This window comes from Ulvibacterium marinum, from assembly GCF_003626755.1.
Lineage (GTDB): Bacteria > Bacteroidota > Bacteroidia > Flavobacteriales > Flavobacteriaceae > Ulvibacterium > Ulvibacterium marinum.
The window spans coordinates 1,038,090-1,095,760 of the sequence record NZ_RBCJ01000003.1 but is presented as its reverse complement, the minus strand read 5'-3'; the positions used below and the strand labels follow the sequence as shown (position 1 = coordinate 1,095,760).

Below are 57,671 nucleotides of genomic sequence, written 5' to 3'. Positions count from 1 at the left end.
TCCTTTCTAAACTTGAGGAAAATTACAATCAGATAGACCAAAAAATGAAAATTCCATAAAAAAATCATCCATTTGCTCTCCGTTAATGATCGCCCCCATTGACCAAAACTACTATGAGGAAGTACTATTGAAATAATAGTAATGGCCAAATAGCAGTAAAAATGAATGAGGTGTACAGACCATAGATTCGTGAAGTGAGCCTCTTTGCCAAGACCACGTACATATAAAAACAATAGAGGCGCTATCCCGAATATAAGAGCATTTGTAATGGGCTCAAACCCATTTAAGGAATCACTATAGCCCATAAAGTTAAATATGGTATTCAAGATTACCGATCCGAGAATAAAGAACAACAAGGAAAGAATAGGATTTGCAAGCGTTCTACCTTCTTTCTTTTTGAGGTACGAGAATGATAATAAAAAGCAATTCCCTACCCCTACGGCATTCATCAGCAAAGAGACTTCTTTTATTACGACTAAATCCACATCAAAACTTCTTTTCTATTTGGACGACAAAAAGATATAAGTGTTACAGTAGAAATACGGCAATTCCCTCTGGAATCAAGAACTTTAAAAGTGCTACAAACAAATTATTCTTACAATTAGCTGTGGGTTCTCTGGGAAATTTAAAATGGGTCAGGTCACTTGTTCCAATTAGGTGAGAATTATAAGTACTTTACCCTTTGCCGAAGTTATCATTTTTTAAAGTTTGGCAATGCAAACAAAGCAAGATTAGGGATTCATAGGTTTGGCCAAAGTTTCTATTATGACGTATATTGCCTGATAAACAGCGATTCCCTACTATTGAAAAAAGCAAAAAAATACCAACGGATTCAGGAATACATAAAGAGGAGGATACAAACCGGTAAATACCCCATAGGAAGTTATCTGCCTTCTGAGCACGATTTTTGCCACAAGTTCGGCACAACAAGGACCACGGTAAGAAAAGCTCTTGACGAACTGATGAAGGAAGGTTTTATCGAAAAGGAACATGGTAAGGGCAGCAAAGTTCTGGAACGGCGTAAATCCCTGGGGCTATTGACGATAAAGGGGTTTTCCGGCGCGATTGATTATGAAGTGAAAACGATACTGACCAAGGAACCAAAAATTACGAATTGGGACCCGACCATAGCATTTTCCCTAACACAGGAGGAGCAAAAATCCAAATGTGTATATTTTCAACGGGTTCGGCATATTAACAACAGACCGGTGGTATTGGAGAATAACTGGTATTCGCTTAATGCCTTGGAGATTATTAAACCGAATGATTTCGTAGAGGGTTCTTTTTTTAAAACCCTGAGTCAGGAATATCTAATTGAAGTAATGGGTGCCGAACAAGAATTAAGATCAATAACTGCCACGAAAGAAATAGCACAAAATTTGGGGATTTCCGAAGGGAATCCCATTTTGCATATTTCGGTTCGGTTTAGGACCAGTAAAGCGGGCCTTAACCTATATGGTGATCTATATTGTAACACCAAAGAATACCCAATACGCAATAGTTATTTCCTATAATTTGTTCAAGAGGGTCTAAAGAATGCGTATAACATCTTTGGGTTTTCAAAAAATACTTGCTGATAATACTCCTCCAATCCTTTTGATTTTAGAAAATCAGGTATGGTTTCAATAAGATAGTTCAACCCAGGTTGGCCACCATAACTCTTCCAGTAGGCATTCTTGGCCATATCCATACCCATGGTAACCTGTTCGGGATATTCCGGGAGCAGTTTTTCCAAAAGATGTAGGGTATGGTTGGGCTGGTCTTTTTTCCAGCGGAAGGCACTATCGTATTCAACACGGACACCGACTTCCAGAACTGCCCTGTTATACTCAACATCCATTGCACGATCTACGTGTGACAAAACAACGTGTTGCAAATTTGCGCCCAATTTCTCAAAAAGTAAGGCTTGTTCCAATGCCTGCCTGCCAAAATTGGTATGTGTTAAAATCGGGGCTCCGGTCTCCAGGTGTGCATTGACAACGGCCCTAAAAATCAACTCCTGATGTTTTGTAAAGGATTCATCTCCTGTGGCCAATTTAATGAGCCCCGCCTTATGGGGCGTTCTTTTGACCAAAGGACCGGAATAGTCAAACTGATCGATGCCCTCTTCAATATCCGCTATAAAAAGTCGGGTCAAGTCATCTTCCGTACTATAATAGCGCCAATGGCTTTCCGGGTAGTAGATTTCCAAGTGAAGACCTGTGGGTACAATAATGTTTACCCCGCTATTTTCACTAACCTGCACCGACTTTAAAACGTTTCTACCACTATTCGCCGGCATAGTATCCACCACGGTTCTCCCCCCGGCATTGTAAAAACTGGTAAGCTCGGTAGAAATTTTACGAACATCGTTCAGCAAAAACTCCGGGTGCTTGGCGGTAACATAGCAATCATCTATAACAATATGCTCATGGGCATAGGTAAGCCCCATTTCTGTGACGGGCCTATCACCGAGAACCGTTCTAAAAAAATCTTGTTTCATTGTTTTTAATTATTCGCCCATCCATTTCGGGAGATATCCGCAATCTTACTTGGCGTGTCCAAAATAGCTCCTAGTTCAATTAGGGAATCCTGTAATTTTGAAATGTCAATATGCTTGGATTCCTGGTCGGTGTTCAATGATTGTACCGCAGCAATACCGGCAGCCTGTCCCATACTCATGGTCTGGGCCATGGACCTACAGGAAGCGTGGGCGTCATGAGTCGCGGAAAAACATCGACCTACAACCCAAGAATTCATACTTTCTTTTGGAATAATGGTTCCGTATGGAACACCATAAGTTCCTCCATTGGGAACATATTGCCAAAAGGTCTCCGATCTGTCGTCATCGGACTTTCTATGGTCCTCAATAGGCGCGCCACAAAGAAAAATCTGATCGTCAAACGTTCTAGCGGACATACAATCTGCTTTGGTCAATCGGTATTCACCAAAAACGCGACGGGTTTCCCGAACACCAATTTGATGGGACAGTCCAATTATTTTGGCATTCTCATAACCGGGAACCTCGGCCCTAAAGAAATCCTCAAAAATAAAGGCTTGCTTGCGACCCTCAATTTCAGCCTTGGTAATGCCCTCCACATCCAAAGGATCCAAGTCAACTACTTTTACGGCAACTGTGGATATACATTTGGGCTGGCACATTTCATGAGCGGACCCTTCTTTTCGTGGCAGGGGATGTGAGCCTTTTTCATAAACAACCGCCATTTTTTCCTTGAGCATTTTCTTACCTCCCGCCGCTTCATAAACCTGATGCTCCACATTGGACATCCGAAAGGTAGTTGTCATACTCTGTGCGGGTTCTTTTTCCCCGGCAAGTTCATAGGGAATATCTGCCCAATGGCAATAATCTGCATCGCCGGAAGCATCAATAATGCGCTTTGCACTTATGGAAAAAAAACCCATTCCCTTATGGAAGAAGATGCAGGTAGAAGTTTCTCCCACACTTTCCACACCCACCAAGGTGGAGTGGTAAAAGACTTCTACACCACTTTCCATGAATAAATTATCCCAAACCTGTTTTAGTTTTTCAGGATTGTAATTAACACCCGTTCCCGCCCCATACGTATTGGGCCTTAAAAATATATCTCCTGATCTGTTAAGGGTATCCACTATTTTGTCCGGTATACCTCCAACAATTTTTTTTGGGTTGTCAGATGGAGTAAAAAAACCGTAGAACGTATCCAGCATTTGTGTGGAAGTACCCCCAGGAAACCCATAACGTTCCACAAGGGTTACTTTGAATTTTCCTGAAGAAGCGGCAATTGCGGCGGTAGACCCGGCACTTCCGCTGCCAATAATGAGAATATCCGTTTTATAGTTTTTAGTGATTTTTGAAGTAAAGTGCATACAACTATTTTTGTGACCCTACATTTTCATACAATTTTGCCATTAAATGGGCATGTTCGTCATAGGCCGATTCAAATAACTCCTTTGCCCGTTCCTCCCCAACGATTTTACCACTGCTCAAGACCTTGGGTGACTTACCACTTTTATGAAGTATATTGGCCAATTCTGCCTTGATTGAATTTATGATCAAAACGCCACCTAAGGTGGAGCCAGGCGACACAGGGGAATCGAGTCCATCCAGATAAATCATGGCATCACCTAACGGCGCTCCGGTATCCAGAACGTAATCGGCAAAATCGGTCAACTTTTTGCCATCGGCTCTTTTAGAAGTGCTGCCTTCCAAGTGTTGACTGCTCACCAGGGCCACCACCTTAATGTTTCGTTGTTGGAATTCCTCGGCCATTTCAATAGGAACCACATTGCAACCGCTAGAGGAGATGATAAGTGCCGTATCCAATGGGCTGGTATCAAAGTTTCTAAGGATACGGGCCGCGAGCCCCGATACATTTTCAAGGAACATCGCCTGCCGCTGTCCATTGGCACCTACCACTAAGTTATGAAAGGACAGAGACAATTCCACTATCGGATTAAAACCAGGAAAAGACCCATAACGCGGCCACATTTCCTCCACCATTATTCGGCTATGTCCCGATCCGAACAAGTGTACCATCCTACCATTTAAAATAGACTTGGCGAACAGTTGTGCCACTTCTTGAATTATGGACTCCTGTCTTTCTACAGTGGAAATGATGTCCCTTCCTTTTTCCAAATACTGTTTTGTAATGCTCATTTATCTCTTGATTGGCTATTGTTGTTCCTGGCAAAAAAGGCCGCTCCAATGGCGCCGGCAAAACTACCGTGCCTTGCTGCCTCTAGTTTTACTTTATATCCTTTTGGCCTCCATTCATAGCGGGTCATGAAATCTTGTAAGGGTTCCATCAAAGAAGCTTTGGCGCCTGCCGTTATGCCACCTCCCAAAACAATCAGTTCCGGAGAAAGTATATTGGTGAGGGAGGCCAATGCAACCGCCAGTTTTTGAACGGACTCCAACCACCATTTTTCTGCTTTTTCTTCTCCCTTTTTATAGGCATCTACCAGTTCGTGGACACTTTGATATCGACCTTCGGTCCTTTCAGAAACCGAGTAGTTGCCCATGGCATGTTCCAAACTGCCCGGCATATTGGTCATGGTAGGTGCGCCATCATAGGCAACGGTCATATGGCCTACATGACCTGCCCGCTGCAAATCTCCCTGATACAAATCTCCATTAACAATGATGCCCCCACCAACACCGGTACCCAAAGTAAGCATAAGCATATGTTGTATTTCCTGCTTCTTGTAAAAGGACTCGTATTCCGCTAAGCAGGCTGAATGCCCATCGTTTATGACTTTAATGCCTTGCTGTAATTCTTCGGACCAATTAAAATTTTCTATACCCTGAAGGCGCTCGGGCATGTGGAGAATCATCTGGTTTTTTTTATCGACCAGACCGGGAGCCGAGATGGCGCATTGCAGTGATCGATTATTTTTTTTAGCATATTGATTGGTCTTTTCTGTGATTTTGGAAACTATTTTTTTCTTCCAAAATTCCGCATCTATAGCACCATCTTCAGTCAAAACCTCATCTTGCTCCAGGATTTCACCTTCCCCATTAAGGATGACGGTCTTAATTTTTGTCCCTCCAATATCGATGCCCAAATAATGCTTCGTCATTTTTTCAAAGACTTATATATATTGTCCCTCACTAAGAGTCCAACCTCCATCCACGGATAAGACCTGTCCGGTTATAAATTTGGAATCTGGATGTAGGAACATCAGCACGGCATTGTCGATATCCTCAGATTCCCCGGCGCGTCCTCCATCCAAGGGTTGTTTCGTTTTCAAAAATTGTAATATCTCCCTATCCTCTGCCGCTCGTTTTGCCATGGGTGTAATGAAAAGGCTTGGCGCAATGACATTAACTCGAATATTATGCTGTGCATAGTAAGCCGCAATGGATTTTGAAAAACCTATGATAGCGGACTTCGCCGCAGCATAGGCATGGGTGACAAAATACTTGGGAGATGGGGAGAAACCCAATACGGATCCCATGTTCAAAATGATACCTTCCTTTTCATGTTCAAGAAAATACCGAATCATTGCCTGGTTGGAAAGCATCAAGGAAGTTAGGTTCAATTCCAAGGTCTTGTTCCAACCATCCAAGGTCATTTGGTCCAAAGGGCCATCGCCCCATTTGCGACCGCTTCCGCCTGCTACATGGAATAGCCCGGTAATACCTCCAAAAGCGTTATTGGCCATTTGAATCGCAGTTTTTATGGTTTCAGGAACGGTGGCATCACCACTTATTGAAAGACCGCCTTGTCCTAAGACTTTCTCCGCCTTTTTACAATTATCCGGATTTCTTCCCACCACGAGAACGTTAGCTCCATTGGCTTTCAAAGCCTTGGCCGCTGTGAGACCCATTCCGGTAGTGCCGCCCATTATGATATACGAGGTGCTCTTAAAGTCCATAACTTCCAGATTGTCGAAGATCTATTAACCTAATTTGTTTACGTATGCTCTTTGGTGTCCCAACCTCTAAAGATTGCATTCCCATTGAGGTTTAATCCTTTATATGCCTAGGACAGGGTAACTTTTTTGGAAACCTTTCCTGTTTTTTTATGTTTTAATATCACCGCGACATCCCCATTAGGTAAAATTTCGTCCTTGATCAGATAATGGTCGTCATCGTAGGATTCCCAGTCTTTTTGACGGTCTTCGGGTTCGTCTCCCCGCCAATCCTCCAGGATTACGGGTTCCCAGGTCTTGCTATCCGCCGACTTAAAGGCGGCATCCAGAATCGCGTTGACCACGTAGCCATCATAAAAGGTTTCCAAGGGATCCCGATTTTCTTCAATGGCGGTAAACATGTCCGTAAACATATGTGGGTATCCCAATTCATGGGCCTCATCTCCGACCGGAAACAGCCAGCCCGAATTTGATTCTGCTTTTTCGGCCACATAACCGTCATCTCCTTTTCCCGTAGTGAACATTTCAAAACCCGTACGCAAAAAACTATTGACCCATATAGTACCTTCGGTTCCCATAACCTCGTCCCGTAAGTCCATTCCGCCTCTAAATGTCCAACTCACCTCGAACTGCCCAATGGCTCCGTTTGCATATTTCACCAGTCCAATAGCATGGTCCTCCGCGTCTATGGGATGTACTTGGGTATCTGCCCAACACATAACCTCGACGGGCTTTATGTTCTTCCCAATAAAATTCCGGCTTATTTCCACACAATGGCAACCGAGGTCTATGATTGCTCCACCCCCGGATTTTTCCTTATCCCAAAACCAGTCACTATGAGGCCCCGGGTGGGCTTCACGGGATTTTGTCCAAAGCACGCGACCGATATCTCCACGTTTTACGCTTTCCATTGATTTCAAGAACTTGGGGGTATAGCAAAGATCTTCGAGATACCCTCCAAAAATTCCCGCCTCTTCCACCGCATCGAGCATACGTTTGGCTTCTTGGGCATTTCGCCCGAGCGGCTTTGTACAAATAACATGTTTTTTGGCCTTGGCGCAGGCCAGTACGGCAGCCTCGTGCAAATGGTTGGGCAAGGAAATCAACACTACATCTACATCAGGGTGCGAAATGGCCTCTTCCATAGAGGTGCTATAAAAGGGTAGTCCATAGTCCTTGGCAAAACGTTCGGCATTGGCCTGGTTTCTTGAGTAGACCATGATTACATGATCCTTGCGTCTTTGTGCGTGTAAGGATTCCGCATAAAATCGAGCTATAAAGCCCGAACCTAGCATGGCAATTTTCATAGTATAGTTAATGTTTTAAGTTCAATATTTAATGGAATAGTTTTTAAAGCTACTATTACGACTTTATCTTATTCGGAAGCGACCGATATTGATATACTACCATCCAAAAGTCTTTTCCACAAATTCCCGGCTCACTTTCCAATCTTCCTTCAACTCATTTTTAGGAATAAAATCATTAGGAAATGCCAATTCTATGGCGGTCTTCCCCTCAAAATTTTGGGCCTTAAGCGCAGCGGCGATCGGTTTAAAATCCGTATCCCCTTGCCCAACATATTCAGACCAGGTACCATCCTTGTACTGGTCTCGTATATGAAGATATACAATTTGTGGGCCATAGGCATTGATAAAATCTACTGGGTCCACTCCCCCTCGAATCAACCAATTTAAATCAGGGCCCAACTTAAAATCGGGAATCCTGGTCAAAGTTCCTCTTAAATCGTGCATATCATTCTCCACTTCATACGTATGATTGTGCAAATTGGCCTCTATACCATTGTCCTCACAAACGAACCTAACTTTTTTTAAAAGAGCAGCTTGCGCATCGAGTTCCATTTCGGTTTTAAGCCCGTCCTTTTTGCCTCCCACGGATATCCCGAATGTTTTTCCACCTACCTGGGCCAATCGCGGGACCACAGTCTTTATATCCTCCATAATCGTCTTATGCTGTGCAACATCCCACATCTTAAAACCAACGCCATAGGAAGATCCCGAAACGGGTAATTCATATTTTTCTATGAGTCTGTTTAGGCGTTCCACGGAATCATCATGGCGCAATTGGCCTTCCATAATCTCCACGCCATGAATACCTGCATAGCTCAAATCGGAAAATACGGTATCCAAAACAGGTGTGCAATCCCAGTCCGGAGGAAATCTACTGGCATAAATCCAGAGATGGGCATTTATAGGAATCTCAATTTGGGTTTTATGGCCTTTAAATGACGATAGCAAATTACCCGGTACAAGTAGCATCCCTGTAGAACCCAGACTTGACTTTTGAACAAAACTTCGTCTATCGATCTTTTTTTCCATGTTTAGAAAGAGTGGATTTATCCGAATTACTATGGAACTGGTTAAAGATAGTCCATACAACTTGTACGTACAAGTTTTTGTAGTTTAATATTGATAAATTTGAAAAAGATCTAAATCGTTAAACCTAATCTTCCGTACTATGAAAATTGCCATCCTCTCAGATATTCACGATCATGTGAACAACCTTCAAAAGGTTTTGGAAATGTCCGAATTTCAGGCTACCGAAGCTATGCTGTGCTGCGGGGATCTATGTTCCCCCTTTATCCTTAAACTATTTGGACAAGGGTATTCACGACCTATCCATATTGCACTTGGCAACAACGATGGTGATGTGGCCGCCTTCATCAAGGTCTCAAAAGATTATCCGAATATAAACATACATGGGGATTACTTCAGGGGAGAATTGGCCGGTAAGTCCTTGGCTATGAACCATTATCCGGAAAAGGCAAGGATATTGGCAGAAAATGGCGGTTTCGATGTGGTCTGCTACGGACACAATCATAACCTATCATCCAATGAAACCATAAACAATACCCTATTTATAAATCCTGGGACACTTATGGGGTTCCATGGGGGTAGCTTGAAGACCATTCCGGCCACTTTTCTCATTCTGGACACAGAAACCTTAGAAACTGAAGTATTTGAACTTTAAGGGAAGCCATGCTTAAGATGGATTGCTTCTTTTTCTAAATTAATGGGAACTTCCTGCACATCTTGTGCCCAATCAAAAACGCTATCTTTGCGCATTCCAAATTATTACAAGTGCCAGACTTAAAACCCGTTCGGATTAACAAGTATCTAAGCGAAGTAGGCTATTGTTCTCGGCGTGAGGCCGACAAACTTATCGGCCAAGGGCGGGTGACCGTTAATGGGCAAATTCCGGAGATGGGTTCTAAAATTTCCGAAAACGATACGGTACATGTGGATGGGGAACTCATTTCCGAACCCAAGGAAAAACCGGTGTATTTGGCCTTTAACAAACCTGTGGGCATTGTTTGTACTACCGACACTCGGGTGGAGAAAGACAATATCATAGATTTTATCGGTTATCCCAAACGTATTTTTCCTATTGGCCGTTTGGACAAAATGAGCGAGGGTCTAATATTTCTTACCAATGATGGGGACATTGTTAACAAGATCCTTAGGGCTCGAAACCGTCATGAAAAGGAATATCTGGTCACTGTTAACAAGCCCATTGACTACGATTTTGTACACAAAATGGCCAATGGAATACCTATACTGGACACGGTGACCCGTAAATGCAGGGTAGAACAAACAGGGCGCCAGGAATTTAAGATTATCCTGACTCAAGGCTTAAACAGACAGATACGTCGTATGTGCGAATATTTGGGATACCGGGTAAAAACCTTGAAACGTGTCCGTATAATGAACGTCAATTTGGATATTCCCGTAGGGAAATGGCGGTATCTTAGCCAAAATGAACTTAATGAAATCTCCCGATTGGTCAGGGCTTCTTCCAAGACTCATGATGAACGGAACAAAAGATAAAAAGCAGGAATAATCTAAACGACCTTTCGGTCAACATGAAAAGGAAATTGAAAATTGCACTTATTGTAATAACAACAATTATACTTCTACTTCCAATTTTTGGTTATGTGTATTTGTTTCTATTGCCCGTATCCGCTTCTAGCTTAATCGTTTCCTCACAAATAAGTGAAGGGAATACTATGGTAAAATCGGGAATGGCAACCGACAACAAGCTGATCCTCAAAGATGGCAGAACATTAGGGTATGCCGAATATGGAGACCCGTTAGGATTTCCAATATTTTACTTTCATGGGGGACAGGAAAGCAGGCTATCCTCTGCCTTTATGCATAGCACGGCCCAAAATATGGGAATACGGATCATTGCCCCGGATAGGCCGGGTATTGGATTATCTTCCTTCAAGAAAAATAGGACCTTCTTGGATTGGCCCAGGGACGTAACCGAACTTGCCGATCATCTGCAATTGAAAAAATTTTCAGTTTTTGGTCTATCCGGCGGGTCGCCCCATGTGTTGGCATGTGCCCATGAGATCCCAAATAGGATACACAAAAGTGCCATAGTTTGTGGAGCTGCGCCTTATAATTACAAAGGTAGTTTAAAGGATATGTGGCCTCCCGTAAAATTCATCCATTGGTTGGCTTCCCGGAAAAATGACAACGGATTGCGAAAAGTAATCCTGAACGACATTAAGACCTTATTGAAAAAACCGGAGAGCCGTCTAAAACAGTTTCAGAATTATCTGCCGCTGCCGGATAGGGAAATTATGACCCAAAGACCGGAATATGGATGGGAATTTATCGATGGTAGTGTTGAGGCCTATAAGAATGGTATTGATGGAGTAGTACAGGAATGGAAGCTATATGTAAACGATTGGGGCTTCCGAATTAAGGACATAAATGCTCCCATTCTCCTTTGGTATGGGACCGAGGATAAAATGTCCCCTTACCACAGGGGCATTCATTTGGATTCGGAGTTAATCAATTCCAAGCTCCAAGTGCTCGAAAACGAAGGTCATTTTTCACTCATTCGAAACCATTTGGGAAAAATACTGCATGAATTGGAGGGTACTTTGCCAATAGAATAAGTCAATAATACAGAGCTGCCATATTTTTTGATAACTTCAAAAATAGTATCATTTCGCCGAAGGTAGGTGACTACTTCTTAGTTAGATTTCGACTTAAAAATTGGATTTGAAGAATACTGGGGCCAATGTTCAAAATGTACAAATAAATTATGGTTTATTACCATCTTTTTAACAAAGTATTTCGTTAAAAATCACTACCTTAGAGTTAAATTTACTATTCTAGCGCCAAATATCATTCACGATGCAAAAATTTATACAATTACCCAACAAATCCCTAGTGGCTGCATTATTAGTAGTGTTTCTCATCGGGGTAACCGGAACGCATAAGGCGTCTGCTTTTTTCCAGGATGCCCAACAACAAGATACTTCCTTCAATCAATATAAGGGAGAAGTGATGGATGCGGCGAACAAAAAACCGTTGGTATTCGCCACCTTGACCATTGAGGGAACCAATATAAGTACCATTACCAACACGGAAGGCGAGTTTGCCTTAAAAGTGCCCAAGGACATAACGGAGGGTAACGTCGTTGTTTCTTTCTTGGGATATAAGGATAAGATGGTGCCCTTGGCCCAGTTTGGCAACAATAACAATAAAATACAAATGGAGGTATCCGTTATGGAACTTTCCGAGGTTAATATTGAAATTCCCAAGGATGCCGGCGAATTGGTTAGACAGACCTTAAAAAGAAAGGGCGATAATTACTTCGTTGACCCTACTTTGATGACAGCTTTTTATAGGGAAACCATAAAAAAAAGAAGGAAAAACGTTTCCCTGTCGGAAGCAGTTGTAAATATCTATAAAACACCATATACTTCACCACGTAAGGATGCCGTGCAATTGTACAAATCCAGAAAAAGTACGGATTATAGCAAATTGGACACGGTGGCCTTAAAGCTGCAGGGAGGACCTTTCAATACTTTGTTCGTGGATGTTATGAAATATCCGGAGTATATCTTTACCGAAGAGTCGATAGGTAAGTACGTATTCAGCTTTGATCGTTCCACCAGGGTCAATGAGAAGCTTATTTACGTAGTTAATTTTGAACAGCACAATAGTATTCCAGAACCACTTTATAAGGGGAAACTATATATAGATGTTGAGAACAAGATTCTTACCAGTGCCATATTTTCACTTAATATTACCGATAAGAATCTGGCCTCGAGAATGTTTGTGCGCAGAAAACCAAGGAATGCCAAAGTATGGCCTACAGAAGTAGCTTACAGGGTGGATTACAGAGAAAAAAATGGCAAATGGTACTATGGTTATAGTAATGTGCTCTTGGAATTCAAGGTCAATTGGGATAAAAGACTATTTAATTCAGTCTATAGTATGACTTGTGAAATGGCCGTAACCGACTGGGAGAAGAATTTGGCCAGTGAGTTTCCAAAATCGAAGGAAAGAATGAGATCCTCTATTATTTTGGCCGAAGCGGCCAATGGTTTTTCCGATCCTGATTTCTGGGGAGAATACAATATTATAGAACCCGAAAAATCCATTGAATCCGCTATTAAAAAAATACAGCGACAATTAAGAAGGGCTAAATCCAAGGGTGGAGCATCTGCTCCTTAAAACTATCGGGTAACGATACATATGAAAAGCCGTTGAAGAACATATTTTTTCAGCGGCTTTTGTTATTTTTCAAAGTTGACTCATAATCCAAGTGTTATATCCGCGCAAATAGCAGTGGTGTCTAAATCACATAAATCCAAGCCCACCTGCTTCAAAAGTATGTTTCTGCGTATTTGGTCTTGTTTAAATTTATTACTTTGACGTTGTTTTTATACAAACCCATGCAAAAAAGAAGACAATTTATTGGTTCGGCTCTTGGTATATCTGCTACAATGATATTCCCAAATAATGTGTTCGGCAATAGTAATTTTGTTTTCGAGGACGAACGCATTTTCCCCGCCCGATTACGTAAAGGTGATGTAGTGGGTTTAATCGCCCCTGGCTATGCCATAAATGAGGAAGTTCTGGAAGAGGCAAAGACTACGCTAATGGCAATGGGCCTTATTCCCTATCATACAGAACGTATCTTGTCAAAGCATGGCTATTTTAGCAATACCGATGCCGAAAGGGCCAAAGATGTAAATCACATGTTTGCCAATCCCGATGTAGGTGGTATTCTATGTGCCAGAGGAGGATATGGTTGTACCCGGATTATGCATATGTTGGACTATGAAAACATAAAAAAAAATCCTAAGGTCTTAATCGGTTTTAGCGATATTACGGCGCTTCTGAACGGTATCTTCAAAGAAACCGGACTTATTACCTTTCATGGCCCTGTAGGGAGTACACTCAACGACCCTTATAGTATTGAGCAATTACAAAGCGTAGTAATGTATCCCAAAGATCAATTGCTCATCCAAAATGCCAAAATTGAAAATCAACGTTTAAAGAAGAATCCTGAATACGAACGTTATGTCATCACTCCTGGTATAGGAGAGGGCAAACTGTTAGGTGGTAGCCTAACTCTTATCAACACACTTATCGGGACACCCCATGAAATTGATTTTACAAATGCCCTTGTCTGTATCGAGGATGTTGAAGAAGCTCCCTATCGTATAGACCGTATGTTGACACAGTTACTGGCGGGCAGGTCATTTTCCAAGGCCGCAGGTATACTTTTTGGTGTAAGTGCAGGTTGTAATTCATCTACCAATCCTAACTCCTTTAGTTTAAAAGAAGTGATTATGGATAGAATAGGGCCTTTAAAAATACCTTCGGTATATGGGATGAGCTTTGGCCATGTGGCCCAAAACCTTACCTTTCCCATTGGGGTTAAGGCCCGATTAAATACAGAGGATATGACGTTACAGCTCCTAGAAAGACCCTTGGAATAATACTTTCCACAAGGGCTAGTTGGCCACTTCACTAATAAACTTTAAACGGTATAACCGTAGTTCATCATCTTCATAATCTCCGTCGAACTCCTCCATGGCATCGTCTATGTTATCCGTTTCGGCCTCCAAAAAGTAATCGTGTATCTCCTCTTGTTGATCCTCATCCAAAATTTCATCGATCCAATACCCTAGGTTCAATTTGGTACCGCTAAATACAATTTGTTCCATTTCCTTTATTAGGTCCGGAATTTCAAGACCCTTCGCCGAAGCAATGTCGCTCAAGGGTAATTTGCGGTCTACGTTTTGAATAATATAAAGCTTTAGACCGGAGTTGGCCCCTGTACTTTTTACGACCAAATCATCCGGGCGAACAACATCGTTTTCTGCTACATAAGCAGCTATCATTTCTATAAAAGGTTTCCCATATTTTTTGGCCTTGCCTTCCCCTACCCCATGGATATTCAATAATTCCTCCATGGAAATGGGATATTTCAAAGCCATATCTTGCAAGGAGGGATCCTGAAAGACCACGAAAGGTGGAACGCCCAACTTGCCTGCCTGGGACTTTCTCAGGGCCTTTAACTGTTTTAGCAGTTTTTCATCGGCTATGCCGCCTTTACTCGCTGCACTCACAATGGCATCATCGGTGGCCTTATTATATACATGGTCTTTGGTCATCATAAAGGATGTGGGGGCCTTTAAGAAATCCTTTCCCTTTTGTGTTACATGCAAAATCCCGTATTGCTCTATTTCCTTTTTTAGGAGTCCAGCAACCAAGACCTGACGTATCAGTGCCATCCAATGATTTTTATCTTTGTCCGAACCAATACCGAAGACCGGTTTCTCATCCGTTTTATGAGAGGATATAAGCGCATTTACCTTGCCCCTTAATGTGTTTACGATTTCTTTGGACTTGAATTTTTCATTGGTCCCCTGGACCGCCTTTAAAAGTTTTATTACATCTTCCTTGGCCTCCTGCTTCTCCTTGGGGTTTCTAGTGTTGTCATCCATATCGGCCCCCTCACCGTGTATCTCATCGAACGCTTCCCCAAAATAATGCAACATAAACTTTCTTCGGGACATGGAAGTCTCCGCATAGGCGACCACTTCTTGTAAGAGGGCGTTTCCTATCTCTTGTTCGGCTACGGGCTTCCCGGACATGAACTTTTCAAGTTTTTCAATATCCTTGTATGAATAAAAGGCGAGGCAATGGCCTTCACCACCATCCCTTCCTGCCCGACCTGTTTCCTGATAATAACTCTCAATACTCTTCGGAATATCATGGTGAATAACAAAACGCACATCCGGCTTGTCTATTCCCATTCCAAAGGCAATGGTCGCGACAACGACATCCACATCTTCCATTAAGAACATATCCTGGTACTTGGAACGTGTTTTTGCATCAAATCCTGCATGATAGGGAACGGCACTGATGCCATTCACCTGTAATACCTGTGCCAGCTCTTCCACGCGCTTTCTGCTAAGGCAATAAATAATTCCGGATTTTCCCGTATTTTGCTTTACAAAACGGATAATGTCCGCATCCACGTTTTCGGTCTTTGGTCGTACCTCATAAAAAAGATTGGGCCTATTAAAGGAGGCTTTAAAGACTTTGGCATCCATAATTCCCAAATTCTTTATGATATCTTCCTGTACCTTTGGGGTCGCTGTAGCGGTAAGTCCAATCATAGGAATGGCATCTCCCAAACGATTTACTATGGTCTTCAAGTTACGATACTCCGGTCTAAAATCGTGCCCCCATTCGGAGATGCAATGTGCCTCATCAACGGCAACAAAGGAAATCTTTACAGATTGCAAAAAGTCTACATATTCATCTTTGGTCAGGGACTCCGGTGCAACATACAGTAGTTTTGTTACTCCTTCTGTAATATCCAATTTCACCTGTTTTACCTCGTTTTTGGTCAGGGAGGAATTGAGTACATGGGCCACCCCGTTATTGGAAGAAACGCCCCGGAGAGCGTCTACTTGGTTTTTCATCAAGGCGATGAGCGGGGACACTACTATGGCCGTTCCTTCTTGCATCAGGGCAGGGAGCTGGTAGCACAATGATTTGCCGCCGCCCGTGGGCATGATTACAAAAGTGTTATTTCCTTGGATTATATTTTTGATGACCTCTTCCTGAAGTCCTTTGAATTGTGAAAAACCGAAGTATTTTTTTAAAGAGGCATGAAGGTCCAGTCCATTCGAAACCATACCGTTTTTTTGCATTTTATAAATAGTTGAATTAGCGCGTAGTCAAAATTTCAATTACTTAAGATACGTATTTTTAAAATTCAAAACGCTTTTTGTTCTATTTAACTTTATTAAAATATAAAGTATTCCATAAAATTAAGTTTACGTAATTTTGTAAACTTAAATATAGCATTCTTTTAGGAATACCATCTACAATTTATACACTAAGGTTGAGCAAAAACGAAGCCATACTGGACTTGGCAAAAAAAACTTTTGAAACGGAAAGTAAGTCCATTGGACATCTGGCCTCTTTATTGAACAATGATTTCCCAGGTGCGGTTGAATGTATCATAAAATCCAAAGGCAGGGTGATCGTTTCCGGCATTGGTAAGAGCGCCATAATCGCCTCTAAAATATCGGCCACCTTAAATTCTACGGGAACCCCGGCCATTTTTATGCATGCTGGAGATGCCATTCACGGCGATTTGGGCACCATACAGGAAAACGATGTGGTCATCTGTATTTCAAAAAGTGGTAGTACCCCTGAAATTAAAATGCTGGTTCCTCTCATAAAGCGAGGCAAAAATAAATTAATCGGGATGACCGGTAATTTGGATTCATTTTTGGCCAAACAGTCAGATTTTGTCCTAAATACCTTTGTAGCCAAGGAAGCCTGCCCAAATAATCTGGCTCCTACAACAAGTACCACGGCCCAATTGGTCATGGGAGATGCCTTGGCCATATGCCTACTGGAACTTAAGGGTTTTAGCAGTAAGGATTTTGCCAAGTACCATCCCGGAGGATCCTTGGGGAAGCGGCTTTATTTAAGGGTAGCCGATATTGCCCAAAACAATCAACGTCCTCAAGTTGAAATGGATACCGATGTAAAAAAGGTCATTGTGGAGATTTCCGAAAAAATGCTTGGTGTAAGTGCTGTCATTAAGGACGATGAGATTGTTGGTATTGTTACGGACGGGGATATCCGGAGAATGTTGAATAAATACGATAACATCAATGGACTTACGGCAAAGGATATCATGACATTGAATCCAAAGACCATTGAAACCGATGTCTTGGCCATAAAAGCATTGGAACTAATGCAGGACAAAGGCATATCCCAAGTATTGGCAGTTGAGGGGAGTAAATATGTAGGGGTAGTACATTTGCACAATTTAATCAATGAAGGAATACTCTAATGGCAAAAAAAGTAGACAAAAACCCTAATGAAATGTCCTTTTTGGACCATTTGGAAGAATTGCGCTGGCATTTAATACGTTCTACCCTAGCTATTGTAATCATTGGATGTGTGGCCTTTGTGATGAGCGGTTTTGTTTTTGATGTCATCATATTCGGCCCTTCACAAATGGATTTCCCAACCTATCGATTTTTCTGTAAGGCTGCAACTTTTTTGGGTATAGAATCTGATTTCTGCGCGGATAAATTACCATTTACCATACAAAGCCGTACCATGGGCGGGCAATTCTCCGCGGATATATGGACGGCCATCTGGGTAGGATTTATTGTAGGGTTCCCTTATGTACTTTACGAAATGTGGCGGTTTATTAGCCCTGGGCTTCACCCCAATGAAAGAAAACATTCCAAAGGTTTTATCTCCGTTGCCTCCCTCTTATTTTTTATGGGGGTCTTGTTTGGGTACTACGTGGTAGCACCGCTTTCCATAAATTTTTTGGGAACCTACCAGGTAAGCGAACTGGTCCTCAACGAGTTTGATCTTAGCTCGTACATTGGTGCGGTAAGGACGTCGGTTATTGCCTGCGGTGTTCTTTTTGAACTGCCCATTATTATCTATTTTTTGACCAAAGTAGGCCTGGTAACCCCGGAAATTCTCAAAAAGTACAGAAAAATAGCGCTAGTAATCGTATTGATCCTATCTGCGGTAATTACACCTCCAGATGTTACCAGCCAGATTATCGTTGCATTTCCTGTATTGATCCTCTATCAGGTTAGCATTTATATTTCCAAAGTAGTTTTAAGACGGGAGGCGAAGAAGGAAATGAAAAGCAAAGAGGCGGGGTTAAAAAAGACCTAAATACTAAAGCATTTCAAAAGTTTCTTGTTTCTTTTGTTTTAGTTTGTTCATTATATGCAATGTAAGGCCATCAAAAACTTGAAACACGAGACTAGAAACCTGAAATAGAGGAAATGAAGCTAAGAGCCGAAAACATCATGAAAGCCTACCGGGGCCGAAAAGTGGTAAAGGGAATTTCCTTGGAAGTAAACCAAGGTGAAATTGTGGGTCTGTTGGGGCCCAATGGCGCTGGTAAGACCACATGCTTCTACATGATCGTTGGGCTTATTAAACCCAATGATGGAAGAATATTCCTAAATGACATGGAAATTACCAAATTTCCTATGTACAAAAGAGCACAGAACGGTATTGGCTATTTGGCGCAAGAAGCCTCCGTATTCAGGAAATTAAGCATTGAAAAAAATATTCTTAGCGTATTGCAGCTTACCAAATTGAGCAAAAAGGAACAGCTCATGAAGATGGAATCCCTTATTGATGAATTCGGTTTGGGCCATATACGCAAGAATCGTGGGGACCTACTTTCTGGTGGGGAACGTAGGCGTACCGAAATTGCCAGGGCACTTGCTACAGATCCCAAATTTATCCTTTTGGACGAACCCTTTGCTGGTGTTGACCCCGTAGCCGTGGAGGACATACAGCGTATTGTGGCCCAGTTAAAAAATAAGAATATTGGCATACTCATTACGGATCATAACGTACAGGAAACCTTGGCCATCACGGAACGGTCCTATCTCATGTTTGAAGGCGGCATCCTAAAATCCGGTATCCCTGAAGATTTGGCAGCGGATGAAATGGTTCGAAAGGTCTACTTGGGACAGAATTTTGAACTTCGGAAGAAAAAGTTGGATTTTTAATCAATATCCATCATAAGCGATCAAGAATCCGTTTTCAGATTCTTTATATAGTGCACCAAGGTATCCTCTTCCTTAAAACCCAATCCCAAATGAAATTTACGTGCATGCTTATTGGAAGCCCATGTGTCCGAACCCATTTGTGTACATCCTTTTTCCAGAACCCACTGCTCCCCTAAATCAACCAACTTTCGTGCAACGCCGTGCTTTCTATAATCGGGTTTAATGAAAATCGCCTCAATATAACCTACCGGTGAGGAATTGGAGCCCTCTACGTAGTCATACCTAATCGATACGTTGATAAAACCGATTATCCCCTCCTTATCTTTGGCAAAAAAGGTCTCCTGGTTATCCGATTCTATGACCTGAAGCAAATCTCTTTCCAAATGATCCGTTGCGTATCCAGGAAAAAGCTCTAAGGACATTTTGCGCCATTCGCTAAAATGCGCCTTATTGAACTTTATATATTCTATGGTATCCAATTTCTATTTGTTTTCGGCATTCAAGTTTTGGACCAAAGAGCCTAACACGTAAAAAATAACAATAAGAGGTATGCCCAGAAACCGCATCGTAATCAATAACACAAAGCTTATAATAATGAAAATGTAGCGTAGGGCATTATCCTTAAAATTCCAATTTTCAAATTTAAGGGCAAAAAGCTCAATCCTTGAATTTAATAAATACCCACTCAAAAGGGTTAAACCTATCAAAAACCATTGATCAAGAATAATAGTATTGAGCATATCATTATTCTGGTACAACAGAATCAATGGAAGTGAGATAATCAATAAGGCATTTGCCGGTGTGGGCAACCCTATAAATGATGTGGCTTGATTTTCATCGATATTGAACTTGGCCAAACGGTAGGCAGAGGCCAAGGTAATCAGAAATCCAAAAAAAGGTAGAAAAGAAACATCGGCATTCCCGGCCAAGGAAACCTTAGCGGTCATATTCCACCCACCCAGTTCGGACATATTCAATAATTGAAACATGACGATACCCGGTACCAAGCCACTTGTTATCATATCTGCCAAAGAATCCAGCTGAACGCCCAATTCACTCTTCACATGCAATAATCTAGCGGCCAATCCATCCAGAAAGTCAAAGAAAATACCCAAACAAACAAAAAGCGCTGCCATTTCCAACACATTGGCCACGGCAAATACGGTTGCTATACAACCGCAAAGAACGTTCAACAGGGTAATCAAATTGGGAATATGCCGTTTCATCGGAGTCGGTTTCCGTAAAAATAAGACAATTTTTGGGCAATCGGATTAGTCCACATTTTATTCGGATATTTGCTAAGCCACCATTACTTGGCAGACCATGCGATTAAAAGCACTTTTGTTAACGTTATCTTTTAGTTTGTCTTTTTGGGGTATTTCCCAAGAGGTACAGCTTTCACAACTATCTAGAATAAGCGTACTTACCTGTGGTTCCGGAAGCGACCTTTATACCACTTTTGGCCATAGTGCCTTTAGGGTAAACGACCCATCCATTGGAATAGATGTAGTGTATAATTATGGGACTTTTAATTTTAATCCCCCGAAATTCTATTTTGAATTTGCACAGGGCAAATTATTGTATTCGTTGAGTAGACAGAAAATGGATAGCTTTCTAAGCGTCTATAAGTACGAAAACCGATGGGTAAAGGAACAGATATTAGACCTCACTCAGCAGCAGCGCCAAGAACTGTTCCGGTTTTTGGAAGTAAATAACCGGCCAGAAAACAGAACGTATAAATATGATTTTTTCTATGACAATTGCGCTTCAAAGATTTGGGACGTACTTAAGGAAGTATATGGTGAACAATTGCAATTAAAGGAAGGGTATTTAAAAAACCTGTATACATTTCGGGAGTTGATCCATCAGCACTTGGAAACAAATTCTTGGTCGGCTTTTGGAATTGATCTTGCCCTGGGGTCCGTCATTGATAAAATAGCTTCTCCAAAAGAACATATGTTTTTACCTATTTACGTAATGCAGCAATTGGAAGGTGCTCAATTGGGGGAAAAGCCCATTGCCTATACGACCAAAACGCTCTTGCAGACGCTCCCTACCAAAAAGAACAACAATTTTTTCTTGACACCATTATTTTGGCTTTTGATTGTATTGGCAACGGTTTGGATAACCACCTTTGTTGATTTTAAGAAGGGCAAGAGAAGTCGTTGGCTAGATTTTACACTTTTTTTTAGTACCGGATTGGCCGGGTGCCTTATTTTTTACCTTTGGTTTTTAACGGATCATACCGCCACAATCGGTAACCTTAATATACTATGGGCCTTCCCTTTGAACTTAATCCTATCTTTTTTCCTGATTCGAAGAACGGTGCCTCCGAAATGGCTATCCGGGTATCTAAAAATACTTATGGGGCTTTTGGTTTTGGTGATTGTTTTTGGGCTTTTTAAGGTTCAGGTATTCTCACCTTTGCTTTTACCTATTCTATTAGCTTTGGGAACCCGCTATTTCTATGTATTGTTGCAACTTCGGAATTCCAGGACATTTTAAGGGATGAATCTGACCACAGTAGAAAATATTGCCAAGGCTTATGGGGAACTCGTGCTTTTCCAAAATATATCCTTTGGTATCAACAAGGATCAAAAAATAGCCTTGATCGCCAAAAATGGTACTGGGAAGACTTCGATCTTGAATATCCTTTCCAAGCAGGATGTTCCTGATACCGGGCAGGTAAACTACCGAAAAAGTATCCGTATCTCCTATTTGGAACAGGAACCGGACTTAAATCCGCAGCTCACCGTGGAGCAGACCATCCTTGCATCCGATAACGAAGTGCTCAAAATAATTTCGGATTATGAAAGGGCGTTGGCAAATTCAGATGATCAAGATGCCTATCAACAAGCTTTTGAGGCCATGGAACGCTACAACGCCTGGGATTTTGAAACCCAATACAAACAGATTCTTTTTAAGCTTAGACTGGAAAATTTGGATGCCAAGGTAGGACTCCTGTCCGGAGGACAGAAAAAGCGTTTGGCCTTGGCAAATGCACTGATCAACAAACCAGACCTACTCATTTTGGATGAGCCTACCAACCATTTGGACCTAGAGATGATAGAATGGCTGGAAAATTATTTTGCAAAGGAAAATATGACCCTATTCATGGTTACCCATGATCGCTATTTTCTGGAACGGGTCTGTAACGAAATTTTGGAACTGGATAATGGTAAGCTATATGCCTACAAGGGCAACTATTCCTATTATTTGGAAAAGAAGGAAGCCCGTTTGGAACAGGAATCGGTAGAGCAGCATAAATCCCAACGTCTGTACAAAAAAGAATTGGATTGGATGCGTAAGCAACCCAAGGCACGTACCACGAAATCCAAATCCCGTATCGATGATTTCCATACCATCAAGGAAAAAACCCATCAGCGTAGAAAGGAACATGAAATACAGCTGGAAATAAATATGGAGCGGATGGGCAGCAAAATCCTGGAGCTCCATAAGGTTTCAAAATCCTATACGGAAAAACCCATTCTGGATAAGTTCGATTATACCTTTACCAAGGGCGAACGTGTGGGAATTATTGGAAAAAATGGTACCGGAAAATCCACATTTTTGAACATCATTACCGGAACCGATACACCTGACAGTGGAAAAATAGTGGTTGGGGATACCATTAAATTTGGCTATTACACGCAAACTGGAATTACTATTAAAGAAGGTCAGAAGGTTATTGATGTTATCCGCGAGTTCGGGGACCATATTCCTTTAAAAAAAGGACGGCAGATTTCAGCACAGCAGTTATTGGAACGTTTTCTTTTTGATCGTAAAAAGCAGTATGACTTTGTCGAAAAACTGAGTGGCGGAGAGCGAAAACGATTGTATCTGTGTACCGTACTCATTCAAAATCCCAATTTTTTGATTTTGGATGAACCCACCAACGATCTGGATATTGTAACGCTAAATGTATTGGAGAATTTTTTACTCGATTTTCCCGGTTGTCTCGTTGTGGTATCCCACGATCGCTATTTTATGGATAAAATCGTGGACCATCTTTTTGTTTTCAAGGGCAATACTGTTATCGAGGACTTTCCAGGTAATTATTCCGACTATAGAACCTATGAGAACAGCAAAATTACTGAAGCTACCCAGGAAAAGGTAGACACTTCCGAACCGAAGCCCAAAAACACATGGAAAGACGAGGATAGCAAAGCTAAGATTTCCTACCTGGAACAAAAGGAATACAAAAAGTTGGAAAAAGAAATCCAAAAATTAGAGCATAAGAAAATCGAATTGGAGCAAAAATTTATGGACCCCTCACTTGGTGGAGAGAAAATAGATGTACTATCCGTCGAGTTACAAAAAGTAACAGATGCCATAGACGAAAAAACCGAACGGTGGTTTGAATTATCGGCAATGCTTGAGTAGCCATTGTGGTATGGATAGAATTTAAATTCATCATTGAATATGCCTGTGACCTTTTGAAAACTTGCTAAGCCTTGGTAAACAAATGTCCATTTGAATAGTAGTAATGTTGTCAGGTCTCTTCAAATACCTAAAATTCCTAATAACCTCCAGCAATCAACATGGGGTGCATTCCCCGTTTGTCTATAATTTCATTACACGATCCATATATACCAAAACCAGGTACAAAGGCAATAAGGTCATTGATGTGTTGCTAAAAAGCGTTGACTATTTTGAGGCCAAAGTAATTCTACTTCCTAAAGAGGACATTGTTCTGAAAGATTTGATCCAGAAGAATTCCTCCAAAATGGCATTCCAGGGAAAACCATACGATATTATCTATTTGGAGCATCCAGATGAAGTATCCCACCAAGAGTATGGCCCATCTGGAAATAGGGTACATAACGATAGCATGCTACTAATCAATTCCATCCACAAAAACAAAAAAATGGAGACACATTGGGAAAACATCAAAAAATGGGAACATGTCACCGTGACCCTGGATTTCTTTTACTGTGGTGCCGTATTTTTTAGGAAAGAACAGGCGGAGGAACATTTTAAAATTCGGATATGATCGCGTAATTTTAAATACTAAGGAAAACATTATGGATTATTCAATTTACACCGTACTGGGAATACTTTTTGTGGTATATCTCTTCATTACGATTTACAATAAGAAGCAGTCCAGACGCCGAAGGGACAAAAAATTTATGGATGGATATGGCCGTCATAGGAAAAAGGAAGACGATAAAAAAGAGTAAGCAACTATAATTTCACGGCAAACGGTATTCGGAAAGCACATTACGGGCTAAACTATGGCCTTGAACTTGAATTTACAAAATGAAGATATATACCAAGACGGGTGATGATGGCACCACGGCATTGTACGGCGGCACAAGGGTAGCAAAGCACCATATGCGAATTGACAGTTATGGCACGGTGGACGAGCTTAATTCCTGGCTGGGACTAGTTCGGGATCAAAAAATCGATGCCCCTACCAAACAACTATTGGCCAAGATCCAGGATAAATTGTTTACGGTCGGTGCTATTTTGGCCACAGATCCTAAGAAGGCCCTATTAAAGAATGGGCGGGAAAGACTGAATATCCCGAAAATAGGAAGTGCGGATATCGTAACGCTGGAAAAGGAAATGGATAAGATGGAGGAAACGCTTCCACCAATGACACATTTTATACTACCAGGAGGCCACACGACAGTATCATACTGCCATATTGCCAGAACCATCTGCAGGCGCGCAGAGCGTTTGGCCGTTCAATTATATGAAAAAGAACCGTTTGATGATCATGTTTTGTCATATTTAAACAGACTTTCCGACTATCTCTTTGTATTGGCACGAAAGTTGTCGAAAGATTTGCATGCGGAGGAGGTTAAATGGATTCCCGAAAAGGGAAAGTAAAAGACAACAGATGGACTCAAAAGTTGAATATTCATCGGTTAAATTTGTCTTTCTCTAATAATTTCATTATTTCTTCGTTATCAAACTATTAAAACAAAAATAAATAGGCAAAACGGCTGAAATACTTGCGAAATAACTTGACAATGTCGTTTTAAAATCTATTTTTGCAAAAAATTTAAAATCAAACTATTACCATGTATTGGACATTAGAATTAGCATCCTATTTAAGTGATGCGCCATGGCCAGCTACCAAGGATGAATTAATAGATTACTCCATCCGTACCGGTGCTCCTTTGGAGGTTGTGGAAAACCTTCAATCTATGGAAGAAGAAGGTGGGGAAATATATGAATCCATTGAAGAGATATGGCCGGATTATCCTACCGAAGAAGATTACCTCTGGAACGAGGACGAATATTGATAACATTAACGCAATTGCAACAAAAAAGTCTCTAACGAGGCTTTTTTTTTATGTAATTTTGGCAGGAAATCCCCATATTTTGGGTGATTTTAAAAACTGGAATACCTTTTGTTCACTTAGCAGGTATCCTTAGGGAAATACACATTTAATAAAGACCATGGTCATTTGTACTTTTTGATTTTACCATGATTTTTGATAGAAATACGATAACAATATGAGTTTGTTAAATTCAGTTCTAAAGGCTTTTGTAGGTGATAAATCCAAAAAGGATGTTAAGGAACTACAACCTTTGGTCGCTAAAATAAAGTCTTTCGAATCGCAATTGGAAGCGTTGAGCCACGACGAGTTGCGGAACAAAACAATGGAGTTCAAACAAAGGATTCAGGAAGATTGCAAGGAAGTTAGTGATAAAATAGAACAATTGGAGGAGGAGGTACAGGCCTCTGACGACATTGATAAAAATGAGGAAATCTATGCGGAAATAGATAAACTCCAGGAAGAGGTCTATAAACTATCCGAAAACACTTTAAATGATATCCTCCCTGAGGCTTTTGCCGTAGTAAAGGAAACCGCCAAGCGATTCGTTAAAAATGAGACACTTAGGGTAAAAGCTACGGAATTTGATCGTGAAATCTCAGGAAAAAAAGACTACGTATCCCTGGATGGTGATGATGCCGTATGGAAAAATTCCTGGGATGCCGCTGGCAAAGAGGTTACTTGGGATATGGTACACTATGATGTACAGCTCATAGGAGGTATAGCCCTGCATCAAGGAAAAATTGCGGAAATGCAGACCGGGGAAGGAAAAACCTTGGTCGCCACGCTGCCCTTATATCTTAATGCCCTGTCCGGTAAAGGAGCCCATTTGGTAACGGTAAACGATTATCTGGCCAAACGGGACAGTGCTTGGATGGCCCCTATTTTTGAGTTCCATGGACTTTCAGTGGATTGCATAGACCATCATCGTCCCAACTCAGATGGAAGGAGAGCTGCTTATAATGCCGATATTACCTATGGGACCAATAACGAATTTGGTTTTGATTACTTGCGGGACAATATGGCCCATACCCCTAAGGATCTGGTACAACGTCCCCACCATTACGCTATTGTGGACGAAGTGGATTCCGTATTGATCGATGATGCCCGTACCCCTTTGATTATCTCAGGACCTGTACCTGAAGGCGACCGACACGAATTCAACGAATTGAAACCCAAAATTTCGGAAATCGTCCAAAAACAACGCCAGCACCTGACAGGGGTTCTGGCCGAGGCCAAAAAGTTGATTGCCGAGGGTGACACCAAGGAGGGTGGCTTTCTACTGTTACGTGTGCATCGAGGCCTGCCCAAGAATAAGGCATTGATCAAATTTCTGAGTGAAGAGGGTATAAAACAATTGTTGCAGAAGACGGAGAATTTCTACATGCAGGACAACAATAGGGAAATGCCCAAGGTAGATGAGGATTTGCTCTTTGTTATCGAAGAAAAGAACAATCAAATAGAACTCACGGACAAAGGGATAGATTACCTTTCCGGCGAACAGAATCGGGACTTTTTCGTAATGCCGGATATCGGTAGTGAAATTGCAAAGATCGAAAACCAAAATTTGGAAATCGAAAAAGAAGCCGAGCTCAAGGAAGACCTGTTCAAGGATTTTACGGTTAAAAGTGAGCGTATCCACACCTTGACCCAGTTGTTAAAAGCGTATACACTTTTTGAAAAGGACGTGGAATATGTTGTCATTGAAAACAAGGTGCTTATCGTGGATGAGCAGACCGGTAGAATTATGGATGGGCGCCGCTATTCGGACGGGTTGCATCAAGCTATTGAAGCGAAGGAAAATGTAAAGATAGAAGCCCTTACCCAAACCTTTGCCACGGTTACCTTACAAAACTATTTCAGGATGTACCGTAAATTGGCCGGTATGACGGGAACTGCCGTTACAGAGGCTGGCGAGTTCTGGGAAATCTATAAATTGGATGTTGTGGAAATTCCCACCAACCGACCCATAGCGCGTGACGACAGGAATGACCTTATTTATAAGACCAAAAGGGAAAAGTACAATGCTATTATCGATGAGGTTACCAAACTTTCCCAGCAGGGTAGACCTATTTTGATCGGTACCACATCGGTAGAGATTTCAGAACTGCTTTCCCGAATGTTGACCATTAGAAAAGTAGAACACAATGTATTGAACGCCAAATTGCATAAAAAAGAAGCTGATGTCGTAGCCGAGGCCGGTAAACCTGGCGTGGTAACCATTGCTACCAATATGGCAGGCCGGGGAACGGATATTAAACTAACAGATGCCGTCAAAAAAGCTGGTGGATTGGCCATTGTAGGTACGGAACGTCATGATTCCAGGCGAGTAGATAGACAGCTAAGGGGCCGTTCCGGTCGTCAGGGAGATCCAGGAAGTTCACAATTCTATGTCTCTTTGGAAGATAATCTAATGCGACTCTTTGGTTCGGAACGTGTAGCTAAAATGATGGACAGGATGGGACTGGAAGAAGGTGAGGTCATTCAGCATTCCATGATGACCAAATCCATAGAAAGGGCTCAGAAAAAAGTAGAGGAAAACAATTTTGGGGTTCGGAAACGCCTATTGGAATATGATGATGTTATGAACGCCCAGCGGGAAGTGGTCTATAAAAGAAGACGTCATGCCCTTCAAGGCGAGCGCCTTAAGGTGGATATTGCCAATATGGTCTACGATACTTGTGAGGTAATAGCCGATACCAACAAGGCAGCCAACGACTACAAAAATTTTGAGTTTGAACTCATTAAATACTTTTCCATCACATCCCCCATATCCGAGGAGGAATTTACGAGGATGGGTGTTCAGGAAATCGCGAATAAAGTATATTCGGAAGCCTATGAGTACTATCAAAATAAAATGGAGCGGAATGCGGCAGCCGCTTTCCCGGTAATCAAAAAAGTGTATGAGGACAATGCCAATAAATTTGAGCGTATCGTTGTGCCATTTACCGATGGGGTAAAGAGCTTAAACGTGGTAACCAACCTCAAGGATGCCTATGAAAGTGATGGCAAGCAATTGGTCACCGATTTTGAAAAGAACATCACACTGGCCATAATAGATGATTCCTGGAAAACCCATCTCCGCAAAATGGATGAACTGAAGCAGTCCGTACAACTGGCGGTCCATGAACAGAAAGATCCTTTGCTGATCTATAAATTTGAAGCCTTTGAGCTTTTCAAAAGCATAATAGAAAAGGTAAACGGTGAGGTGGTTTCATTCTTGTTCAAAGGAGAGTTGCCTACGGCCAATCCCAATGAGATACAGGAGGCCCGAAACGTTCGTAGGCCCAAGGAAAATCTTCAGACCAGTAAAGAAGAAATTCCCAACAGTGATGAGTTGGCGGCAAGAAACAGAGCTGCAGGCCAGACACAAGGACAACGGCCACAGATTACGGAAACCATTGTTCGTGAACGACCTAAAATTGGCAGGAACGAAAGGGTTACTATTAAAAACATCATGTCCGGAGAAAGTAAAACCGTTAAGTACAAGCAGGCCGAACCTTTGATCGACAAAGGTGAGTGGGTATTGACCGAAGACTAAAAAGTTTTACCTTATATGACATACGGCGGCCTATCGGCCGCCGTTTTTTATGCAAATAACTCAAAAGGTGGTCTTTTTCATCCAAATCCGGTAGGCTTCAACCCAGATGACCCAAAAATTCAATATCTTTAAAACAAACCTAAGTTTTTAAAAATGACAACATCCAGACGTAAATTCCTTTCATCCATCAGTATGTTGGCGGCCAGTGCCGCAATGCCTATACATGCCTTTGATTTTGGTGCTTCAAAAAAACTTAAAGTAGCATTGGTCGGCACAGGTATCCGAGGTATTACCTTTTGGGGCAAGCGTTTAGTAGATGAGTATTCCGATATTTTGGAGTTCGTGGGATTAAGCGATATCAATTCCAGCAGATTGGAATACGGGAAAGGTTATATTGGTGTCTCCTGCCCTACCTTTACGGACTTTGAAAAAATGGTATCCAGTACAAAACCGGATTTGGTCATTGTGACCACCAAGGATTCTACTCACCATAAGTTCATTATCAAAGGATTGGAAATGGGCTGTGACGTACTCACCGAAAAGCCTTTGACCACGGACGAGACTAAATGTCAAGCGATTCTGGATGCCGAAAAAAAATCCAATAAAAATCTTATTGTCGGTTTCAATTATAGATGGAGTCCCTATGCTACCAAAGTGAAGGAACTTTTAGCCAACAACGCTATTGGAAAGTTGGTTTCCATAGATTTCCACTGGTATCTCAACACCTATCATGGGGCCTCCTATTTTAGACGTTGGCACGGACAGATGGAAAGTGGTGGTTCCCTTTGGGTACATAAGGCCACGCATCATTTTGACCTTCTCAACTGGTGGATAGACTCCGAACCTGAGGAAGTATTCGCCTATGGAGATCTGGAGTTTTATGGCAAGAATGGACCTTTCCGTGGCGATAAGTGCCGAACTTGTGAACATCAATCCAAATGTGATTTCTATTGGGACATCAATAAGGACGAATTCAGTAAAAAGCTTTATGTAGACCATGAGCATGAGGATGGTTACATTCGTGACAACTGTTTGTTCCGGGAAGAAATCGATATCTATGATAAAATGTCGGCCCAGGTAAAATATGCCGACAATACTATTCTAAACTATTCCTTGACCACCTACTCACCTTATGAAGGTTGGCGTGCGGCCATCAATGGTACCAAAGGTAGAATCGAAGCCTGGCAGGATATCCCATACTTCAAAAATGAGACCACGGACGAAGCCGAAAAACACACCAAGGAAATGGCCCAGACCAGCAAGGATGAAATCTATTACGAGCCTGTAATCTTACATAAGCTTTGGAAGACCCATGAAACGGTACAAGTCCCCATGGAGAAAAGTGGTCACGGCGGTGGTGACAAAAGACTGCACGATAAAATCTTCAAGAGCCCTGAAACTGAAGACGAATTTGGCCGTACGGCGGGAGTCAGGGATGGAGCTATGTCTATTCTAATCGGTGTAGGTGCACGCCGCAGTATTGAAGGGGGCAAGCCTATTAAAATTGCAGATTTGACCGATTTGAAGCCCAAGGTTAAAAGAGGTTGAGGGCAACTCTGTAAAAAATGTGAGCTGGCCTCTTAAAGTATATTTGAGGTATAGTACTTAAGGTATGTTCTGTAAAAAGACAAAAAAACTTCCCCGCACCTAAAATAGTAGCATCACCATTTGGAAGATATATCAAAACATGGTTAGTTTTACGGCATAACCCTAACCTGACCTACCCTTTCTATGGCATACGCCAACAGCATCGGTATCTAATACGATTGGATATGCAAGACGATAAGGGAATGGAAGAAAGATTACGGGATAAGGCCAAATTGGTGCTCAAGGTGAATTACTTCACCTCCATTTGCTCTTTGGTCTTCTGCTTGCTCTGCTTATTCGCACTTAACATTACCAAAATTATTCCTTATGTTTTTTTGGCGTTTGGTGTGCTCAACTTATTAAACACCTTTCTCTATAAATATCATAAAAGTCTGACACTTGCCTATAATATCGTTTCTATCATGGCACTGGTGGGAGCTACTATCATTACTTTGTATAGTGGAGGCATCAACAGTCCGTTTATATTTGTTTTGGCATTGGTCGTCGTGGCGGGGTACATGAGCACTAGATCTTATGGTGCCCTTTACCTATACCTTATCCTATCCATTGTCCTACTTATTTATGCGCAGAGTATTACGGATTTTAGTTTTACGTCCAATGTAGTACCGGAAGGTTCCAAGGATTTATTCGCCTTATTGAGTGTTTTATTTTCCGTTTATCTTTTGGGCGGGGTATTCGGGAAGAATTTATTACATGTACATCATAAACTGTATAAGACCAAAAGTGAGGTAGAGGAGAAAATAAAGGAAAAGGAAACCCTGCTCAAGGAAGTACACCACCGGGTAAAGAACAATCTGCAGACCGTATCCAGTCTTCTTAGTCTTCAATCACGGAATATTGATGACAAACAGACCAAGGATCTCTTGAAAAACAGTCAAAATCGCGTTATCTCAATGGCCATGGTGCATGAGATGTTATATATGCGCGAGGATCTTTCCAAAATAGAATATAAATCCTATGTGGAGGAACTGGCAGAATATCTCGTGCGTTCCATTAAAGGAACAAGTAGCAATATTACTTTGGATATTGATATTCCGGATATTAAACTAAATATTGATACCGCCATACCCCTGGGCTTATTGATCAATGAAGCCGTAACAAATGCTCTTAAATATGGTATTGTTGACGATTCCGAAGGGGAAATCTTTATTAAACTACGAAGAGGTGATGATGGCGAGTATCAACTGAACATAGGTGATAACGGTATCGGATTTCCGGAAACCATGAACCATAAGACCACCAAGTCTTTAGGACTAAAACTTATTCACAATTTGGCTAGGCAGCTTAGGGGTTCCATAATTCGGGACGTTACTAAAAAAGGTACCTATTACATCGTAAAGTTTCGGGAAATCCACCAAAAGGTACCATCCCTGGCTTAATTGCCAAATACCCTGAATTTCAGAGGTAAAATCATCACCAATACAACAGAAATCCTTCTATTTTGGGGCATCGACAATAATCCAGGTATCCGTAGGCGTTGTAGGGTAATTCTGCACCATTATCCCTATATTTAAGCGACTAATTCAAAACCATTTTTCCATGCTCAAAAAAACTCTTCTTTTGCTGCTGTTTTGCAGTGGTGCCCTTCAGGCACAGGATTATTTCTACAAAAAGTTCCATCCCTTCGCAGCTGATATTCCAACTCCCCAGGAATTTTTGGGCTATGATATCGGGGAACATCATACCCGCCATGATTTGATCGTTGCCTATTTGGAAAAATTGGCTGAAGTGTCAAATCAAGCTTCTCTTAAGGAATATGGAAAAACCCATGAAGGACGCAAGTTGGTTATGCTAACGATTACCACTCCGGAGAACTTTTCGAATTTGACCACTTTAAAACAGCAACATTTGGCTTTTACCGACCCGTCAAAAACTGTTTCCAATTATGACGAGGTGCCCATATTTATCAATTTAGGCTACAATGTACATGGCAACGAACCTTCTAGTTCGGAGGCGGCTTTGTTAATGGCCTATACCCTAGTGGCCTCAAACCATCCCGAAATTCAAAACTATCGCAAAAAGGCAATTATTTTTATAGACCCGACCATAAACCCGGATGGGCGCGATCGACATACACAATGGGCCAATATGTACCAAGGAAATCCCGAAGTGGCCGATCCACAGGATGCCGAGCATAATGAATACTGGCCCGGGGGACGGACCAATCACTATTGGTTTGATCTAAACCGGGATTGGCTCTTGGGTATCCATCCGGAAAGTCGTGGAAAGCTTGTTTGGTACCATCAATGGTATCCGAATGTTGTGACCGATTTTCATGAAATGGGGACACAGAGCAGTTACTTTTTTGAGCCCATGAAGACCAACGGTTCCCTAGATCCTATTATGCCTAAGGAAAATTATGAAGACCTCAACGAAATGTTCGGGAACTATTTTGCCAGAGCATTGGACAGTATAGGCTCGTTTTATTTTACCAAGGAGGCCTTTGATGGAACCTATCCCGGCTATGGTTCCTCCTATCCGGATATACAAGGCGGTCTGGGATTGTTGTTCGAGCAGGCCAGTAGCCGTGGGCATCGACAAAAAACTCCTTTTGGCGAGATTACTTTTCCGTTTACTATTCGGAACCAATACGTCTCAAGCATATCTACCGTAAAGGCGGCCGTGGAAAACAAGGCCTATTTACGCAAATACCAACAGGATTTCTTTAAAAGTGCCCTGACCAATGCCGGAAAGAGTAAAATTAGAGGGTACTCCTTTGGGGATGTATATGATGCCAACCGTACCAAGGCCTTTATCGATAAGCTTTTACTACATAAAATAGATGTATATAGGTCAGGAGAAAGTTATGTGGTGCCTACAGGACAATCGCAATACCGGATGGTACAGACGATGTTTGAAACCTATGAAAAGTATCGGGATAGTGTATATTATGATGCCTCCGCCTGGTCTGTGGCCAATTTTTATAACATGAAATACCGACCGCTAAATTCACTGAATTTAGGTGAAAAAGTGGAATCGACCGAAAATTTGGTCACCGTGGCCCCAGTCCAAAAATCGGACTATGCCTATATTGTGGATTGGGACGATTATAATGCCCCTGCCCTGCTTAACCGACTTCAACACAAAGGTCTGGTGGTCTCTTCATCCTTTAAGCCTTTTACGGCAAAAATAGGCCCCAACGGAAAAGAATTCAATTATGGTGCCTTGGTAATACCCGTATCCCTCCAAAAGAAATCGGCAGATGACGTATACGGGATTATCCAAAAGGCGCAACAAAAATTTCAGGTCCCCGTATATGGGGTCCCCACAGGTTATAATGCAAAGGGCATCGATCTGGGCAGTCGTAACGTTAAGACCTTGAAAACCCCCAAAGCCGCCATGTTGATTGGTCATGGCGTACGTTCCTATGAGGCAGGGGAAGTCTGGCACTTGTTGGATACCCGTGTAGGCATGCCCATTACCAAACTCCCAATGCGGAATTTTAACAGGGTAAACCTAGATAAATATAACTTGCTGGTCATGGTTTCCGGAAGTTATGACCTGACCCAAAAACAAAGGGACAAAATTAAGGATTGGGTAAAGAACGGAAATACCTTGATTACCATTGGTACGGCCGCCAAATGGGCGATTGAAAAGAAGTTAGTAAGCGAAAAACTGACCAAAACCGAGACCGATTCCCTGGCAGCTGTAAAACGAAAGCCCTATGTGGACGCCCCCGAGAACATCGGTAAGGAGCAAATAGGTGGTGTTATCCTTAAAGTGGACCTGGACACTACCCACCCCTTAGGTTTTGGCTACCGAAATCAACAGATTCCGGTGTATAAAAATAATGAGGTATGGCTCTCACCCAGCAAGAATGCCTATGCCACCGTGGCCCAATATGCCAATGAACCCCATATAGATGGGTTCATTACCCAAAAGAACATGGAGGAATTTTTAAAACCTTCGGCCTCATTATTGATAAGTAAGCTTGGGAACGGGCGGGTCATTCTTTTTGCGGACAATCCCAATTTTAGGGGCTCCTGGTATGGTACAAATCGGTTGTTTTTGAATGCCTTGTTTTTGGGGGATAAAATCAATGTGCCAAATGAGGATTAGCAAGTACGTCTTTGCGAACGCAGTGAAGCAAACTGTTCCTTTTGAAAGCAAACTAAACGGATTGCTTCATCCGCAGCAGACGGATTCGCAATGAAAAGATAAAAACCAAAAATGAAAAAAAGAATCTTACTCACGATATTCGTTTTAGCACAAATGGCCTATTCCCAATCCCCAGAAGGAGACGGTCCGCACACCCAACTTATTATCCGAGGGGTTACACTGATCAATGGGAACGGGGCACCTCCACAAGGCCCTATTGATATAGTGGTGGAGAATAATATGATCACGGATATTCAAGTGGTAGGATATCCTGGTGTAAAAATTAATGCCGGTAAAAGACCTCTGTTAAAACCTGGAGGAAAGGAATTGGACTGCTCTGGCATGTATCTCCTTCCAGGTTTTATTGATATGCATGGCCATATCGGTGGGGTGGCACAAGGAGCGGAACCGGATTATGTCTTCCGTCTATGGATGGGACATGGAATTACCACAGTTCGAGAACCCAGCGGTAGAGGGATAGATTTTGCACTTGATCTGAAACGCAAAAGTGCAAAGAATGAAATTGTAGCGCCCCGTATTTTTGCCTATACCGGTTTTGGGCAGACTAGTGGTAATTTTGATCCTTTAAAAGGGGTTCCCATCACTACTCCGGAACAAGCAAGGGAATGGGTACGGGCCAATGCCAAAGAGGGAGCGGACGGCATTAAATTCTTCGGGGCCGAGCCCGAAATTATGGAAGCTGCCCTAAATGAAAACAAAAAGTTGGGATTGGGCTCCGCTTGTCATCATGCTCAGTTGAGTGTAGCCAGATGGAACGTTTTGCATTCCGCACGCGCGGGACTTACGAGTATGGAACACTGGTATGGACTGCCCGAAGCCTTATTCAATGAACGTACGGTACAGGATTACCCCCTGGACTACAACTATCAAAACGAACAACATCGCTTCGAAAATGCAGGGAAACTTTGGGCCCAGGCAGCCAAACCCTATTCAGAACATTGGAATACGGTAATGGATGAGCTTTTGAAACTGGACTTTACTATAGATCCCACCTTTAATATTTATGAGGCGAGTCGCGACCTACAAAGGGCAAGGCGTGCCGAATGGCACGAGGTCTATACACTCCCATCGCTTTGGGAATTTTATCAGCCCAGCAAGATATCCCATGGTAGCTATTGGCATGATTGGGGTACGGAGCAAGAAGTAGCCTGGAAGGAAAATTACCGACTGTGGATGACCTTTATCAACGAATATAAAAATCGGGGCGGACGGGTGACCACAGGTTCCGACTCTGGATTTATTTTTCAATTGTACGGTTTTGCCTATGTTCGCGAATTGGAGCTATTACGGGAAGTTGGCTTTCATCCTTTGGAGGTTATCCGTGCGGCTACCTTAAACGGAGCCGAGGCCTTGGGTGCGGACAAAACCTTGGGAACCGTGGCTATTGGTAAGTTGGCCGATTTTGTGGTGGTAGAGGAAAACCCCTTAAAAAACTTAAAGGTACTCTATGGTACCGGGGCCATTAAATTGACTAAAGATAATGAGGTAGTACGTGTGGGCGGCGTAAAATATACCATCAAGGATGGCATCATCTATGATGCCAAGGCATTACTGGAAGAAGTAAGGCAAATGGTTATCTTGGAAAAACAAAAAACGGGATATAAAATCGTGCAACCTGGGATAAAGGAGTAAACAAAATTCCCCTTCCTTAAGGAAGGGGAACAAATCATGTTGTTAACATGAGAAAGTGGCGGTTGGAAACATTATTTTATATACATCATTAAATTCATTATTTACGTACGGGCACCTTTAAAGGTCTCAAAACGCCTTTGGTTTTTGGAAAGGCGGCAACATACGCGACTACTAAAAGGGCTGAAACGGTAATAAATGCAAAGATCATAGCTAATAGATTTTAGGTTAAGGTATTGGGGAACCTTTAGGCTAATTTGGCTTTCGTTTTTTTAGTACTGAAAGACAGGGCTTTCTTTACTCTTGCATTTCTGAATTTGTATAAACGCGCGACTTGGTCTTGGATGGGTTGCGAACTTTGGAGAGTAGCGATAGAAATAGTAAGGCTACCATCCAGAACAACACCCATTTCAATAGACTCCACTTTAACATCGGTTTGTGTGTTTTGTGCCAAGGCCATAGCTCCGAAGAGAAGGACGATAAGCAAGGTTAAAATAGACTTCATGTCAGTGCGATTGGGTTACTTAAAGATAACCCCGATTACAGGCTGGGATGTCCTGTAAACCGCTGAAAGACACCTATTTTCGGTTAATGTAAAAAATACGGATGAAGTGTAAAAAAGTCTCGGCGAACGGAATTCCCTGCCAATTCAACTCACCGAAAAAATCGGACTTTTATCGGTGGTTTGGAAACTCTTCATTGAGAAATCAGAGCACTACCTTTATATATTTAACAGGCTAGTACACCTTTTACTTCTGAAATATGTGATTCTAAAAGCAGATACACCTTGGTTAACCTTCTTTTTTAAAGCGATATAAAAAAGGTTTGCGTCTAGGAGCGTCCGCCTTGGGTTCCGGTAACCGTTCAAATATGTCCAGGGACAACATTTTCTTCTGGAATCGGCTCCGTTCCAATTTCCTTTCAAGAATGCGTTCGTGTAGTTTGTGCAATTGGGGCATGGTAAACTCCTCTGGCAAAAGGTTAAAGGATATTTGTTCCATCCCGATATCCCTTTTCAACTGTGTTCGCGATTCAAGTGCTATCTTGGCATGGTCCATCAACATTGGGGGCAGATCATCCAAATTGTGCCAAGCACAGGGTTGGGAAAAGATGCCGCCCGTAGGCCGAGCGTCCTCTATATGAATCAAGGCATAGTAGGCCAATGATATAAATCGCCCATTGATCCATAAGTCCTTGTTCCAGTGATATCCTGCTGCTTTTAACAGTCGCTCAAACTCGGAGGCAAAATTTCGATCCCTATCCCCAAATACCTGAAAAAGCCTTAAATAGGGTTGTTGCAACCCGGTCCGTTCCTCCAATACCCTTACGGCAGCATCGGAGACGGATTCGTCTTTCCCTACATAGCCTCCGGGCAAGGCCCAACTTCCTTCAAATTCCAATAATAAGACCTTTAATTCCCCGTCCTTAAAACCGAGAATAACGATATCCACGGAGACATTGGGCAAATAGAGTTTTTCCCCTTGATTTAAAAATTTTTGAACGTCCATAAATACAAATGTAAAAATTTGTGGCAAAACGCCACATTTTATATATTTGTGGCAAAATGACACAAATATGGCCAAGTCTAAATTTAAAAGAATCGTATTAAAGTTGCTCAAGTGGTTCGGCATTGTAGTTGCCCTGATTTTAGTAATCCTTAGCATTGTTGTAATAGTTAATCTCAACTACGATAAGCCTTCGCTTTATGTTTCCGAAGAGAATCTTCAAAAGGAATATGCGAATACCGATACCAAGGTAATGGCCAAAAATTTAGTCGCTCAGATGAGTTTGGATGAAAAAATAGCGCAGATGTACGGGGAACCATATGCTAGCGGGATGGCAAAGTTAGCGACCAATTTTCTGGTCAAGAAGCGCTTTGCCCACATTTATGTTGGCGAAAACAAACGATTGGGGATACCGCCCTGGGTACTATCCGATGGACCTCGTGGAGCGCGGGTGCTGGGCAAGGATGTTAAAGGGGTAACCACATTCCCGGTGGGTATGGCCCGTGGAGCGAGTTGGAATCCAGATCTGGAATATCGTATCAACCAGGTTATCGCTTCTGAAATGCGGGCCAATAAGGTTAACTATGCGGCTACGCCATGCATTAATCTATTGCGGCATCCAGGATGGGGAAGGGCACAGGAAACTTATGGGGAAGACCCATGGTTATTGGGTGAGTTCGGGGTCGCGGCCGTTAAGGGTCTGGAAAAGCATAACATAATGGCATGTCCTAAACATTTTGCATTGAACAGTATTGAGAATTCCAGATGGGTCGTCGATGTGGAAGTGGACGAAAGAACGCTGCGTGAAGTATACCTTCCACATTTCAAAAAAACCGTCCAAAAAGGTAAGCCCGCATCCATTATGAGTGCCTACAATGCCGTAAATGGAGAATTCTGTGGAAGCAATAAGGAACTACTGACCCATATTTTACGTGATGATTGGGGATTTGAGGGCTTTGTGACCACAGATTGGCTAATGGGCGTATATGATGGTATTAAAGGAGTACAAGCCGGACTGGATGTGGAAATGCCATTTCAGCAAGTGTATACTCAAGAGGTCATCCAGGAAGGTTTGGATTCAGGGGAGATATCGGAGTCGGATATTGATAAAATAGTGACCAGATCCCTTTCCACACGATTAAAGTATGCTTTGATCGATGATCAGGACAACTATCCGACAAGTGATATTGGCAAACCTTCCAGCATAGAGCTTGCCCGGGAAGCAGCCGAGGAGAGTATGGTATTGCTAAAAAATGAGGGAATCCTACCTTTTAAAAACCAAGAAGGGAAAACAATCGCCGTTATCGGCAGACTAGCGGACTTGGAAAACACGGGTGATCGTGGTAGTAGTGATTCCAAGCCCTTATATGTGGAAACTCCTTTTGAAGGCATCCAGAAACATCACCAGGCCCAAGGAAACAAAGTAATCCTGGACGATGGAAGTGATCTTGAAAGAGCTAAAGAACTGGCCGGAAATGCTGACGAAATCGTTCTGGTAGTAGGTTTTACCCATGAGGATGAAGGGGAATATATTATCTTCAGCAGGGAACAGATGGAAGAAGCGGCAGAGGCCGGTAAATCCCTTGGGAAAGTTACCATAGGTGGCGATAGGGAGGATTTAAGTTTGTTGGAACAGGACGAAATGCTGATAAAGGCATTACACCCTATGAACGATAACTTGGCAGTGGTCTATGTCGGTGGTAGCGCGATTGACATGTCCACTTGGGAAGATGATGTACCGGCCATACTATTTTCCTGGTATTCAGGTATGGAAGGGGGAACGGCTCTGGCCAATATTCTATATGGTAATGCAAACCCGAGCGGAAAACTGCCTTTTTCAATTGCCAAGAATCAAAAGGATTATCCTCCCTTTACACCGTATACCAAAAATTTTAAATATGGGTATTATCATGGGTATACCCTTTTCGACAAAAAAGGAACAACTCCGGCATATCCGTTTGGCTTTGGGTTAAGTTATACCAATTTTACCTATGATTCACTTGCAGTCAAAACCCAGGAAATCTCCATGGATGACCTCTTGGAGGTTGAAGTAAACGTCTCAAACACCGGTGAAGTTGACGGAAAGGAAGTAGTTCAACTGTATATAGGTTTTTCCAACTCAACTGTTGACCGACCTGTAAAACTATTACGAGGGTTCAAAAAAGTTCACCTAAAAGCCGGTGAGACCAAAAAGGCACTTCTAGATGTAGCCGCAAAGGATTTGGCCTGGTATAATCCGGCCACGGAAAACTGGGAGGTCGAAAGCATGACCTACGAACTTTATATAGGCAGTTCATCTGCGAAAAACGATCTTTTGCAATCAACTTTTATAGTGAAATAAGTCTACTTTTACTTTAGAAAGCCAAGTATCCTTTTCGATAATTTTTTAATACCCACTACCAAATCCAACTGCTTATGGAGCTAACGGATGGATGCAAGTAAAAACATATCAACGTGAACAGGATAATACACATACTATGTTTGTCCGTTCTGGCTTTGTGTTTTCAAGGTTGTCGTACCTGTAATCCAGATTACTCATATGATCCACCTTTGGATTTAGGGGACGGATTGGTTATAGGTACGCTTCAAGAGGTAAACTTGGATACAGCCATAATGGCAAAGCTCTGGAAAAAAATCAAGTGTGGTAAGTTTAACGAAGTCCACTCCATGCTTATTTATAAGGAGAATCTATTAGTGTTCGAAGCCTATTTCGAAGGACACGAATATCAATGGGACGCACCAGATTACCATGGTTCTTTTGTACAATGGAATCAGGATACAGCGCATCCCATCATGTCATGTACCAAAAGTTTTATTTCGGCCTGTATTGGAATAGCCATTGAAAAAGGTTTTATAGCCAATGCACAACAATCTATTTTCGATTACTTACCTGATTATCAAAACTTTAAAAAAGATGGAAAGGAACATATCACCATAGAACACCTATTAACCATGACCTCTGGATTGGCTTGGGATGAATGGGGAGCCCCACATGGTACCTCTGCCAATGATATAGACCGAATTTATTCGGACTGTTCGACCGACCCTATAAAATGTGTTCTGGAAAAAGAACTGCAAAGTACTCCCGGGGAAGAATTCACTTATAATGGGGGTGGGACGATTGTTTTAGGAGAAATTCTCAAAACGGCTTCAGGAATGGACGTGGCTGAATTCTCGAAAAACTATTTATTTAGAAAATTGGGTATAGACTCAACCTCATGGTATCAATTTGAGAATGGGGCTTTTGCCACTGATGGATCCTTAAACCTAAGGTCCCGTGATATGTTGAAGTTTGGTATCACATATCTAAATAAAGGCTCATGGCAGGGAGAAAAAATTGTTTCAGAAGATTGGGTAATAAGGAGTTCCAAGATATATGGTAATAACAAAAGAATCAATATTCCTGGCGAGGACTCAGGCAGAAACGGATATGGCCATTCCTGGTGGACCAGTGAATTTTCGCATAGAGGGAGGCAACTCAAGGCCTTCAGAGCAGGTGGCTGGGGCGGACAATCGATTATGGTTTTCCCAGATCTTGATATGGTGATTGTTTTTACGGGAGGTAATTATGCCACCAATTCAAAGCTTTTCAAAATTGTTAAAAAGTTTGTTTTACCTGCTGCACTTTAGTTCGCCAATAGCAATAATTAGATTCACCTTCCCAAAAATTTTTTGACACAAAGGGAATGTTTTAACACCCAATATCAACTCCTTTTTAGTCCTTTTTGGTACATTGGAAAACATATCGGCATGGAAAGCACAAAAGAAAAATACGATACCATTGGTCATAATTATGACCGGACCCGTAAAGCGGATACATACCTTGCCGAGCGATTGCATCATCACCTAAATCCCAATACAAATGGAATATATCTGGACATAGGCTGCGGGACAGGAAATTATACGGATGCCCTCCAAAAAAAAGGACTCAGTTTCATAGGAATCGACCCCTCCGAAACCATGTTGGAAAAAGCCAAATCCCGAAACCAGGAGATTTATTGGCGTATGGGCACTGCGGAATGCACGGGGTTGGAGACTGCATCTATTGACGGTATAATAGCTTCACTTACCATACATCATTGGCCTGACCTAAAAAAAGGGGCTGCAGAGCTTTTTAGAATTTTAAAGGACGAAGGTAGAATCGTGATTTTTACATCCACTCCGGAACAAATGGAAGGCTATTGGTTAAATCGGTATTTCCCAAAAATGTTGTCCGATTCCATAGCCCAAATGCCTTCCTATACTCAAGTGGAAGAGGCAATGATTAGCTCTGGCTTTGAACTACACAAAACCGAAAAATATTTTGTTCGTCCAGACCTACAGGACAAGTTTCTGTATTGCGGGAAGCAAAATGCCGAGATTTATTTTGATGACAATGTACGGCATGGGATTTCTTCTTTTTCGTCCTTGGCACATCGGGTAGAAGTAGAAAAAGGGTTGGCGGATTTGAGAAAGGACCTGGATACCGGAAAACACGCACAAATCAGAAAATCCTATGAAAATGATTTGGGGGATTATCTGTATATCATAGGTAAGAAGCCTTAAAGGGCCAAAAGTATAATTTACAACCTAGGCAAAACATCTCCGCACAACGGTCATTTCGTCCTGAATTTCCAAGTCCATTTCAACCTTTGGTCCGTTGCACTCCATAGTATGCTTTCATTTTAGTATATTCCGCAAATATCCAATGGACCCAGCAATCATAATTAAAATATCCGACATGAACATCAGATGGCATCTCTCCCTTGTTTGCATAGTACTCCTTTCCTTTTACACACATGCTCAACCGCAAAGGAAATTGGTGAAAGTAATCGTATCCCCAGACGAAACCGATTGGACTTACGAAATTGGTGATCGGCCAGAGTTTTCCATTGCCGTTTTACGAAATAATGTTCCCTCGGAAGGGATGGAAATCAGCTATACCATACAACCGGATCCCGGTTACCGTATGATAGAAATTTGGCAAGAAGGAACCCTATCCTTAAAAAATGGGACGGCAAAAGTAAAGGCCAAGAAAATGAACGAACCCGGGTTTTTACGTTGTACGGCAACTGTAACGGTTGATGGCAAGGAATATTCCTCGTATACCACTGTGGGTTTTGACCCCAATAACATAAAACCGACCACTACGCTACCGAAGGACTTTGAGGAGTTTTGGAACAAAGGCAAGGAAGAACTGGCAGAGATTCCCATAAACCCTATCTTGACATTGCTACCGGAAAGGTGTACGGACAAGGTGGATGTTTACCATGTAGAACTGGACAACATCAAGGGCAAAATCTACGGAATATTATGTAGGCCGAAAAAGGATGGAAAATACCCGGCGATCTTACGGGTTCCCGGGGCCGGTATTCGGCCTTATTATGGGGAAATCTCCGATGCCGAAGCTGGATTTCTATCTTTTACCATTGGTATTCATGGGATACCCGTAACTATGGAGAAGAAAGTGTACGACAATCTCATGCGGGGTGCGTTGAACAGCTATTGGACTACCAATTTGGACGACAAGGAAAATGCCTATTACAAACGGGTCTATTTGGGTTGTGTCAAGGCCGTGGATTTCATTGAAAGCCTCGAAAGCTTTAACGGCCAGGATATTGGGGTTACCGGTGGAAGTCAGGGAGGTGCGTTGTCCATCATTACCGCTGGATTGGACGAACGAATCGATTATTTGGCTGCTTTTTATCCTGCACTTTCCGACCTAACCGGATTTTTGCACGGTCGCGCTGGAGGTTGGCCCCAAATTTTCTTGGACGAGTATACCAACAAACCCGAAAAAATAGAAACTTCCAAATATTTTGATGTCGTCAATTTTGCTCGATTCGTAAAAATACCGGGATGGTACAGTTGGGGATACAATGATAATGTGTGCCCCCCGGCTTCCATGTTTGCTGCCTACAACTTAATCGATGCCAAAAAGGAACTACACGTTTTTCAAGAGACACAACATTGGACCTTTCCAGAACAAAGGGAATTGCGCAATGCATGGTTGTATGGAAAGCTTAAGGAATAGTGCTTTGAGCGCTTAATCCAACTATCCGGAAAGTTGACTTCAGATTACCCCACCTAAGTCTTGCGTTTTCCCCACCAAATAATGAAGCCGGTAATGGGTAGGGAGGCTAAGACCAAAGCCGTAAGGCTAACAAATAGGCGGCCCCAAAAGTGGCCTATGTTTCCCAAATGAATATCATAAACGAGTCCATTTAAAGTGGTAAAGACACTGGCCCTACTATGGATAGTATTCTGGAAGTTCCCTAGGAGCAAGGCTCCGGTATATTGGTCAAAATGATAGTGATCCGTGCTATACACCAATTGTTCCGGGTGTATTACTGCGAGGTGTATCGCATCCGTCTCCTTGTGGGGGTAACTTATTCGTACGCGCTTGTTGGGAAATTGTTCTAAAAAAGTAGTGGCCAAACTATCCACTTTCTGGCTTGGATCGTGATCCAGGGTTTTCCCTTCCATTTCCGAAACAGGAGTATCATACACCATTTTATTTTCCCCGGTTAATAGCTTTAACCCATTTCGTATGGGTTCAAATCCCCAAAAGACACCTGTTAGAACAATAAAAATGCCTATCCATGAGGCATAGAAACCCAATACATTGTGCAAGTCGTAGTTCAGTTTTACTGGTCTGGATTTTAGATTAATGGTAAAATGGTATTTTCTTCGTGACTTCCGCTGTGGCCACCAAAGGATCAATCCGGTCACTACCATAAAAAAAGATAAAAGGGTGACCCAATGTACAATTACCCTCCCTACATCGCCCAAAAGCAAATTGCGGTGCAAGGATTTCAAGTGGTTCAACCAGCCTTCCTTCATATTTTGTAGATGTTGGATCTTTCCCGTGTAAGGATTCATAAAAGCGTAGTAATAGGTGCCCGGTGCATATACCAATATTTTGGCAGTGGAAGATTTCCCCTGGAAAGTTACTGCCCTGAAATCCCCTTCGGGAAACTCTTGGGCGAGCTCTGTCCTTAGTTTGGAAACCGGCACAAAAGGTACGTCCTGGCCGACAACATTTTGTTTGTAGATCTTTTGGCCAATCTCTGCATCCCAGGCATATAGCGCCCCGGAAAGCGCAATAATAAAAAATAGAAGGCCAATGATAAGACCCACATACAAGTGGACGTTATGTATTATCTTTTTGAAAAGTCCTTTTTTCATTCGTGGAAAAGTGGGCTAAAACACTAAATATAGCATTATAAATCATCTGTCCAAAGTCTTGGTATACCGGGTGACAATTAATAACTTTCTATATGAAAAATTCCCTAGGCACCAGAGATATTCATTTAAGCAAAAGGAATCAAAATCAGTTATGTATAAGACAATGGCAACTGCTTATCCTCATTGCACTCCTATCGGGACCAGTCTCCTTGTGGTCCCAAGAGGAAGCTAAAGGTGCCTTTATCATGACGGTCACCGGAAAAATCGGGTTGGAAAATCTAGGTAGCATATTACCTCATGAGCATGTCACCACGGATTTTTTAGGCGCGGAAATTGCACCTCAACCGCGTTATTCCAAGGATAATGCTATAACCACTATTCTGCCCCATCTTAAAAACTTAAAGGAAAAGGGCTACGGCCTGTTCTTTGAATGCACGCCCAACTATATTGGTCGGGATGTGGAATTGCTCAAGGCGCTTTCTGAGCTTTCGGGTCTCAAAATCGTTACCAATACGGGTTATTATGCTGCGGTTAATAAAAAATTCCTACCCAAACATGCCTACACCGAAAGTAGCAAGACCTTGGCGGAACGCTGGGAAAAGGAATGGCAGGAAGGTATTGGCAACACGCGTATCCGACCCGGATTTATAAAACTGGGCGTAGGAAAGGGGCCCTTGGATGCCATTGAGGAGAAGTTGTTAAACGCAGCGCTTATCCTTCATAAAAAAAGTGGCCTACAAATGACCATGCATACTGGGGATGGGGAAGCGGCCCTTTCGGAATATCAAATTATAACGAAGGCAGGGGTAGATGGCAAAAACATGATATGGGTCCATGCCCAGAATGGTAAGGATAAAGAAAGGATAGCCCTGGCCAAAAGAGGGGTATGGATCAGTTTGGATGGTGTAAGTTCCGAAAAAATGGATAGCTATATCAATATGATCCGCATCTTAAAGGAAAACCAGCTTCTTCCCCGGCTTTTGATTTCCCACGACTATGGCTGGGGCGTTGAAGATGAAAAGGGTACTATTAATCTTGTTCCTTTTGATAAGGGGAAAAATGTGCCTTACCAGACTATACATGAAGTTTTGTTGCCGCGTCTTCAAAAGTTAGGATTTACCAAAGCGGAAATAAATCTCATTACAATTGAAAACCCCATAAAAGCCTATTCTTTAAAACCCTAAGGACATTCTTAAAAGGCAACGGTCGCTAGCTCCTTTCGAATATACTGGTCTATTTCCTGAACCTCGCCTTCGGTTAACTTGATGGTGGACGCTGCCGCATTGGAGATCGCTTGTTCTTCATTCTTGGCTCCTACCAGTACCGAAACAATTCCTGGCTGTTGCAGAGCCCAGGCAATGGCAATGTAAGATACAGGGCATTTATACTTCTCCGCTAAAACATCCAAAAGTGACAGTAATCCCTGAATCTGTGACCAAATTTCAGGCCGATAATAATTATAAAAGCGGCTGCGATTATCATTTTCATCAAAATTGGGGAGTTCCCGATATTTTCCGGTCAGCAGCCCACCTGCAAGGGTACCATAGGTGGTAAGCCCAATCTCATTTTTAAGACAATAAGGGACCAAAGTTTCCTCTATTTTCCGCTGAAGCATAGAATAATTCGGCTGAAGACTTACAATAGTGGCCAAACCCTTGGCCTGTTCCATCAGTTCCGTGGTAAAATTGGAAACACCCAAATACCGGAATTTCCCTTGCTCCTGGAGTTTTAAAAGGGTCTCCAAGGAATCCTCCAAGGGAGTATTGACATCGGGCCAATGTATCTGATACAAATCGATATAATCCGTCCCCAAACGCGAAAGCGATTCATCTATTTCCCTAAGAATGGTCTCCGGCCTAAGATCGCGTAAAAAACTGTCCGAAGTACGGGTAACCCCAGTCTTTGTACCGAGGATTACCTTATCCCGACGTCCCTTTATGGCCTTACCTACCACACTTTCCGCATGTCCGGCCCCATAGGCCGGTGCCGTATCGATAAAATTAATGCCCGAGTCCAAGGCAGCCTGTATGGTTCGTATCGAAGCATTGTCATCTACATCGCCCCAAAAATCATTGCCCATCGCCCAGGTACCCAAACAAATTTCGGAAACCTTTAATTCGGTCTTGGGGATATTCCTGTAATTCATGATATAGGTCTTAATTGGAATTTTAATTTACTCATTTTTCGTTCTTTCAACGGCATAATGCAGGATTGTTCAACCTCCCTCCTTCCGCAATACTTCCAAAGGCGGGCTTTGGATAACACTTCGGCTATTGCCCAAGCCGATCAACAACACCAAGGCCGTAATCCCGGGCAATAGAATCAGGAAAGGTGCCCAAGAGGGAGCAAAAGGTACCTCGAATACAAAGCGTGCCAGCAGTTGTGCCCCGAAGAGAGAGAGCAAAACACCCATGGCACTTCCCAAAATACCCAGATAGAAGTATTCCAAAGCGGTAATCCTTAAGATTTGTGGACTCTTGGCCCCCAAGGTACGTAACAATACATTTTCTCGAATACGTTGATACTTACTAGTTCGTACCGAACCTATGAGCACAATAACACCTGTAAGGATACTAAAAAAGGCCATGAAGTTGATAACCCAGGAGATCTTATCAAGAATGCCCTCCAATATCCCAAGAAGTTGACGCAAATCCAAAATAGAAACGTTGGGGAACTTGCGGACCAATTCCCGTTGTAATTGTGCGGAAGCGGCCTCGTCCGGGGCCCTAGTGGTCAATACATGAAATTGGGGCGCATTCTCCAAGATGCCCTTGGGGAAGAGTATGGAAAAGTTGGGTTGCATCCTACCCCAGTCAACGGCACGAACACTACCCACAAAAGTCTTCATTAATACGCCCTGTACGTTGAACAGTATCGTATCCCCTACCACCACCTTTGCATCCCGCGCAATATTATCGGCTACGGAGATAGGAATGGGAACATCCACATCGGCCTGGGAAATCCATTCACCACTGGTAAGCATTTCCGAATCAATCAGTGAATCGCGATAGGTGACCCTAAATTCGTGGTTAAGGATCCATTTGTTCATGTTCAGGGTGGTATCCTGGCGAAGTTCGTTCACGGCCCTCCCTTTGATGCTATGAATGCGCATGGTCACAATAGGGATATTATCAATGACCGGAAGCCCCTTGGGCAATATGCTCTGGGCTACGGAATCCTTCTGTTCGGTCTGTACGTCCAATAGAATAATATTGGGACTCTGTGAGCTGTCCTCCACTCGAGCCTTGGCCAATAAGATGTCTTTGCTAAAATAAAGCGTACTGATCAAAAAAGCCCCTACCCCAATGGCCAAGATCAAGACCAAGGTCTGGTTATTGGGGCGAAAGAGATTCAGTAAGCTCTGACGAGCGGTGAATCCCCATGAAGTAGGGAAATATTTCTTTACACCCCGCATGAGCAAATTGGCCAAACCACCCAAAATTGAAAAAACGGCCAATACGCTGAGTACAAAATAGAGGGAGTACCTCCAATTATCCAACAACCATTGGGCAAATCCCAAAATGAACAGCAAAATGCCAGCCATGACTAATACCATCGCTTTTCTAGAACGTTCGGGAGTTCCTTCCTGGATACGAAGAACTTGCAAGGGCGAAACGAACCACGTACTCAACAAGGGTAGCAATGCAAACAGAACGGACATTAAAATACCTAGCAACAATCCCATGATAATAGGCCTCGCGGAAAGCGAAAGCACTACCTCAAAGGGTAGGAAATCCTGTAACAACAAGGGAAAGGACTGCTGAAGGATCAACCCTGCCGCCGTCCCGATTATTCCACCAAAAAGTCCCAACCCCGCAATTTGTAAAAGGTAAATCAAAAACGTTTGCTTTCGAGTAGCTCCAATGCATTTAAGCACAGCTATGGAACGTAACTTCTCTTTGATATAGATATGTACCGAACTGGCAATGCCCACACAGCCCAACAACAAGGCAATGAAAGCTACCAAATTCAAAAACTTGCCTACATTTTCGAATCTACGTCCCATACGTTGACTCGTTATGGTATGGACATCCAAATCGGCCTTTTCGGCATCCAACAAGGGATCTAGTTTATCGTTTAAAGTGCTTAAGTCAGTATTCGCATCGGCCTTAAAAAAATAATTATACTCTATGCGACTTCCGGTCTGCAGCAATCCGGTTGCTTCAATGGAACCATACGGTACCCAGACCGGTGGGGCGACCGAACTAAATACACCGGTAGTTCCCGGGCCGGAATCCAATCGTCCTATAATGGGAAAGGTAACATCCCCAACTTTTATGCTATCCCCAACTTTCAGGTTAAACTGTAGCATTACGGTGGCATCTACCAAAGCCCCGTTCTTTTCTTGATAGGTATCGCCAGCGTTCTCCGGATAGGTCTCCAAATCGCCGTACAAGGGATATCCCCCTTCCATACCGCGAATTTGTACCAATTTGGTCGATCCACTTTTCGGAAAAGCGGCCATGGAGACAAACTTTACTTCCATCGCCTCGGCACCAAGAGAATCAATAAGAGCCTGGACTTTTTCAGAGGGCAATTGCTTGGTATCTATCCGAAAATCGGCCCCCATAAGGGCCTTGGATTGTAATGTAATGTTGTCCTTGAGGCTTTCACTAAAGGATTGGATGGATACGACGGCCGCAATACCCAAAATGATGGAAGCCATAAAAAGCAGCAACCTTTTCCCGCTGGCCTTACTGTCCCGCCAGGCCATTTTCAACAACCACTGGGCACCTGCTGCCGTCTTCAAATTTCGGTCGGTCTTGTTCACTACGCTATTGCTTTTTCCTGTGCCAGGATTTTACCGCCCTTTAGCTTTAGAATATGCTGTGTTTTTCGGGCCAGATCCAAATCGTGGGTTACGATTACCAAGGTTGTGCCGGCTTCCTTATTGAGTTCAAAAAGTAGTTCTACCACTTTCTCGCCCGTTTCCTCGTCCAGATTGCCCGTAGGTTCGTCGGCGAACAAAATTGAGGGATTATTGGAAAAGGCCCGGGCCAACGCTACCCGTTGTTGCTCTCCTCCGGAAAGTTGGGAAGGATAATGGTTTACGCGATCGGCCAATCCAACTTTCTCCAACAGCTCTCTGGCTACGATACTCGCATTCTTGGCACCCTGCAATTCCAAAGGTACACTTACATTCTCCAGAGCGGTAAGGGTAGGTAACAATTGAAAATCCTGAAAAATAAACCCTACTTTTTGGTTACGCAATAACGCCCTTTCATCCTCACTGAGGGATTGAAGCTCGGTTCCACAAAGTTCAATGCTACCCGTACCTGGTTTATCCAGTCCCGCGCAGAGCCCCAACAATGTAGTCTTTCCACTTCCTGAAGGCCCAACGATGGCAAAGGTATCCCCCTCATTTATAGTAAAGGATATATCATCCAATACGGTTAATTCTTTAGAACCACTGGTGTAGGTCTTCCCAAGGTGGCTAACGTTTAATATCTTTGTCATGGTCCTTTTCTAAAATGCCCAAGGGCAAAAAGGACAAAATAAGGAAATGATTTCGATATTTAGACCCTGTCAGCATGCATACACTCTTAAAACTTTGTTATTTTTTCTCCCTGTTCCTATTGCTGTCCTGTGGTGGTAAATCCACACAGAAGCCCGATGATCCCTCTAACGAATCGGTAGATTCCCCTACAGAGGAAATCAGTAAGGAGGATAGTAAGACTATTATTTTCTTTGGGGATAGCCTTACCGCAGGACTAGGTCTTGATCCCCAAGAAGCTTTTCCCGCTGTTATTCAGGATACATTGAATTCCTTGGGAATGAATTACACGGTCATTAATTCCGGACTTAGTGGGGAGACCACGGCCAGTGGAAGAAACAGATTGGATTGGGTATTGAACCAAAAGGCCGATATTTTTATACTGGAACTAGGGGCCAACGACGGATTACGGGGGATTCCCCTTGCAGAGACAAGAACCAATTTACAGGCCATTATCGATGCGGTACGGCAGAAAAATCCAAATACTAAAATAATTCTTACCGGTATGCAGATACCCCCTAATATGGGACAGGACTATACTTCGGAATTTCGCAAGATATTTCCGGATTTGGCAGAGAAAAACACATTGCCCTTGATTCCCTTTTTGTTGGAAGGCGTGGCAGGTAATCCTGAATTGAACCAGGAGGACGGCATACACCCAACTATTGAAGGACAAAAAATTGTGGCCGATAATGTTTGGGCGGTTTTGGAAGATGTTGTTCGAGAATAAAACATTTCTTAGGCCATTTTAGCTCGGTTTCTTTTCGTTGTAAAAGACAAAGCTTTCTTTACCTTGGCATTGGAACGTTTGTACAAACGGGCAACCTCAGTCTTGTTCTCGAAAGAAACTCCTTCTTCAACGGTCTCGGTAACGATTCCCATTTCTAGGGTCGCGACCTTTACTTCGGAAGTAGTATCCTGAGCTTGGGCGGCGATTCCGATGAAGAGAACAAAAATTAAAGTTACTAGCGTTTTCATGACTTGCGTTTTTATATAATAAAAACGCCGCGAAGGGTATCCTACCGGGTTTCGATTCGCTGAAAACCCCTTATTTTTCGGTATCTGACAGAAATCGGGTTAAAGTGTACAATAGCATCGGTGAACGGACAAAGACCCAAAATCACTTTACCGAAAGGATAGGTATTTTATCGAGCATCCTACCCCGATTTCGTTTTTGCGGGAAGCAGCAGCAGATAAGTCCTGAATTGAATCGGGAGGACAGGATAGGTTATTTAGGTTATTGGGTTTTAAGTCATTTTTTATTGCGGGAACGATGATTTAGTAACTCGATAACTTTTTGAAAACCCAGATATTTGTGGAAACTAGCCCCGAAAATTCGGAAACACCAAAAGCGCATACCCGCAGGCCGTGACCATTGAGCTTTGTCGAAATGCAGTCAGGGTTTCAACCAATAATTGCAATCAATGCATTTATTTATAGTATCTTAAGGCATCAACCTAAGATAACCCTACCATGAAAAGGTTTTTTGTCCTATTCCTGATTATAGCCCTCAACTCCTGCAAGTCTGAAAAGAAAAATATCGAAACCGCTGAACAATGGATTTCCCTATGGAATGGCCAAGATCTGAACGGCTGGCATAAATATCTAGGAACCCCGTACCAAATGAAAACCGATAGCCTGGGCAATACCCTAACCCCCTTTGGCATCGATAATGACCCCTTGGAAGTAATTACCCTAGTGGACACCGATGATGGAAAGGCCATCCGTATTTCCGGTGTGGCCTGGGGAATGATCTATACGGAACAGGACTATCAAAACTATCATTTGAAGTTAAAAACGAAGTGGGGCGAAGGTATGCATCCTCCAAGGGAAAAAGGACCTAGGGACAGTGGTCTGCTTTACCATGGTTTTGGCGTACCCGGTTCGGTATACAATTGGATGGGGTCTCAAGAACTACAAATACAACAGGGCGATATGGGCGATTACTGGCCCGTAGGCGATGTGGAAATCGATATCCCAAGTGTTCTCAAGGATAGTGTATATTATATCTATAAAGATAATGCACCTTTACGCTCCTATTACTTTGCCGACATACTCAAAACGGCAACCCACGATAGTTTGGCGAAGCGAAGGGTCTTTAAAGCTTTTGATGCGGAAAGATCCCATGGGGAATGGAACGACGTGGAATTGATTGCCCTCGGAGATTCCAGCATCCATATTGTAAATGGTAAAGTAGTCATGCGGCTTTTCAATTCCAGGAAAATGTCGACCCAGGAAAAGCTCCATTCGGGAAAGATTATCTTGCAGTCAGAAGGTGCCGAAGTATTCTACAAAGACCTATATATAAAACAGATTACGGAAGTTCCAGAAAAATATCGGTAGTTTTAAAAGTGAGAATTAGGCCATTTTAGCTCGGTTTCTTTTCGTTGTAAAGGACAAAGCCTTTTTTACCTTGGCATTGGAACGCTTGTACAAACGGGCAACCTCGGTTTCGCTCTCGAAAGAAACTCCTTCTTCAACGGTCTCGGTAACGATTCCCATTTCTAGGGTCTCAACCTTTACTTCGGAAGTAGTATCCTGAGCCTGGGCAGTGATTCCGATGAAGAGAACAAAGATTAAAGTTATTAGCGTTTTCATGACTTGCGTTTTTATATAATAAAAACGCGGTGAAGTGCATCCTACCGGGTTTCGATTCGCTGAAAACCCCTTATTTTTCGGTATCTGACAAGAATAGGGATAAAGTGCACAATAGCATCGGTGAACGGACAAGAACCCAAAATCACTTTACCGAAAGAAGGTGCACTTTAACGGGATTAAAGCTCTCGATTTCATCATAAAAAAACCCGTTCATTTAAAAAATGGATAGGATAAATCGGTCCATTTAAATAAATTAAGGAGATAATCCTAACTTTATAGGGCGGGCGATTTATGCCCAATTATAGATACTTCCATGAAAAAATACCTTCTGTTTGCCTTGTTGGTGGTTTACCTGTATTCCTGTAACACAAAGAAAAGGGTTGAGAAAAGACCCAATATCGTTTTGATTATGGCCGATGATATTGGCTTTTCGGATATTGGTAGCTATGGTAGTGAAATCCAGACCCCGAATATCGATTTTTTGGCCGAAGGCGGCATGCGGTTTGCTACCTTCTATAATATGGCCAAATGCAATCCTACGCGCTCGTCCCTGTTGACCGGATTGTACACTGGGGGGAATGGGGCCGTTCATCTGGCGCATCTGACCAAAAAAGCGGGATATGAAAACATCATGAGCGGAAAGGAGCACTTTGATTCCTGGGTGCCCGAGTATTGCAAGGCCGAAAATGTATTTGACCAAGCCTTTACCTTTTGGGCTACCACGGAATATTTTCGTCCGCCATCCGGGGATTTTGAACGGCCGTTTTATCTCAATGGCCGAGAGTTAAAGGCCGAAGACATTCAATTTGAACAATCTCCCATGTACAAAACCGATTTTATAACGGACTATGCGTTACACTGGTTGGACGATACTTTTGAAAAGGATAAGCCCTTCTTTTTATATCTTCCCTATCATGCGGCACATTATCCCCTACAGGCCAGACCGGAAGACATCGCCAAGTACCGGGGTACCTACCTCAAGGGATGGGATGAATTGCGAAAGGAGCGTTTTGCGAAGATGAAACAATTGGGCGTGATAGCTGAAAACACTGAACTAAGTCCGCCGGAAGGTAACCTCAACCAATTTCGAAAACCTTTGGTACCAGAATATGTGGACTATTATCCCTGGGATGGCCTATCTGAATCGGCCCAAGATTCCCTGGATTTGGAAATGTCCGTTTTTGCGGCCATGGTAGACCGAATGGACCAAAACATTGGTCGGGTGCTGGATAAACTGCGTAAAAATGGAAAATTGGAGAATACCCTTGTCCTATTTTTAGTGGATAATGGTTCATGCCCCTTTTATACCAATAAGGTAAAGGATGTAGCCCCGGGCCCGGCGGATTCCTATTGGAGCCTTCGAGCAACTTGGGCCAATTTGGGAAATACGCCCTTTCGGCAATACAAACAATGCGGACACGAAGGCGGGAGCCATACTCCCTTTATCGCGTATTGGCCCGATCGTATTGCCCCGGGGACCATTACCAAACAACCCGGCCATGTGGTGGATATGGCCCCTACTTTTTTGGAGGTACTGAAAACTTCCTATCCAGACTCTATAAACGGCCATGCCACCCTACCGCTTCAAGGGAGTTCCCTCCTACCCATTTTTAAGGGCGAAGAAAGAAAGGAGCCCGATTATTTTGTTTCCGGCCTGGATAAGTTCCGTATGTTCCGAAAAGGGGATTATAAAATTGTACGGCTCAATGGCGGGGATTGGGAACTCTATAACATGAAGGAAGACCCCACGGAACTGAAGGACTTGGCATCAACCTATCCTGAAAAGGTGAAAGAATTGTCCGATGCATATACTTCGTTACATCTAAAGTGAATATTGCAAGTCTTCTAGAAGGTTAAATCTGATAGGGAGGATTAAGCCAATTTAGCTCGGTTTCTTTTAGTTGTAAAAGACAAAGCCTTTTTTACCTTGGCATTGGAACGCTTGTACAAACGGGCAACCTCAGTTTCGTTCTCAAAAGAAACCCCTTCTTCAACGGTCTCGGTAACGATTCCCATTTCAATGGTCTCAACCTTTACTTCAGAAGTAGTATCCTGAGCCTGGGCAGTGATTCCGATGAAGAGAACAAAGATTAAAGTTACTAGCGTTTTCATGACTTGCGTTTTTATATAATAAAAACGCCGCGAAGGGTACCCTACCGGGTTTCGATTCGCTGAAAACCCCTTATTTTTCGGTATCTGACAGAAATCGGGATAAAGTGCAAAATATCATCGGTGAACGGACAAAGACCCAAAATCACTTTACCGAAAGAAGGTGCATTTTAACGGGATTAAAGCTCTTCTTTTTATCAAAAAATCATGCTGAAAAACTATCCGCAACGTTTAAAATACATCCTCCTTTGGATTTATGGGGAACATTCCTATCTTCAGACTTCGGAAAAAACAAACTACTTTGGATTGGAAATCGTGGTTTTTAAAGAAACAATGAAACTGCAAACTATTATTGTGTTACCAAGTTGTTCGGTTATTTTGTAGACTCTCCAAAATCATGCAATAATCATTAACCCAATAACGCTTAGGGCCAAAGTGTCTATAAAAACTAAAGCAGCTGCAATAGAATTGCAGGATTTTAACGTGTAACTAGATACTAAAACGAGAAACATGAAACTATTTGAATCTTACCACCTGGGTCCGATTTCGTTGAAGAACCGGATCGTTATGGCCCCCATGACCCGTTGCCGGGCTTTAGATAACATCCCCAATGACTTAATGGCCACCTATTACGCCCAAAGGGCGAGTGCTGGGCTGCTTATTACGGAAGGCACATCACCCTCTCCCAATGGGGTAGGCTATGCGCGTATTCCAGGAATATATAGTGATGCGCAGATAAAGGGTTGGAAAAAGGTGACGGAAGCGGTACACCGGGAAAATGGGAAGATATTCATTCAACTTATGCATACGGGGCGGGTTTCGCACCCGGACAATATGCCTGAGGGAACCACGGTCCTTGCCCCCTCTGCCGTGCCACTTGAGGGTGAAATGTATACCGATCAAAACGGGATGCAGACCTATCCCTTGGCCAAGGAAATGAGCCTGCAGGACATAGAAACAGCCAAAAACGAATATGTCCAGGCAGCCAAAAATGCCATAGAGGCCGGTTTTGATGGTGTAGAACCTCATGGCGCCAATGGGTACCTCATAGACCAATTCATTAATCCGACTACCAACCAAAGGAAGGATACCTATGGCGGTAGTGCGGCCAACAGAAATAGATTTCCCTTGGAAGTGGCCCAGGCCGTTGCCGAGGCCATAGGAGCCGATAGAACCGGGATTCGGCTTTCGCCCTATGGTGTTTTTAACGGTATGGGCATTTTTGAGGGTATCGATGAGGCCTATTTCGAATTGACCCAAGGGCTTTCCAATCTGGGCTTGGTGTATCTCCATGTGGTAGACCATTCCGCCTTAGGTGCCCCTGAAGTCCCGCAACAAACCAAGGAAACGATGCGAAAGGCTTTTGCAGGGACATTTATCTTGAGTGGCGGATATGACAAAGAGCGTGCGGAGAAAGATCTTGAAAACGGCAAGGGTGATCTGGTCGCCTTCGGTAGGCCTCTTTTGGCCAATCCGGATCTGCCCAAACGCTTGGAAGAGGGATTGGAGCTCAACGAACCCGATCAAAATACGTTTTATACCGCAGATGAAACTGGCTATACGGATTACAGTTTCGCTTAGCCCTACCTATAGTTTAAGTAGAAGATTGGGGTTCGGACAGTTGCGGGAATAGAAATCCAAGTCCGTACGGGAACATACTCCAGGATAATCGCCCTGGTTGTTTTGTAGATCCTGGATAATTTGAAAATGGAGGTGCGGGGCATAGTTTCCATTGATATCCGGCGTACCCAAGGTAGCCAGGGTCTCTCCCGGTTGGAGTTCCTTTCCCTTGTATAAACCCTCCAAGGATTCCAGGGAAAGATGCCCATAGAGTGTATGGAAGGTCATGCCCTTGACTTCATGTACCAGGATTATTGTAGGGCCATAGTCCCCGGGCGTGGTGTTGTTTTGAAAACTATGCACCTTTCCCTTCAATGGAGTTACTACTTGAGTTCCGGCCGATGCCCAAAAATCCATCCCCAAATGAACGTTTCGGGGTGGCTTTCCTTGGGTGGCAAAGCCCGACTTATCCGCATAAAGATTCCGCTGTTCCAAATAGCCGCCATAGGCTACCGCCGCTGAATGTTGTTTTAGGACTTGATCAATATAGGCCTGGCATTGGTCGGGATCTGTGACGGCCACCTCTTCCAAATCCGGGTTATGGGTAGATAAGTCGATCGGTGTATAGGCCCTTACCGGAATTTTAGCATCCATTATGGCTACTAGTTGTGAAATTCCGTTTAAGGTTTGTTCCAGGATATGCATACCTCAAATGTATGATATGTATTTGTTTAGGCAATAATAAGAATAACGCTTTAAAAGGAAGATGGCAAAGGAAATTATGCCTTACTACAGAAAAGGCATGGAGCCAATTTTACAATCGGAAATG

The 57,671-nt window shown here is 42.7% G+C and carries 50 protein-coding genes (1 of these 50 only partly in view); 29 read left to right on the top strand and 21 right to left on the bottom strand.

Annotation, left to right across the window (positions count from 1 at the left end):
• A protein-coding gene (locus D7Z94_RS17935; RefSeq protein WP_147415925.1) for a helix-turn-helix domain-containing protein crosses the window boundary here: on the bottom strand, positions 1-485 show its beginning. Its footprint begins 577 nt before the window's first position; only the first 485 of its 1,062 coding nucleotides appear in the window; its start codon is at positions 483-485; its stop codon lies off the left edge, out of view.
• A gap of 318 nt (positions 486-803) precedes the next feature.
• Here D7Z94_RS17935 and D7Z94_RS17930 point away from each other — a divergent pair, with 318 nt between their 5' ends.
• Positions 804-1,514 carry a GntR family transcriptional regulator gene (locus tag D7Z94_RS17930; protein ID WP_158594675.1) on the top strand — a complete coding sequence of 237 codons (711 nt, stop codon included), beginning with the start codon at positions 804-806 and terminating at the stop codon, positions 1,512-1,514.
• Positions 1,515-1,519: 5 nt separating this feature from the next.
• Here D7Z94_RS17930 and D7Z94_RS17925 read toward each other — a convergent pair whose 3' ends face one another.
• The 7 genes from D7Z94_RS17925 to D7Z94_RS17895 all read right to left on the bottom strand — a co-directional run bounded on the left by D7Z94_RS17925 (position 1,520) and on the right by D7Z94_RS17895 (position 8,690).
• Positions 1,520-2,482: a phosphotriesterase family protein gene (locus D7Z94_RS17925; protein WP_120712926.1), complete on the bottom strand. Its 963-nt coding sequence runs from the start codon at positions 2,480-2,482 to the stop codon at positions 1,520-1,522.
• A gap of 5 nt (positions 2,483-2,487) precedes the next feature.
• Entirely contained in the window at positions 2,488-3,846 is a 1,359-nt protein-coding gene (locus D7Z94_RS17920) for an FAD-dependent oxidoreductase (protein WP_120712925.1), read from the bottom strand.
• A 4-nt stretch (positions 3,847-3,850) separates the two neighbouring features.
• Positions 3,851-4,636, bottom strand: coding sequence for a sugar isomerase domain-containing protein (locus tag D7Z94_RS17915; RefSeq protein ID WP_120712924.1), 786 nt, complete (start codon positions 4,634-4,636; stop codon positions 3,851-3,853).
• Entirely contained in the window at positions 4,633-5,559 is a 927-nt protein-coding gene (locus D7Z94_RS17910; RefSeq protein ID WP_120712923.1) for an ROK family protein, read from the bottom strand. Before D7Z94_RS17910 ends, D7Z94_RS17915 begins: the two co-directional genes overlap by 4 nt.
• A 12-nt stretch (positions 5,560-5,571) precedes the next feature.
• Positions 5,572-6,357 (bottom strand): SDR family NAD(P)-dependent oxidoreductase, encoded by a 786-nt coding sequence (locus D7Z94_RS17905; RefSeq protein ID WP_120712922.1) that lies wholly within the window; start codon positions 6,355-6,357, stop codon positions 5,572-5,574.
• 107 nt (positions 6,358-6,464) lie between these two features.
• On the bottom strand, positions 6,465-7,661 hold the full coding sequence (locus tag D7Z94_RS17900) for a Gfo/Idh/MocA family protein (RefSeq protein ID WP_120712921.1): 1,197 nt from the start codon (positions 7,659-7,661) through the stop codon (positions 6,465-6,467).
• A 96-nt stretch (positions 7,662-7,757) separates the two neighbouring features.
• Complete coding sequence (locus tag D7Z94_RS17895; protein WP_120712920.1) at positions 7,758-8,690, bottom strand: sugar phosphate isomerase/epimerase family protein; 933 nt, start codon at positions 8,688-8,690, stop codon at positions 7,758-7,760.
• A gap of 139 nt (positions 8,691-8,829) precedes the next feature.
• Here D7Z94_RS17895 and D7Z94_RS17890 point away from each other — a divergent pair, with 139 nt between their 5' ends.
• The 5 genes from D7Z94_RS17890 (at position 8,830) to D7Z94_RS17870 (ending at position 14,125) form a co-directional block, all read left to right on the top strand.
• A complete protein-coding gene (locus D7Z94_RS17890; protein WP_120712919.1) occupies positions 8,830-9,342 on the top strand; it encodes a YfcE family phosphodiesterase in 513 nt (170 codons plus the stop codon).
• Between the two features lie 110 nt (positions 9,343-9,452).
• A complete protein-coding gene (gene rluF / locus D7Z94_RS17885; protein WP_120712918.1) occupies positions 9,453-10,199 on the top strand; it encodes a 23S rRNA pseudouridine(2604) synthase RluF in 747 nt (248 codons plus the stop codon).
• 35 nt (positions 10,200-10,234) lie between these two features.
• Complete coding sequence (locus D7Z94_RS17880) at positions 10,235-11,281, top strand: alpha/beta fold hydrolase (protein ID WP_120712917.1); 1,047 nt, start codon at positions 10,235-10,237, stop codon at positions 11,279-11,281.
• Positions 11,282-11,522: 241 nt separating this feature from the next.
• Positions 11,523-12,851: a carboxypeptidase-like regulatory domain-containing protein gene (locus D7Z94_RS17875; protein WP_120712916.1), complete on the top strand. Its 1,329-nt coding sequence runs from the start codon at positions 11,523-11,525 to the stop codon at positions 12,849-12,851.
• A gap of 221 nt (positions 12,852-13,072) precedes the next feature.
• Positions 13,073-14,125: a S66 peptidase family protein gene (locus D7Z94_RS17870; RefSeq protein WP_120712915.1), complete on the top strand. Its 1,053-nt coding sequence runs from the start codon at positions 13,073-13,075 to the stop codon at positions 14,123-14,125.
• Positions 14,126-14,140: 15 nt separating this feature from the next.
• On the opposite strand, the gene recQ is transcribed toward D7Z94_RS17870, so the two are convergent.
• Positions 14,141-16,354, bottom strand: coding sequence for a DNA helicase RecQ (gene recQ, locus D7Z94_RS17865; RefSeq protein WP_394347446.1), 2,214 nt, complete (start codon positions 16,352-16,354; stop codon positions 14,141-14,143).
• Positions 16,355-16,548: 194 nt separating this feature from the next.
• Here recQ and D7Z94_RS17860 point away from each other — a divergent pair, with 194 nt between their 5' ends.
• The 3 genes from D7Z94_RS17860 (at position 16,549) to lptB (ending at position 19,222) form a co-directional block, all read left to right on the top strand.
• Entirely contained in the window at positions 16,549-17,514 is a 966-nt protein-coding gene (locus tag D7Z94_RS17860; protein WP_120712914.1) for a KpsF/GutQ family sugar-phosphate isomerase, read from the top strand.
• A complete protein-coding gene (tatC, locus tag D7Z94_RS17855; RefSeq protein WP_120712913.1) occupies positions 17,514-18,368 on the top strand; it encodes a twin-arginine translocase subunit TatC in 855 nt (284 codons plus the stop codon). The genes D7Z94_RS17860 and tatC overlap by 1 nt, the downstream gene beginning before the upstream one ends.
• A 113-nt stretch (positions 18,369-18,481) precedes the next feature.
• The gene (gene lptB, locus D7Z94_RS17850; RefSeq protein ID WP_120712912.1) at positions 18,482-19,222 is read left to right on the top strand and encodes an LPS export ABC transporter ATP-binding protein; all 741 of its coding nucleotides are present in this window, start codon (positions 18,482-18,484) and stop codon (positions 19,220-19,222) included.
• Between the two features lie 20 nt (positions 19,223-19,242).
• Here the strand turns inward: lptB and aac(6') are convergent, their stop codons facing one another.
• The gene (aac(6'), locus tag D7Z94_RS17845) at positions 19,243-19,701 is read right to left on the bottom strand and encodes an aminoglycoside 6'-N-acetyltransferase (RefSeq protein WP_120712911.1); all 459 of its coding nucleotides are present in this window, start codon (positions 19,699-19,701) and stop codon (positions 19,243-19,245) included.
• A gap of 3 nt (positions 19,702-19,704) precedes the next feature.
• Positions 19,705-20,448 (bottom strand): CDP-alcohol phosphatidyltransferase family protein, encoded by a 744-nt coding sequence (locus D7Z94_RS17840; RefSeq protein WP_120712910.1) that lies wholly within the window; start codon positions 20,446-20,448, stop codon positions 19,705-19,707.
• Positions 20,449-20,545: 97 nt separating this feature from the next.
• Between D7Z94_RS17840 and D7Z94_RS17835 the strand changes: the two genes are divergently transcribed.
• The 11 genes from D7Z94_RS17835 (at position 20,546) to D7Z94_RS17790 (ending at position 36,412) form a co-directional block, all read left to right on the top strand.
• Positions 20,546-21,727: a lipoprotein N-acyltransferase Lnb domain-containing protein gene (locus D7Z94_RS17835; protein WP_120712909.1), complete on the top strand. Its 1,182-nt coding sequence runs from the start codon at positions 20,546-20,548 to the stop codon at positions 21,725-21,727.
• A gap of 3 nt (positions 21,728-21,730) precedes the next feature.
• The gene (locus D7Z94_RS17830) at positions 21,731-23,605 is read left to right on the top strand and encodes an ABC-F family ATP-binding cassette domain-containing protein (RefSeq protein WP_120712908.1); all 1,875 of its coding nucleotides are present in this window, start codon (positions 21,731-21,733) and stop codon (positions 23,603-23,605) included.
• A 103-nt stretch (positions 23,606-23,708) separates the two neighbouring features.
• On the top strand, positions 23,709-24,215 hold the full coding sequence (locus D7Z94_RS17825) for a hypothetical protein (protein ID WP_120712907.1): 507 nt from the start codon (positions 23,709-23,711) through the stop codon (positions 24,213-24,215).
• Between the two features lie 31 nt (positions 24,216-24,246).
• On the top strand, positions 24,247-24,402 hold the full coding sequence (locus tag D7Z94_RS25790) for a hypothetical protein (RefSeq protein WP_170158850.1): 156 nt from the start codon (positions 24,247-24,249) through the stop codon (positions 24,400-24,402).
• 79 nt (positions 24,403-24,481) lie between these two features.
• A complete protein-coding gene (locus D7Z94_RS17820; protein ID WP_120712906.1) occupies positions 24,482-25,057 on the top strand; it encodes a cob(I)yrinic acid a,c-diamide adenosyltransferase in 576 nt (191 codons plus the stop codon).
• A gap of 194 nt (positions 25,058-25,251) precedes the next feature.
• Positions 25,252-25,476, top strand: coding sequence for a DUF2795 domain-containing protein (locus tag D7Z94_RS17815; RefSeq protein WP_013994285.1), 225 nt, complete (start codon positions 25,252-25,254; stop codon positions 25,474-25,476).
• A 214-nt stretch (positions 25,477-25,690) separates the two neighbouring features.
• Positions 25,691-29,053 (top strand): preprotein translocase subunit SecA, encoded by a 3,363-nt coding sequence (gene secA / locus D7Z94_RS17810; protein WP_120712905.1) that lies wholly within the window; start codon positions 25,691-25,693, stop codon positions 29,051-29,053.
• A gap of 153 nt (positions 29,054-29,206) precedes the next feature.
• Complete coding sequence (locus D7Z94_RS17805; protein WP_170158849.1) at positions 29,207-30,601, top strand: Gfo/Idh/MocA family oxidoreductase; 1,395 nt, start codon at positions 29,207-29,209, stop codon at positions 30,599-30,601.
• Between the two features lie 224 nt (positions 30,602-30,825).
• Complete coding sequence (locus D7Z94_RS17800; RefSeq protein ID WP_120712903.1) at positions 30,826-32,040, top strand: sensor histidine kinase; 1,215 nt, start codon at positions 30,826-30,828, stop codon at positions 32,038-32,040.
• 160 nt (positions 32,041-32,200) lie between these two features.
• The gene (locus D7Z94_RS17795) at positions 32,201-34,720 is read left to right on the top strand and encodes a M14 family zinc carboxypeptidase (RefSeq protein ID WP_120712902.1); all 2,520 of its coding nucleotides are present in this window, start codon (positions 32,201-32,203) and stop codon (positions 34,718-34,720) included.
• A gap of 111 nt (positions 34,721-34,831) precedes the next feature.
• Complete coding sequence (locus tag D7Z94_RS17790; protein ID WP_120712901.1) at positions 34,832-36,412, top strand: amidohydrolase family protein; 1,581 nt, start codon at positions 34,832-34,834, stop codon at positions 36,410-36,412.
• 244 nt (positions 36,413-36,656) lie between these two features.
• On the opposite strand, the gene D7Z94_RS17785 is transcribed toward D7Z94_RS17790, so the two are convergent.
• Positions 36,657-36,914, bottom strand: a complete 258-nt coding sequence (locus D7Z94_RS17785) for a hypothetical protein (RefSeq protein ID WP_120712900.1) — start codon at positions 36,912-36,914, stop codon at positions 36,657-36,659.
• Between the two features lie 286 nt (positions 36,915-37,200).
• Positions 37,201-37,917, bottom strand: coding sequence for an NUDIX hydrolase (locus tag D7Z94_RS17780; RefSeq protein WP_158594674.1), 717 nt, complete (start codon positions 37,915-37,917; stop codon positions 37,201-37,203).
• Between the two features lie 67 nt (positions 37,918-37,984).
• On the opposite strand from D7Z94_RS17780, the gene D7Z94_RS17775 reads away from it, so the two are divergent.
• From D7Z94_RS17775 to D7Z94_RS17760, 4 genes are all read left to right on the top strand, one after another.
• Positions 37,985-40,255 (top strand): beta-glucosidase, encoded by a 2,271-nt coding sequence (locus D7Z94_RS17775; RefSeq protein ID WP_120712899.1) that lies wholly within the window; start codon positions 37,985-37,987, stop codon positions 40,253-40,255.
• Between the two features lie 113 nt (positions 40,256-40,368).
• On the top strand, positions 40,369-41,544 hold the full coding sequence (locus D7Z94_RS17770; protein ID WP_147415924.1) for a serine hydrolase domain-containing protein: 1,176 nt from the start codon (positions 40,369-40,371) through the stop codon (positions 41,542-41,544).
• Between the two features lie 120 nt (positions 41,545-41,664).
• A complete protein-coding gene (locus D7Z94_RS17765) occupies positions 41,665-42,459 on the top strand; it encodes a class I SAM-dependent methyltransferase (RefSeq protein WP_120713206.1) in 795 nt (264 codons plus the stop codon).
• A 175-nt stretch (positions 42,460-42,634) separates the two neighbouring features.
• Entirely contained in the window at positions 42,635-43,927 is a 1,293-nt protein-coding gene (locus D7Z94_RS17760; protein ID WP_120713205.1) for an acetylxylan esterase, read from the top strand.
• A 53-nt stretch (positions 43,928-43,980) separates the two neighbouring features.
• On the opposite strand, the gene D7Z94_RS17755 is transcribed toward D7Z94_RS17760, so the two are convergent.
• Positions 43,981-45,081 carry a PepSY-associated TM helix domain-containing protein gene (locus tag D7Z94_RS17755; RefSeq protein WP_120712897.1) on the bottom strand — a complete coding sequence of 367 codons (1,101 nt, stop codon included), beginning with the start codon at positions 45,079-45,081 and terminating at the stop codon, positions 43,981-43,983.
• A 92-nt stretch (positions 45,082-45,173) separates the two neighbouring features.
• Here D7Z94_RS17755 and D7Z94_RS17750 point away from each other — a divergent pair, with 92 nt between their 5' ends.
• Positions 45,174-46,265, top strand: coding sequence for a phosphotriesterase family protein (locus D7Z94_RS17750; protein WP_120712896.1), 1,092 nt, complete (start codon positions 45,174-45,176; stop codon positions 46,263-46,265).
• Positions 46,266-46,273: 8 nt separating this feature from the next.
• On the opposite strand, the gene D7Z94_RS17745 is transcribed toward D7Z94_RS17750, so the two are convergent.
• The 3 genes from D7Z94_RS17745 to D7Z94_RS17735 form a co-directional block, all read right to left on the bottom strand.
• Entirely contained in the window at positions 46,274-47,227 is a 954-nt protein-coding gene (locus tag D7Z94_RS17745) for an aldo/keto reductase (protein ID WP_120712895.1), read from the bottom strand.
• Between the two features lie 69 nt (positions 47,228-47,296).
• Positions 47,297-49,795, bottom strand: coding sequence for an ABC transporter permease (locus tag D7Z94_RS17740; RefSeq protein WP_120712894.1), 2,499 nt, complete (start codon positions 49,793-49,795; stop codon positions 47,297-47,299).
• 56 nt (positions 49,796-49,851) lie between these two features.
• Positions 49,852-50,538: an ABC transporter ATP-binding protein gene (locus tag D7Z94_RS17735; protein WP_120712893.1), complete on the bottom strand. Its 687-nt coding sequence runs from the start codon at positions 50,536-50,538 to the stop codon at positions 49,852-49,854.
• 74 nt (positions 50,539-50,612) lie between these two features.
• Here D7Z94_RS17735 and D7Z94_RS17730 point away from each other — a divergent pair, with 74 nt between their 5' ends.
• The gene (locus D7Z94_RS17730; protein WP_120712892.1) at positions 50,613-51,305 is read left to right on the top strand and encodes an arylesterase; all 693 of its coding nucleotides are present in this window, start codon (positions 50,613-50,615) and stop codon (positions 51,303-51,305) included.
• Positions 51,306-51,313: 8 nt separating this feature from the next.
• On the opposite strand, the gene D7Z94_RS17725 is transcribed toward D7Z94_RS17730, so the two are convergent.
• Positions 51,314-51,553, bottom strand: coding sequence for a hypothetical protein (locus D7Z94_RS17725; protein ID WP_120712891.1), 240 nt, complete (start codon positions 51,551-51,553; stop codon positions 51,314-51,316).
• Positions 51,554-52,048: 495 nt separating this feature from the next.
• On the opposite strand from D7Z94_RS17725, the gene D7Z94_RS17720 reads away from it, so the two are divergent.
• A complete protein-coding gene (locus tag D7Z94_RS17720; RefSeq protein WP_120712890.1) occupies positions 52,049-52,918 on the top strand; it encodes a 3-keto-disaccharide hydrolase in 870 nt (289 codons plus the stop codon).
• 15 nt (positions 52,919-52,933) lie between these two features.
• Here the strand turns inward: D7Z94_RS17720 and D7Z94_RS17715 are convergent, their stop codons facing one another.
• Entirely contained in the window at positions 52,934-53,173 is a 240-nt protein-coding gene (locus tag D7Z94_RS17715) for a hypothetical protein (RefSeq protein WP_120712889.1), read from the bottom strand.
• A 313-nt stretch (positions 53,174-53,486) separates the two neighbouring features.
• Here D7Z94_RS17715 and D7Z94_RS17710 point away from each other — a divergent pair, with 313 nt between their 5' ends.
• Positions 53,487-55,004 (top strand): arylsulfatase, encoded by a 1,518-nt coding sequence (locus D7Z94_RS17710; RefSeq protein WP_120712888.1) that lies wholly within the window; start codon positions 53,487-53,489, stop codon positions 55,002-55,004.
• Between the two features lie 41 nt (positions 55,005-55,045).
• Here D7Z94_RS17710 and D7Z94_RS17705 read toward each other — a convergent pair whose 3' ends face one another.
• The gene (locus D7Z94_RS17705; RefSeq protein ID WP_120712887.1) at positions 55,046-55,285 is read right to left on the bottom strand and encodes a hypothetical protein; all 240 of its coding nucleotides are present in this window, start codon (positions 55,283-55,285) and stop codon (positions 55,046-55,048) included.
• Between the two features lie 507 nt (positions 55,286-55,792).
• Between D7Z94_RS17705 and D7Z94_RS17700 the strand changes: the two genes are divergently transcribed.
• Positions 55,793-56,863: an alkene reductase gene (locus D7Z94_RS17700; protein ID WP_120712886.1), complete on the top strand. Its 1,071-nt coding sequence runs from the start codon at positions 55,793-55,795 to the stop codon at positions 56,861-56,863.
• A gap of 6 nt (positions 56,864-56,869) precedes the next feature.
• Here the strand turns inward: D7Z94_RS17700 and D7Z94_RS17695 are convergent, their stop codons facing one another.
• Positions 56,870-57,547, bottom strand: coding sequence for a peptidoglycan DD-metalloendopeptidase family protein (locus tag D7Z94_RS17695; RefSeq protein ID WP_120712885.1), 678 nt, complete (start codon positions 57,545-57,547; stop codon positions 56,870-56,872).
• Between the last annotated feature and the right edge of the window lie 124 nt (positions 57,548-57,671).

Excerpts from the sequence above, each read along its gene's own strand:
- D7Z94_RS17710 (WP_120712888.1), top strand. The coding sequence starts at position 53,487 with ATGAAAAAATACCTTCTGTTTGCCTTGTTGGTGGTTTACCTGTATTCC.
- D7Z94_RS17840 (WP_120712910.1), bottom strand. The coding sequence starts at position 20,448 with ATGAAACGGCATATTCCCAATTTGATTACCCTGTTGAACGTTCTTTGC.
- D7Z94_RS17870 (WP_120712915.1), top strand. The coding sequence starts at position 13,073 with ATGCAAAAAAGAAGACAATTTATTGGTTCGGCTCTTGGTATATCTGCT.
- D7Z94_RS17800 (WP_120712903.1), top strand. The coding sequence starts at position 30,826 with ATGCAAGACGATAAGGGAATGGAAGAAAGATTACGGGATAAGGCCAAA.
- D7Z94_RS17790 (WP_120712901.1), top strand. The coding sequence starts at position 34,832 with ATGAAAAAAAGAATCTTACTCACGATATTCGTTTTAGCACAAATGGCC.
- D7Z94_RS17805 (WP_170158849.1), top strand. The coding sequence starts at position 29,207 with ATGACAACATCCAGACGTAAATTCCTTTCATCCATCAGTATGTTGGCG.
- D7Z94_RS17925 (WP_120712926.1), bottom strand. The coding sequence starts at position 2,482 with ATGAAACAAGATTTTTTTAGAACGGTTCTCGGTGATAGGCCCGTCACA.
- lptB (WP_120712912.1), top strand. The coding sequence starts at position 18,482 with ATGAAGCTAAGAGCCGAAAACATCATGAAAGCCTACCGGGGCCGAAAA.
- D7Z94_RS17875 (WP_120712916.1), top strand. The coding sequence starts at position 11,523 with ATGCAAAAATTTATACAATTACCCAACAAATCCCTAGTGGCTGCATTA.
- D7Z94_RS17775 (WP_120712899.1), top strand. The coding sequence starts at position 37,985 with ATGGCCAAGTCTAAATTTAAAAGAATCGTATTAAAGTTGCTCAAGTGG.
- D7Z94_RS17780 (WP_158594674.1), bottom strand. The coding sequence starts at position 37,917 with ATGGACGTTCAAAAATTTTTAAATCAAGGGGAAAAACTCTATTTGCCC.
- D7Z94_RS17910 (WP_120712923.1), bottom strand. The coding sequence starts at position 5,559 with ATGACGAAGCATTATTTGGGCATCGATATTGGAGGGACAAAAATTAAG.
- D7Z94_RS17830 (WP_120712908.1), top strand. The coding sequence starts at position 21,731 with ATGAATCTGACCACAGTAGAAAATATTGCCAAGGCTTATGGGGAACTC.
- D7Z94_RS17895 (WP_120712920.1), bottom strand. The coding sequence starts at position 8,690 with ATGGAAAAAAAGATCGATAGACGAAGTTTTGTTCAAAAGTCAAGTCTG.
- D7Z94_RS17785 (WP_120712900.1), bottom strand. The coding sequence starts at position 36,914 with ATGAAGTCTATTTTAACCTTGCTTATCGTCCTTCTCTTCGGAGCTATG.
- D7Z94_RS17815 (WP_013994285.1), top strand. The coding sequence starts at position 25,252 with ATGTATTGGACATTAGAATTAGCATCCTATTTAAGTGATGCGCCATGG.
- D7Z94_RS17705 (WP_120712887.1), bottom strand. The coding sequence starts at position 55,285 with ATGAAAACGCTAGTAACTTTAATCTTTGTTCTCTTCATCGGAATCACT.
- D7Z94_RS17750 (WP_120712896.1), top strand. The coding sequence starts at position 45,174 with ATGAAAAATTCCCTAGGCACCAGAGATATTCATTTAAGCAAAAGGAAT.
- D7Z94_RS25790 (WP_170158850.1), top strand. The coding sequence starts at position 24,247 with ATGGATTATTCAATTTACACCGTACTGGGAATACTTTTTGTGGTATAT.
- D7Z94_RS17825 (WP_120712907.1), top strand. The coding sequence starts at position 23,709 with ATGTTGTCAGGTCTCTTCAAATACCTAAAATTCCTAATAACCTCCAGC.
- D7Z94_RS17695 (WP_120712885.1), bottom strand. The coding sequence starts at position 57,547 with ATGCATATCCTGGAACAAACCTTAAACGGAATTTCACAACTAGTAGCC.
- secA (WP_120712905.1), top strand. The coding sequence starts at position 25,691 with ATGAGTTTGTTAAATTCAGTTCTAAAGGCTTTTGTAGGTGATAAATCC.
- tatC (WP_120712913.1), top strand. The coding sequence starts at position 17,514 with ATGGCAAAAAAAGTAGACAAAAACCCTAATGAAATGTCCTTTTTGGAC.
- D7Z94_RS17915 (WP_120712924.1), bottom strand. The coding sequence starts at position 4,636 with ATGAGCATTACAAAACAGTATTTGGAAAAAGGAAGGGACATCATTTCC.
- D7Z94_RS17905 (WP_120712922.1), bottom strand. The coding sequence starts at position 6,357 with ATGGACTTTAAGAGCACCTCGTATATCATAATGGGCGGCACTACCGGA.
- D7Z94_RS17880 (WP_120712917.1), top strand. The coding sequence starts at position 10,235 with ATGAAAAGGAAATTGAAAATTGCACTTATTGTAATAACAACAATTATA.
- D7Z94_RS17900 (WP_120712921.1), bottom strand. The coding sequence starts at position 7,661 with ATGAAAATTGCCATGCTAGGTTCGGGCTTTATAGCTCGATTTTATGCG.
- recQ (WP_394347446.1), bottom strand. The coding sequence starts at position 16,354 with ATGCAAAAAAACGGTATGGTTTCGAATGGACTGGACCTTCATGCCTCT.
- D7Z94_RS17725 (WP_120712891.1), bottom strand. The coding sequence starts at position 51,553 with ATGAAAACGCTAGTAACTTTAATTTTTGTTCTCTTCATCGGAATCGCC.
- D7Z94_RS17730 (WP_120712892.1), top strand. The coding sequence starts at position 50,613 with ATGCATACACTCTTAAAACTTTGTTATTTTTTCTCCCTGTTCCTATTG.
- D7Z94_RS17740 (WP_120712894.1), bottom strand. The coding sequence starts at position 49,795 with ATGGCCTGGCGGGACAGTAAGGCCAGCGGGAAAAGGTTGCTGCTTTTT.
- D7Z94_RS17745 (WP_120712895.1), bottom strand. The coding sequence starts at position 47,227 with ATGAATTACAGGAATATCCCCAAGACCGAATTAAAGGTTTCCGAAATT.
- D7Z94_RS17720 (WP_120712890.1), top strand. The coding sequence starts at position 52,049 with ATGAAAAGGTTTTTTGTCCTATTCCTGATTATAGCCCTCAACTCCTGC.
- D7Z94_RS17755 (WP_120712897.1), bottom strand. The coding sequence starts at position 45,081 with ATGAAAAAAGGACTTTTCAAAAAGATAATACATAACGTCCACTTGTAT.
- D7Z94_RS17735 (WP_120712893.1), bottom strand. The coding sequence starts at position 50,538 with ATGACAAAGATATTAAACGTTAGCCACCTTGGGAAGACCTACACCAGT.
- D7Z94_RS17715 (WP_120712889.1), bottom strand. The coding sequence starts at position 53,173 with ATGAAAACGCTAATAACTTTAATCTTTGTTCTCTTCATCGGAATCACT.
- D7Z94_RS17765 (WP_120713206.1), top strand. The coding sequence starts at position 41,665 with ATGGAAAGCACAAAAGAAAAATACGATACCATTGGTCATAATTATGAC.
- D7Z94_RS17820 (WP_120712906.1), top strand. The coding sequence starts at position 24,482 with ATGAAGATATATACCAAGACGGGTGATGATGGCACCACGGCATTGTAC.
- D7Z94_RS17835 (WP_120712909.1), top strand. The coding sequence starts at position 20,546 with ATGCGATTAAAAGCACTTTTGTTAACGTTATCTTTTAGTTTGTCTTTT.
- D7Z94_RS17795 (WP_120712902.1), top strand. The coding sequence starts at position 32,201 with ATGCTCAAAAAAACTCTTCTTTTGCTGCTGTTTTGCAGTGGTGCCCTT.
- D7Z94_RS17890 (WP_120712919.1), top strand. The coding sequence starts at position 8,830 with ATGAAAATTGCCATCCTCTCAGATATTCACGATCATGTGAACAACCTT.
- D7Z94_RS17920 (WP_120712925.1), bottom strand. The coding sequence starts at position 3,846 with ATGCACTTTACTTCAAAAATCACTAAAAACTATAAAACGGATATTCTC.
- D7Z94_RS17700 (WP_120712886.1), top strand. The coding sequence starts at position 55,793 with ATGAAACTATTTGAATCTTACCACCTGGGTCCGATTTCGTTGAAGAAC.
- D7Z94_RS17760 (WP_120713205.1), top strand. The coding sequence starts at position 42,635 with ATGAACATCAGATGGCATCTCTCCCTTGTTTGCATAGTACTCCTTTCC.